Annotated in this window: 60 protein-coding genes and 1 tRNA gene (1 of these 61 running past the window's edge); 24 read left to right on the top strand and 37 right to left on the bottom strand. The window is 63.3% G+C overall.

The genetic code is table 11. The annotated features are described in order from the left end of the window. The 5 genes in view from ntrX to dusB are tightly spaced (at most 51 nt apart) and all read right to left on the bottom strand, a layout consistent with a single transcriptional unit that may run on beyond the window. A protein-coding gene (ntrX, locus tag AC4FS3_RS20470) for a nitrogen assimilation response regulator NtrX (protein WP_491022077.1) crosses the window boundary here: on the bottom strand, window positions 1–505 show its start. 911 nt of this gene lie to the left of the window's left edge; only the first 505 of its 1,416 coding nucleotides appear in the window; the start codon lies at window positions 503–505; its stop codon lies beyond the left edge, outside the window. Window position 506: 1 nt separating this feature from the next. Continuing rightward, on the bottom strand, window positions 507–2,873 hold the full coding sequence (locus AC4FS3_RS20465; RefSeq protein ID WP_491022076.1) for a sensor histidine kinase NtrY-like: 2,367 nt from the start codon (window positions 2,871–2,873) through the stop codon (window positions 507–509). Window positions 2,874–2,924: 51 nt separating this feature from the next. Next, window positions 2,925–4,304, bottom strand: a complete 1,380-nt coding sequence (locus AC4FS3_RS20460; RefSeq protein ID WP_491022075.1) for a response regulator — start codon at window positions 4,302–4,304, stop codon at window positions 2,925–2,927. A gap of 3 nt (window positions 4,305–4,307) precedes the next feature. Beyond that, window positions 4,308–5,405, bottom strand: a complete 1,098-nt coding sequence (locus AC4FS3_RS20455; protein ID WP_491022074.1) for a two-component system sensor histidine kinase NtrB — start codon at window positions 5,403–5,405, stop codon at window positions 4,308–4,310. After that, window positions 5,402–6,367, bottom strand: coding sequence for a tRNA dihydrouridine synthase DusB (gene dusB, locus AC4FS3_RS20450; RefSeq protein WP_491022104.1), 966 nt, complete (start codon window positions 6,365–6,367; stop codon window positions 5,402–5,404). The genes AC4FS3_RS20455 and dusB overlap by 4 nt, the downstream gene beginning before the upstream one ends. Before the next feature lie 354 nt (window positions 6,368–6,721). Here dusB and AC4FS3_RS20445 point away from each other — a divergent pair, with 354 nt between their 5' ends. Genes AC4FS3_RS20445 through AC4FS3_RS20435 form a run of 3 tightly spaced genes read left to right on the top strand, consistent with a single transcriptional unit; the run spans window position 6,722 to window position 8,900 of the window. Continuing rightward, the gene (locus AC4FS3_RS20445) at window positions 6,722–7,906 is read left to right on the top strand and encodes a bifunctional 2-C-methyl-D-erythritol 4-phosphate cytidylyltransferase/2-C-methyl-D-erythritol 2,4-cyclodiphosphate synthase (RefSeq protein WP_491022073.1); all 1,185 of its coding nucleotides are present in this window, start codon (window positions 6,722–6,724) and stop codon (window positions 7,904–7,906) included. After that, window positions 7,903–8,412 carry a phosphatidylglycerophosphatase A family protein gene (locus AC4FS3_RS20440; RefSeq protein ID WP_283178076.1) on the top strand — a complete coding sequence of 170 codons (510 nt, stop codon included), beginning with the start codon at window positions 7,903–7,905 and terminating at the stop codon, window positions 8,410–8,412. Before AC4FS3_RS20445 ends, AC4FS3_RS20440 begins: the two co-directional genes overlap by 4 nt. Continuing rightward, complete coding sequence (locus tag AC4FS3_RS20435) at window positions 8,400–8,900, top strand: CinA family protein (protein WP_283178077.1); 501 nt, start codon at window positions 8,400–8,402, stop codon at window positions 8,898–8,900. The genes AC4FS3_RS20440 and AC4FS3_RS20435 overlap by 13 nt, the downstream gene beginning before the upstream one ends. Before the next feature lie 83 nt (window positions 8,901–8,983). Here AC4FS3_RS20435 and AC4FS3_RS20430 read toward each other — a convergent pair whose 3' ends face one another. After that, a complete protein-coding gene (locus AC4FS3_RS20430) occupies window positions 8,984–9,451 on the bottom strand; it encodes a type II toxin-antitoxin system RatA family toxin (protein ID WP_491022072.1) in 468 nt (155 codons plus the stop codon). Between the two features lie 260 nt (window positions 9,452–9,711). Between AC4FS3_RS20430 and hpt the strand changes: the two genes are divergently transcribed. The 3 genes from hpt to AC4FS3_RS20415 all read left to right on the top strand — a co-directional run bounded on the left by hpt (window position 9,712) and on the right by AC4FS3_RS20415 (window position 11,576). Then, entirely contained in the window at window positions 9,712–10,227 is a 516-nt protein-coding gene (gene hpt, locus AC4FS3_RS20425; RefSeq protein WP_491022103.1) for a hypoxanthine phosphoribosyltransferase, read from the top strand. Between the two features lie 183 nt (window positions 10,228–10,410). Then, on the top strand, window positions 10,411–10,581 hold the full coding sequence (locus tag AC4FS3_RS20420; protein ID WP_283178079.1) for a hypothetical protein: 171 nt from the start codon (window positions 10,411–10,413) through the stop codon (window positions 10,579–10,581). A 98-nt stretch (window positions 10,582–10,679) separates the two neighbouring features. Continuing rightward, window positions 10,680–11,576: a c-type cytochrome gene (locus AC4FS3_RS20415; RefSeq protein ID WP_491022102.1), complete on the top strand. Its 897-nt coding sequence runs from the start codon at window positions 10,680–10,682 to the stop codon at window positions 11,574–11,576. 27 nt (window positions 11,577–11,603) lie between these two features. Here AC4FS3_RS20415 and lipA read toward each other — a convergent pair whose 3' ends face one another. Continuing rightward, on the bottom strand, window positions 11,604–12,554 hold the full coding sequence (gene lipA / locus AC4FS3_RS20410) for a lipoyl synthase (protein WP_092897928.1): 951 nt from the start codon (window positions 12,552–12,554) through the stop codon (window positions 11,604–11,606). Between the two features lie 159 nt (window positions 12,555–12,713). On the opposite strand from lipA, the gene aqpZ reads away from it, so the two are divergent. After that, window positions 12,714–13,409, top strand: a complete 696-nt coding sequence (aqpZ, locus tag AC4FS3_RS20405) for an aquaporin Z (RefSeq protein WP_491022071.1) — start codon at window positions 12,714–12,716, stop codon at window positions 13,407–13,409. 103 nt (window positions 13,410–13,512) lie between these two features. Here aqpZ and AC4FS3_RS20400 read toward each other — a convergent pair whose 3' ends face one another. Next, a complete protein-coding gene (locus AC4FS3_RS20400) occupies window positions 13,513–14,691 on the bottom strand; it encodes a DUF6456 domain-containing protein (protein WP_491022070.1) in 1,179 nt (392 codons plus the stop codon). Between the two features lie 200 nt (window positions 14,692–14,891). On the opposite strand from AC4FS3_RS20400, the gene AC4FS3_RS20395 reads away from it, so the two are divergent. Next, a complete protein-coding gene (locus AC4FS3_RS20395; RefSeq protein WP_283178083.1) occupies window positions 14,892–15,179 on the top strand; it encodes a DUF6477 family protein in 288 nt (95 codons plus the stop codon). Between the two features lie 80 nt (window positions 15,180–15,259). Continuing rightward, window positions 15,260–15,682, top strand: a complete 423-nt coding sequence (locus AC4FS3_RS20390) for a GFA family protein (RefSeq protein WP_491022069.1) — start codon at window positions 15,260–15,262, stop codon at window positions 15,680–15,682. Window positions 15,683–15,751: 69 nt separating this feature from the next. On the opposite strand, the gene AC4FS3_RS20385 is transcribed toward AC4FS3_RS20390, so the two are convergent. Continuing rightward, window positions 15,752–17,293, bottom strand: a complete 1,542-nt coding sequence (locus AC4FS3_RS20385) for a trimethylamine methyltransferase family protein (RefSeq protein WP_491022068.1) — start codon at window positions 17,291–17,293, stop codon at window positions 15,752–15,754. Window positions 17,294–17,487: 194 nt separating this feature from the next. On the opposite strand from AC4FS3_RS20385, the gene AC4FS3_RS20380 reads away from it, so the two are divergent. The 4 genes from AC4FS3_RS20380 (at window position 17,488) to AC4FS3_RS20365 (ending at window position 21,066) form a co-directional block, all read left to right on the top strand. Beyond that, window positions 17,488–18,390, top strand: coding sequence for a metal ABC transporter substrate-binding protein (locus AC4FS3_RS20380; RefSeq protein WP_491022067.1), 903 nt, complete (start codon window positions 17,488–17,490; stop codon window positions 18,388–18,390). Between the two features lie 82 nt (window positions 18,391–18,472). After that, a complete protein-coding gene (locus AC4FS3_RS20375) occupies window positions 18,473–19,369 on the top strand; it encodes a manganese/iron ABC transporter ATP-binding protein (protein ID WP_491022066.1) in 897 nt (298 codons plus the stop codon). Beyond that, window positions 19,370–20,233, top strand: a complete 864-nt coding sequence (locus tag AC4FS3_RS20370) for a metal ABC transporter permease (RefSeq protein ID WP_491022065.1) — start codon at window positions 19,370–19,372, stop codon at window positions 20,231–20,233. It abuts the gene before it with no gap. Beyond that, window positions 20,230–21,066, top strand: coding sequence for a metal ABC transporter permease (locus AC4FS3_RS20365; RefSeq protein ID WP_491022064.1), 837 nt, complete (start codon window positions 20,230–20,232; stop codon window positions 21,064–21,066). Before AC4FS3_RS20370 ends, AC4FS3_RS20365 begins: the two co-directional genes overlap by 4 nt. A 69-nt stretch (window positions 21,067–21,135) precedes the next feature. Here AC4FS3_RS20365 and AC4FS3_RS20360 read toward each other — a convergent pair whose 3' ends face one another. Continuing rightward, on the bottom strand, window positions 21,136–21,381 hold the full coding sequence (locus tag AC4FS3_RS20360) for a DUF2312 domain-containing protein (RefSeq protein ID WP_283178090.1): 246 nt from the start codon (window positions 21,379–21,381) through the stop codon (window positions 21,136–21,138). Between the two features lie 145 nt (window positions 21,382–21,526). Here AC4FS3_RS20360 and AC4FS3_RS20355 point away from each other — a divergent pair, with 145 nt between their 5' ends. Further along, window positions 21,527–21,742, top strand: coding sequence for a hypothetical protein (locus AC4FS3_RS20355; RefSeq protein WP_092897950.1), 216 nt, complete (start codon window positions 21,527–21,529; stop codon window positions 21,740–21,742). A gap of 21 nt (window positions 21,743–21,763) precedes the next feature. On the opposite strand, the gene AC4FS3_RS20350 is transcribed toward AC4FS3_RS20355, so the two are convergent. Both AC4FS3_RS20350 and AC4FS3_RS20345 read right to left on the bottom strand, forming a co-directional pair. Then, window positions 21,764–23,692 carry an enoyl-CoA hydratase/isomerase family protein gene (locus AC4FS3_RS20350; protein ID WP_491022063.1) on the bottom strand — a complete coding sequence of 643 codons (1,929 nt, stop codon included), beginning with the start codon at window positions 23,690–23,692 and terminating at the stop codon, window positions 21,764–21,766. A 266-nt stretch (window positions 23,693–23,958) separates the two neighbouring features. Then, window positions 23,959–24,195 carry a hypothetical protein gene (locus tag AC4FS3_RS20345; protein WP_491022062.1) on the bottom strand — a complete coding sequence of 79 codons (237 nt, stop codon included), beginning with the start codon at window positions 24,193–24,195 and terminating at the stop codon, window positions 23,959–23,961. Window positions 24,196–24,373: 178 nt separating this feature from the next. Here AC4FS3_RS20345 and AC4FS3_RS20340 point away from each other — a divergent pair, with 178 nt between their 5' ends. Next, entirely contained in the window at window positions 24,374–24,811 is a 438-nt protein-coding gene (locus tag AC4FS3_RS20340) for a protein tyrosine phosphatase family protein (protein WP_491022061.1), read from the top strand. A gap of 64 nt (window positions 24,812–24,875) precedes the next feature. On the opposite strand, the gene AC4FS3_RS20335 is transcribed toward AC4FS3_RS20340, so the two are convergent. The 8 genes from AC4FS3_RS20335 to AC4FS3_RS20300 all read right to left on the bottom strand — a co-directional run bounded on the left by AC4FS3_RS20335 (window position 24,876) and on the right by AC4FS3_RS20300 (window position 34,409). Then, window positions 24,876–25,925, bottom strand: a complete 1,050-nt coding sequence (locus tag AC4FS3_RS20335) for a FliM/FliN family flagellar motor C-terminal domain-containing protein (RefSeq protein ID WP_491022060.1) — start codon at window positions 25,923–25,925, stop codon at window positions 24,876–24,878. Between the two features lie 119 nt (window positions 25,926–26,044). After that, window positions 26,045–28,720 carry an ATP-binding protein gene (locus AC4FS3_RS20330; RefSeq protein ID WP_491022059.1) on the bottom strand — a complete coding sequence of 892 codons (2,676 nt, stop codon included), beginning with the start codon at window positions 28,718–28,720 and terminating at the stop codon, window positions 26,045–26,047. 7 nt (window positions 28,721–28,727) lie between these two features. Then, window positions 28,728–29,021, bottom strand: coding sequence for a hypothetical protein (locus AC4FS3_RS20325; protein WP_491022058.1), 294 nt, complete (start codon window positions 29,019–29,021; stop codon window positions 28,728–28,730). Window positions 29,022–29,183: 162 nt separating this feature from the next. Next, window positions 29,184–29,606: a response regulator transcription factor gene (locus tag AC4FS3_RS20320; protein ID WP_491022057.1), complete on the bottom strand. Its 423-nt coding sequence runs from the start codon at window positions 29,604–29,606 to the stop codon at window positions 29,184–29,186. A gap of 154 nt (window positions 29,607–29,760) precedes the next feature. Then, window positions 29,761–31,062, bottom strand: a complete 1,302-nt coding sequence (locus AC4FS3_RS20315; RefSeq protein WP_491022056.1) for a short-chain fatty acyl-CoA regulator family protein — start codon at window positions 31,060–31,062, stop codon at window positions 29,761–29,763. A gap of 86 nt (window positions 31,063–31,148) precedes the next feature. Then, window positions 31,149–32,600, bottom strand: a complete 1,452-nt coding sequence (gene hydA, locus AC4FS3_RS20310) for a dihydropyrimidinase (protein ID WP_491022055.1) — start codon at window positions 32,598–32,600, stop codon at window positions 31,149–31,151. A gap of 13 nt (window positions 32,601–32,613) precedes the next feature. Beyond that, entirely contained in the window at window positions 32,614–33,102 is a 489-nt protein-coding gene (locus tag AC4FS3_RS20305) for a hypothetical protein (protein WP_491022054.1), read from the bottom strand. 17 nt (window positions 33,103–33,119) lie between these two features. After that, window positions 33,120–34,409: a Zn-dependent hydrolase gene (locus tag AC4FS3_RS20300; protein WP_491022053.1), complete on the bottom strand. Its 1,290-nt coding sequence runs from the start codon at window positions 34,407–34,409 to the stop codon at window positions 33,120–33,122. Between the two features lie 123 nt (window positions 34,410–34,532). Between AC4FS3_RS20300 and AC4FS3_RS20295 the strand changes: the two genes are divergently transcribed. Both AC4FS3_RS20295 and AC4FS3_RS20290 read left to right on the top strand, forming a co-directional pair. Next, window positions 34,533–35,177 carry a TetR family transcriptional regulator C-terminal domain-containing protein gene (locus AC4FS3_RS20295; RefSeq protein ID WP_491022052.1) on the top strand — a complete coding sequence of 215 codons (645 nt, stop codon included), beginning with the start codon at window positions 34,533–34,535 and terminating at the stop codon, window positions 35,175–35,177. Between the two features lie 94 nt (window positions 35,178–35,271). Then, entirely contained in the window at window positions 35,272–35,577 is a 306-nt protein-coding gene (locus AC4FS3_RS20290) for a hypothetical protein (protein ID WP_491022051.1), read from the top strand. 217 nt (window positions 35,578–35,794) lie between these two features. Here the strand turns inward: AC4FS3_RS20290 and preA are convergent, their stop codons facing one another. The 3 genes from preA to AC4FS3_RS20275 all read right to left on the bottom strand — a co-directional run bounded on the left by preA (window position 35,795) and on the right by AC4FS3_RS20275 (window position 39,217). Then, entirely contained in the window at window positions 35,795–37,096 is a 1,302-nt protein-coding gene (gene preA, locus AC4FS3_RS20285; protein WP_491022050.1) for an NAD-dependent dihydropyrimidine dehydrogenase subunit PreA, read from the bottom strand. A 126-nt stretch (window positions 37,097–37,222) separates the two neighbouring features. Beyond that, window positions 37,223–37,759, bottom strand: a complete 537-nt coding sequence (locus tag AC4FS3_RS20280) for a DedA family protein (protein ID WP_491022049.1) — start codon at window positions 37,757–37,759, stop codon at window positions 37,223–37,225. A gap of 141 nt (window positions 37,760–37,900) precedes the next feature. Continuing rightward, window positions 37,901–39,217 (bottom strand): NAD(P)-dependent oxidoreductase, encoded by a 1,317-nt coding sequence (locus AC4FS3_RS20275; protein ID WP_491022048.1) that lies wholly within the window; start codon window positions 39,215–39,217, stop codon window positions 37,901–37,903. Window positions 39,218–39,554: 337 nt separating this feature from the next. Between AC4FS3_RS20275 and accB the strand changes: the two genes are divergently transcribed. Genes accB through aat form a run of 3 tightly spaced genes read left to right on the top strand, consistent with a single transcriptional unit; the run spans window position 39,555 to window position 42,086 of the window. Next, window positions 39,555–40,049: an acetyl-CoA carboxylase biotin carboxyl carrier protein gene (accB, locus tag AC4FS3_RS20270; protein WP_491022047.1), complete on the top strand. Its 495-nt coding sequence runs from the start codon at window positions 39,555–39,557 to the stop codon at window positions 40,047–40,049. Between the two features lie 9 nt (window positions 40,050–40,058). Beyond that, window positions 40,059–41,414 (top strand): acetyl-CoA carboxylase biotin carboxylase subunit, encoded by a 1,356-nt coding sequence (accC, locus tag AC4FS3_RS20265; RefSeq protein WP_491022046.1) that lies wholly within the window; start codon window positions 40,059–40,061, stop codon window positions 41,412–41,414. A 24-nt stretch (window positions 41,415–41,438) separates the two neighbouring features. Then, a complete protein-coding gene (gene aat, locus AC4FS3_RS20260; protein ID WP_491022045.1) occupies window positions 41,439–42,086 on the top strand; it encodes a leucyl/phenylalanyl-tRNA--protein transferase in 648 nt (215 codons plus the stop codon). Here the strand turns inward: aat and AC4FS3_RS20255 are convergent. The 6 genes from AC4FS3_RS20255 to AC4FS3_RS20230 all read right to left on the bottom strand — a co-directional run bounded on the left by AC4FS3_RS20255 (window position 42,026) and on the right by AC4FS3_RS20230 (window position 47,108). Further along, window positions 42,026–42,445, bottom strand: a complete 420-nt coding sequence (locus tag AC4FS3_RS20255) for a DUF2155 domain-containing protein (RefSeq protein WP_491022044.1) — start codon at window positions 42,443–42,445, stop codon at window positions 42,026–42,028. The two genes, aat and AC4FS3_RS20255, sit on opposite strands and share 61 nt — an antisense overlap. Further along, the gene (gene mlaD / locus AC4FS3_RS20250) at window positions 42,445–42,927 is read right to left on the bottom strand and encodes an outer membrane lipid asymmetry maintenance protein MlaD (RefSeq protein ID WP_491022043.1); all 483 of its coding nucleotides are present in this window, start codon (window positions 42,925–42,927) and stop codon (window positions 42,445–42,447) included. Before mlaD ends, AC4FS3_RS20255 begins: the two co-directional genes overlap by 1 nt. Window positions 42,928–42,967: 40 nt before the next feature. Further along, on the bottom strand, window positions 42,968–43,345 hold the full coding sequence (locus AC4FS3_RS20245; RefSeq protein ID WP_198837247.1) for an NADH:ubiquinone oxidoreductase subunit NDUFA12: 378 nt from the start codon (window positions 43,343–43,345) through the stop codon (window positions 42,968–42,970). Between the two features lie 216 nt (window positions 43,346–43,561). After that, the gene (gene clpX, locus AC4FS3_RS20240; protein WP_283178112.1) at window positions 43,562–44,827 is read right to left on the bottom strand and encodes an ATP-dependent Clp protease ATP-binding subunit ClpX; all 1,266 of its coding nucleotides are present in this window, start codon (window positions 44,825–44,827) and stop codon (window positions 43,562–43,564) included. Window positions 44,828–45,029: 202 nt separating this feature from the next. Beyond that, window positions 45,030–45,662 (bottom strand): ATP-dependent Clp protease proteolytic subunit, encoded by a 633-nt coding sequence (locus tag AC4FS3_RS20235; RefSeq protein WP_092897993.1) that lies wholly within the window; start codon window positions 45,660–45,662, stop codon window positions 45,030–45,032. A gap of 123 nt (window positions 45,663–45,785) precedes the next feature. After that, window positions 45,786–47,108, bottom strand: a complete 1,323-nt coding sequence (locus tag AC4FS3_RS20230; protein ID WP_491022042.1) for an ATP-binding protein — start codon at window positions 47,106–47,108, stop codon at window positions 45,786–45,788. Window positions 47,109–47,123: 15 nt separating this feature from the next. Here AC4FS3_RS20230 and AC4FS3_RS20225 point away from each other — a divergent pair, with 15 nt between their 5' ends. The 3 genes from AC4FS3_RS20225 (at window position 47,124) to AC4FS3_RS20215 (ending at window position 49,377) form a co-directional block, all read left to right on the top strand. Beyond that, on the top strand, window positions 47,124–48,068 hold the full coding sequence (locus tag AC4FS3_RS20225; RefSeq protein ID WP_491022041.1) for an MBL fold metallo-hydrolase: 945 nt from the start codon (window positions 47,124–47,126) through the stop codon (window positions 48,066–48,068). Window positions 48,069–48,148: 80 nt separating this feature from the next. Further along, window positions 48,149–48,223 (top strand) — tRNA-Asn (locus AC4FS3_RS20220). Between the two features lie 641 nt (window positions 48,224–48,864). Beyond that, window positions 48,865–49,377 (top strand): hypothetical protein, encoded by a 513-nt coding sequence (locus AC4FS3_RS20215; protein ID WP_491022040.1) that lies wholly within the window; start codon window positions 48,865–48,867, stop codon window positions 49,375–49,377. 138 nt (window positions 49,378–49,515) lie between these two features. On the opposite strand, the gene AC4FS3_RS20210 is transcribed toward AC4FS3_RS20215, so the two are convergent. The 7 genes from AC4FS3_RS20210 to AC4FS3_RS20180 all read right to left on the bottom strand — a co-directional run bounded on the left by AC4FS3_RS20210 (window position 49,516) and on the right by AC4FS3_RS20180 (window position 52,552). After that, window positions 49,516–50,019: a hypothetical protein gene (locus AC4FS3_RS20210; protein WP_491022039.1), complete on the bottom strand. Its 504-nt coding sequence runs from the start codon at window positions 50,017–50,019 to the stop codon at window positions 49,516–49,518. 235 nt (window positions 50,020–50,254) lie between these two features. Beyond that, window positions 50,255–50,566: a hypothetical protein gene (locus AC4FS3_RS20205; protein ID WP_491022038.1), complete on the bottom strand. Its 312-nt coding sequence runs from the start codon at window positions 50,564–50,566 to the stop codon at window positions 50,255–50,257. 131 nt (window positions 50,567–50,697) lie between these two features. Beyond that, on the bottom strand, window positions 50,698–50,925 hold the full coding sequence (locus tag AC4FS3_RS20200) for a hypothetical protein (protein WP_491022037.1): 228 nt from the start codon (window positions 50,923–50,925) through the stop codon (window positions 50,698–50,700). Next, window positions 50,922–51,203, bottom strand: coding sequence for a hypothetical protein (locus AC4FS3_RS20195; RefSeq protein ID WP_491022036.1), 282 nt, complete (start codon window positions 51,201–51,203; stop codon window positions 50,922–50,924). The genes AC4FS3_RS20200 and AC4FS3_RS20195 overlap by 4 nt, the downstream gene beginning before the upstream one ends. Window position 51,204: 1 nt before the next feature. After that, window positions 51,205–51,741 carry a lysozyme gene (locus AC4FS3_RS20190; RefSeq protein WP_491022035.1) on the bottom strand — a complete coding sequence of 179 codons (537 nt, stop codon included), beginning with the start codon at window positions 51,739–51,741 and terminating at the stop codon, window positions 51,205–51,207. Between the two features lie 130 nt (window positions 51,742–51,871). Then, window positions 51,872–52,348, bottom strand: a complete 477-nt coding sequence (locus AC4FS3_RS20185; protein ID WP_491022034.1) for a hypothetical protein — start codon at window positions 52,346–52,348, stop codon at window positions 51,872–51,874. 69 nt (window positions 52,349–52,417) lie between these two features. After that, entirely contained in the window at window positions 52,418–52,552 is a 135-nt protein-coding gene (locus AC4FS3_RS20180; protein ID WP_491022033.1) for a hypothetical protein, read from the bottom strand. Between the two features lie 198 nt (window positions 52,553–52,750). Here AC4FS3_RS20180 and AC4FS3_RS20175 point away from each other — a divergent pair, with 198 nt between their 5' ends. Beyond that, the gene (locus tag AC4FS3_RS20175; protein ID WP_491022032.1) at window positions 52,751–52,978 is read left to right on the top strand and encodes a hypothetical protein; all 228 of its coding nucleotides are present in this window, start codon (window positions 52,751–52,753) and stop codon (window positions 52,976–52,978) included. Window positions 52,979–53,290: 312 nt separating this feature from the next. Here AC4FS3_RS20175 and AC4FS3_RS20170 read toward each other — a convergent pair whose 3' ends face one another. Continuing rightward, complete coding sequence (locus AC4FS3_RS20170) at window positions 53,291–53,602, bottom strand: hypothetical protein (protein WP_491022031.1); 312 nt, start codon at window positions 53,600–53,602, stop codon at window positions 53,291–53,293. Between the last annotated feature and the right edge of the window lie 616 nt (window positions 53,603–54,218).

Below are 54,218 nucleotides of genomic sequence, written 5' to 3'. Positions count from 1 at the left end.
GCCCGGTCAGCATCACGCGGCCATTCGATTTCGTCACCTTGTCGAGCTGGGCGCGCAGCCCTTTGAACGCGGGGCTCGAGCCGATCATCTCGGTCGAGGTCACATCGCGGCGCTTGAGCTCGCTATTCTCGCGGCGCAGCCTCGATGTCTCCATAGCCCGCGCAACAACCAGCACCAACTGGTCGATATTAAAGGGCTTTTCGATGAAATCGTAAGCGCCTTGTTTGATCGCCGCGACCGCAATCTCGATATTGCCGTGCCCCGAGATGATGATCACCGGCACATCCGGGTTATCGCGTTTGACGGTTTTAAGAATGTCGATCCCATCCATCCGGCTGTCTTTCAGCCAGATGTCTAGCACCATAAGATCGGGCGCTTCTGTATTGATTTCGTTGATACAATCCTCGGAATTCCCGGCGAGGCGTATCGCGTAACCTTCGTCTTTCAGGATATCGCCGATCAGTTCGCGAATGTCCTTTTCGTCATCGACGATCAGAATGCTCATCTCAGCCTCCATTCCCGTTCCCGGGCCCGTTCTCAGGGGTCAATGCCGCCCCGTTCCGGGAGTTGTTTTCCGTTTTCTCAGCCGCAGCAGTCCCTTGCGGTGCCATATTGCGCCCCATCCGACGCCGGTTCAGACGCGGGAGCCTGATCTCGGCCATGGCGCCGGCATGGGTTTCCCCCTCGAACACCGGCGCATCGGTGAGGGTCAGCGTGCCGCCATGTTCCTCGATGATCTTGCGCACGATCGGCAGTCCGAGGCCCGTCCCTTTGGCGCGCGTCGTGACATAGGGCTCAAACAGCCGCGCCCGGTCTTCCGGCAGGCCGGTGCCATTGTCCATGATGCGGATTACACTTTCCGCCTCATCCCAGACAAGCGTGACGCGGATCTGCGGATGGTATCCCTCGCCTGCCCCATTTTCAATATGGGAGTCAGTGGCTTCTCCGGCGTTCTTTATAAGGTTTGTCAGGGCCTGGCTGATCATGGTCGCATCCAGATCCATCAGGAGCTGGCCCTCCGGGATCCGGGTGGTGAAGGCCACACCGGGCTGACCCGCGCGCTGCAATGTCACCGCATCCCGCAGGATCGCCAGCAGATCGGTCTCGCGCCGGTCGGGTTCCGGCATACGGGCGAATTTAGAAAACTCATCAACAATGCGGCGCAAGTCATTGGTTTGCCGCACGATAACATCGGTGAGGCTCGCGAGCTCCTCGACATCCTGCACCTGTTTCGAGAATTTGCGCTTCACCCGTTCTGCCGAAAGCTGAATGGGCGTCAGCGGGTTCTTGATCTCATGCGCGATGCGGCGCGCGACATCGCCCCAGGCCGCCATACGCTGCGCTGACACAAGGTCGGTCACATCGTCAAAGGCCACCACATAGCCTTCGGCCTCGCCACTGTCCGAGCGCCGTTCGCCCATCCTGACCAGCAGGCTCTCGATCTGGCCGCGCCGGGTGATGCGGATTTCCTCCTGCGCGACCTGGCCCGAGATCGCCTGCAGCGTCTCAAACAGCCCGGCGAATTCCGGCACGATCTCTTTCAGAAGCCGGTCTTCGACCTCGTCGCCGAGATCCAGTACCCGCAAAGCTGCGCGGTTGATGAAATCCACCCGCCCGTCGCCGCCAAGGCCAATCACCCCCGCCGTCACATTCGACAGCACGGAATCGAACATCCGCCGGCGTTCCTCGGTCTCGGCATGGCTGGCCTCCAGCGCAAGCCGCTGGCCTTTCAGCTGCCGGGTCATGCGGTTGAAGATACGGCCCAGCATGGCGATCTCGTCATCGCCCTGCTCCTCGGCGACCTGCACGTCAAGATCACCTTCGCCGACCCGCTGCGCAGCGCCGGTCAGCCGCCCCACCGGGCGCGACAGGCGTTCGGCGAACCACAGGCCCAGCCAGATTGCAGCCAGGATCAGGATCAGCGCAAAGCCCAGATAGATGAAGCCGAAATTCAGCAGGAGCTTGCCGCGATCCGCTTCCAGCTGGGTGTAAAGCTTCACTGTCTCGGTCGTCTCATCGAGCAGCGAGAGGAGCCGCCCGTCCACGGCGCGCGAGACATAGAGATAGCGGTCGGCATAGGCGGGCAGCCGCACCAGCGCGCGGAATTCATTGTTCTGCCAGTCGGGGATCAGCACGACGCCACCGGCCTGGCTCTTTTGCAGATTCTCTGAAGAAATCACTTCAAAGTCAAAAAGATAAGAGCTTTCGCCCCGCGTCTTCAGCTGACCTGTGCCATCGACAAGATAAGCTTCTTTCAGCCCGCGCTGGATCTGTTCCTGCCCCTTGGCCAAAAGCGGCCGCAGCTGGTCATCGCGCAGCATTACGCTTTGTTCACGCGCAGCATTCAGATAGACCGCCAGCGCCATCGCATCCTGCGCAAGGCTCGCGCTTTGTTCGCCCTCATAGGCCTGGGCCGCCGCCAGCGACGCGCCCACCACCGAGCGGACACGCTCGGAAAACCAGCCTTCCAGACCGAGATTGACCGAAAGCACCGCGAAAACCGCGACAAGGATGGTCGGCACCAGTGCCATTCCGGCGAAAACGCCGGTCAGCCGCATATGCAGGTTCGACCCGGCCGAACGGCGGCGGCGATCGGCCACCATCCGCATCACCCGCGCCAGCACCAAAGCCGCAATCAGCAGAACATAGACCAGGTCAGCAAGCAGGATCAGCCGCAACGCCGGCGAGTTGCCGCTATGGTTCATCGGCCCGAGGAGAAGGGAACTCGCCACCACCAGCACCGGGCCAAGGAAGACCAGCCCCAGGGTGAAGGCTGTCTGAATCCGTCGCTGCCGGCGCAGGCGCGAGACCCTTTGCCAGACATCGCGCTTCACAACCCGACCGGATTCAACTCCCGCCATCACCTTCAACATCTTGTGGACGGGTCCTTGTGCGACCCGTCTGCCACGCTTGATGTTGCGGTTTTACATCAGCTTGCGGCGCCGTGTCACGCGAATATCCAGATCAGTGATCTTCTTGCGCAAAGTATTGCGGTTTATCCCGAGAAGATCGGCACATCTTGCCTGGTTGCCGCCGGTCGCATCCAGTGCGATTTCGATCAGCGGCATCTCCACTTCACGCAGGATACGCTGGTAAACGCCGGGGGGTGGCAGCTGTCCGCCATGCAGATCGAAGTAGCGTTTCAGGTGGCGCAACACGGTGGCGGAAAGTTTCTCACCCTCCATGACGCCACGGCTTGGCTCCGCCACCGGGAGTTGACCCAGCACCACCGCCACCTCTGCCCGGTTGATTTCAGTATCGGAGGCGGTGACCAGCAGACGGCGAATCGCATTTTCCAGCTGACGCACATTGCCAGGCCAGGAATGGTTGCGGATCAGTTCGCGTGCGTCGGGGGCCAGCTGGCGCGTGGTGCCGAAATCGCGCTCACCCCTCGATAGGAAATGTTCAGCGAGCAGCGGGATGTCCTCGACGCGCTCGCGCAGGGAGGGCACATGCAACGTCACCCCCCCGAGCCGGTAATAAAGATCCTGGCGGAAGCTGCCGGTCTCCATCCGACCGGCCAGATCGACCTGGCTTGTCGCCATGATCCGGGGGGCCTTGCCGGCCATCGAATCGTCCCCGAGCATATCGAGAAGCCGCACCACCCGTGCCTGGGCATCTTCGTCGAAATCACCGATCTCATCGAATACGACCGAGCCGCCGCGCGCCTTCGCGATCAGCGAAGACGGGCCCTCGACCCCTTGCAGATCGCTCGCGGTCGCGGTGACGAAGGGCAGCGTCCGGCGGTCCGAAAAATCATGGATCGCGCGCGCCAGAAGGCTTTTACCGGTGCCCGACTCGCCCGAGATCAGCGCCGGAATATCCGTGTTCATCACCCGCGCCACCAGCCGGTAGAGTGCCTGCATCACCGGGGTGCGCCCAACCAGCGGCAGTTCCTCGGCCGGTTCGCGCACCGGCTGCGCGACCGGGGCGGCGCGGCGTTTTTGTTCCAGCGCGCGGGCCGAACGTTTCATAAGGTCGGGCAGATCGAAGGGTTTGGGCAGATAGTCGAACGCCTCGGCCTCGGCGGCCTGAATCGCGGTCATGATGGTGTTTTGCGCCGATATCACGATCACCGGCAGGCCGGGCCGCATCCGGGCGATCCGCGGCAATGCGTCCAGCCCGTTGCCATCGGGCATGATCACATCCGAGATCACCAGATCCCCCTTGCCCTCTTCCACCCATCGCATCAGCGTCATGAGGCTAGAGGTCGCATGCACCTTGCAGCCCGCCCGGGTCAGCGCCTGGGTCAGAACCGTGCGGATCGTGCGGTCGTCATCAGCGACCAGAACCGTTCCATCCATGGGTTACACCTCTTTCTTTGGTTCTTTGGGCACCATCGGCAGCGAGAGACGGAACACCGTTCGCCCCGGCACGGACTCGACCGAGATCCAGCCCTCATGGTCGGCGATGATTTTCGAGACCAGCGCGAGGCCCAGCCCGGTGCCGTTCTCACGCCCCGAAACGAAGGGATCAAAGACCTCAGCCGCGATATCGGGCGGCAGGCCGGGACCGTCGTCGATCACCTCGACATTCAAAGGCAGCGCGCCCTGGCTGCCATCCTTGCGGCGCATCCTGAGGCTGAGGTCATAGAAGGTGCGCAGCCGGATGGTGCCGCCCTTGCGCCCGGCAGCTTCGGCGGCGTTTTTGATCAGGTTCAGAAAAACCTGCATCAGCTGATCGGGGTCGGCAAAGGTCGGCGGCAGCGAGGGGTCGTAATCCTCCTGGATCACCATATGCGACGCGAACCCCACCAGCCCCGAACGCCGCGCCCGGTCAAGCGCGTCATGGATATTTACCGCGCGGCGTTCCGGCGGGCGCAGATTGCCGAATTGTTCGACCTGTTCCAGCAATTTGACGATGCGCCGCGTCTCCTCGACAATCAGATCGGTCATCTCGCGATCTTCCGGCGTCAGCGACATCGACAAAAGCTGCGCGGCACCGGCGATGCCTGCGAGCGGGTTCTTGATCTCATGCGCCAGCATCTCGGCCATGCCGATCGCCGATTTCGCCGCCGTTTTCGAAGCCCCTGCCCGGCCGAGCCGGTCTGCGATCTCACGCGGGGAAAACATCAGCATCAGATGGTCCGGCTGATCATGCATCGGCGCGATATGGACCGAACATTGCACCGGCGGGCGCTCGCCGCTGGTCACATCGGCATTGTTGATCTTCATCGGCGCCTGATTGGCGCGGGCGCGCAAGAAGGCTTCCTCCATCGGCGCGTCGATCATGACGCGGTCCAGCACCGGCTGGCCGAACAGGGATTTCGCCGAGGCGTTCAGAAAGCTCTCCGCCGCCGGATTGGCCTCGCGGATCATGCCATCCGGCCCGATCAGCAGGGCCGGCAGGGGCAAAGACGCCCAGATCACGCCGGGAACCGGCCAGGGAGAGCGGTAGCTGCTCATACTGCCTCCTCTGTCTCGCCGAAGGCGCGCAGGATCAGGTCGCGGACCAAAGCGGGGTCGGTGGCGGTCAACACTGCCTCGCGGGCATGGTCCATCCCGGCCTCTTCCAGATACCAGCCAAGATGCTTCCTTGCGCAGCGCAGACCCAGTTGCAGCCCGTAGAAATCGAGCATCTCATCGTAATGCCGGACGATCATCTCGCCCCGCGCCAGTCCCTCGGGGATCACCGGCGCGGGCGTGCCGTAAAGCGCATGGGCGATCTCGGCCAGCCGCCAGGGCGCGCCCTGGGCCCCGCGCCCGACCATGACGCCATCCGCGCCCGACAGCGCCAGCGCCTCGGCAGCCGTGGCCGCATCAATAATGTCGCCATTCGCGATCACCGGGATCGTCACGGCCTCTTTCACGCGGCGGATCGCGGCCCAGTCGGCCTGGCCTTTGTAGAACTGACAGCGGGTGCGGCCATGGATCACCACCATCCTCACCCCCGCCTGTTCGGCGCGCGCCGCCAGGTCAGGCGCATTCAGCAGATGTTCATCCCAGCCCAGCCGGGTCTTGAGCGTCACCGGCACTTTCACCGCGCCAACCACCGCCTCGATCAGCCCGACCGCAAGGTCGAGATCCTTCAAAAGCGCCGAACCGCAGAGCCCCGTCGTCACCCGCTTTGACGGGCAGCCCATATTGATATCGATGATTTCAGCGCCCTGCCCCTCGCACCATTTCGCGGCCTCGGCCATCAATGCGGGCTCGCGTCCTGCCAGCTGGACCGAAGTGATATTCTCGCCAAAGCCCAACTCTGCCCGCGCCCGCGCTTCGGGACGGTTCCTGAGCACCTCATCCGAGGCGACCATTTCCGACACCACAAGCCCCGCGCCGAAAGACCCTACCAGCCGGCGGTTCGGCAGATCAGTGATCCCCGCAAGCGGCGCCAGAAACACCGGCGGGTAAAGGATATGCGCCCCGATAACCACTGCGCCAGTCGTCACTGCGGCGGGCTTCACTGCGGCGGGCGCCGCAGGCAGATCCCCTTGCGAAGGACCGTTTTCCAGAGTGCCAGGGGTCAAAGCCAAGGTCGGGTTCCTTTTATCTCAGGGAAAGTGCTATTGGGGCTCCGGCATAGTTCCAAGGCAGATGCCCGGATATTTCGCGGGCAGACCTGCACCGGAATGAAGAACTGCACAATAATTAATCACCCTTGCCCGCATTTTGGGCAATGACGCGCAGATTGCCAGCATGCTTTCCCTGGCCTAAAACCGCCGCAACAGCCCCAGTCCAAACCAGGCAAAAACTCTGTGTCCCATCCCCAGATCGTATCACATATGTCGGAGCCTGGTCCCGCCGGCGCAGCGCCGAAGACCCTGGTGGTGATCACCGCCGCCGGGCGTGGGCAGCGGGCCGGCGGCGGGGTGCCGAAACAATGGCGCCTTCTCGCCGGAGAACCGGTGCTCGCCCATACGCTGCGCGCGTTTCAGGGCTTTGATCTGGCGCTGGTGATCCATCCCGATGACCGCGAGACCGCCGCCGGAATTGTCGCCGGAATTGCGCCTGGGGCACCGCTGATTGAAGGCGGCGCCACGCGGGCGGCATCGGTGCGAAACGCGCTCGAAGCCATGGCGGGCCAGGGGTATAAAAGGGTGCTGATCCAGGATGGTGCCCGGCCGCTGACCAGCCCCGCACTGATCGCGCGGATGCTGGCGGCCCTCGATCACAACAGGGCCGCGGCCCCTGCGCTCGCGGTCAGCGATGCGCTCTGGCGCGGCGAAAGCGCGGTTGTGACCGGCCTTCAGCCCCGTGACGGGCTCTGGCGCGCGCAGACCCCCCAGGCCTTCCACTTTGATTCTATCCTCGCCGCGCATCGCGCCGATGCGGCAGGCCAGGCTGCCGATGATGTCGAACTTGCCCTCGCATCCGGGCTGGAGGTCGCGATCGTCGAAGGCGAGGAAGACAATCTCAAACTCACCTTCCCGCCGGATTTCCCCCGCGCGGAACAGATCCTCGCGCAACGGCGCGGAAAGGAAAGCACCATGGATATCCGCATGGGCAATGGCTTTGATGTCCATGCCTTCACCGGGGGCGATCACCTCTGGCTTTGTGGCGTGAGGATCGCGCATGACCACGCGCTGCTGGGGCATTCCGATTCAGATGTGGGGATGCATGCGCTGACGGATGCGATTTATGGCGCGCTGGCCGAAGGCGATATCGGACGGCATTTCCCGCCCTCGGATCCGCAATGGAAGGGCGCTGCCAGCCATATCTTCCTGCGTCATGCCGTGGCGCTGGCCTCAGATCGCGGTTTCGCGATTTCGAATTGCGACGTGACCCTGATCTGCGAGCGCCCAAAGATCGGACCACATGCCGCATCCATGCAATCCGCCCTCGCAGCTATCATGGAACTCGACGCAAGCCGGATCAGCGTCAAAGCAACCACCTCGGAGCGGCTGGGCTTTACCGGCCGCGAAGAAGGTATAGCCTCCATCGCAACCGTGGTATTGGTGAAAGCATGATTAACCTGACCGCCACTTTCTTCGGCCTTGGCCATCTTCGTCCGGCTTCGGGCACCTGGGCCTCGCTGGCGGCGGCACTGCTGGCGCTGCTGGCGATGAACCAGGGGCTTTACTGGCTGGTGCCGGTGGGGGCGGTTCTGGCGACACTGCTCGGCTTCTGGGCGGTGCCGCTTTACCTGCGCGGCACAAGCGACACCGACCCGTCCGAAGTGGTGATCGACGAGGTCGCCGGCCAGTGGATCGCGCTGAGCTTCACCGCCATTCCGGCGATGAACCACAGCCTTGATATCGGGCTCTGGTGGGGCGCCTGGCCAGCCTGGGTCGTACCTTTCCTGCTGTTTCGCCTTTTTGACATCTGGAAACCCTGGATCATCGGCCAGGCCGACCGGCGCCATGATGCCACCGGCGTCATGCTCGACGACGTCCTTGCAGGCCTGTTCGCCGGCATCGGATCGGTCATCCTTGCCGGGCTTTATCATGCGGTGCTGCAGCCATGGCTGATGTAATCGCAAGCCTCGCCGAAGCCGTGCTGCAGGAAGCCCGCGCGCGCGGGCTCAGGATCGCCACAGCCGAAAGCTGCACCGGCGGCCTCGTATCGGCCGCGCTGACCGATATTCCCGGCTCCTCCGATGTCGTCGACTGCGGTTTCGTCACCTATTCCAATGAGGCGAAACAGACGATGCTTGGCGTGGATCAGAGCACCCTCACCCGTTTCGGTGCCGTCAGCCAGGAGGTCGCGCGAGAAATGGCCGAAGGCGCGCTCCGCCAGTCCCGCGCCGGTCTCGCAGTCTCGGTCACCGGCATCGCCGGCCCCGGTGGCAGCGAGCACAAGCCCGAAGGCCGGGTCTGTTTCGGCCTCGCGACAGCCGGCCGCATGACACTCACCGAGACCCGCGATTTCGGCGCCCTGGGGCGCAGCAATGTGCGCAAGGCCGCCACCGAATACGCGCTGCGCCTCCTCCTTAGCGCCGCCGCCCCGTCTGCCAGAGCCTGAGCACGCAAACCAGGACTGCTTCCTGCTGACCTAAGCCCGTAAGGGCGCGCGATTTTGCGCCTCCGCCCTCACTGACGCGTCCGCTACCCGCCTGCGCCGTAAAGCTCTGCCGCGCGCCGCTCGAACGCCCGCACGATCCGCTGCATCGCCTCGTTGAAAACCAGCCCGATCACGCCTTGCAGGATCGCATTGCGGAATTCGAAATCGACGAAGAACCCGACCTCAGAGCCTCCTTCCTCCAGATCGCGAAACTCCCAGGTCGACCGCAGATACCGGAACGGACCGTCGATATATTCTGTCAGGATCCGCTTTTCGCCGCCCAAAAGCGTGACCCGGCTGCCAAAGCGTTCGCGAAACACCTTGAACGAGATCACCAGATCGGCCTCGATCACGGTGTCGCCCCCGGCGCCGCCCTCGACCGGCCGGCGCGACTTGATCCGTGCCGCCGCATTCCAGGGCAGAAATTTCGGATAGTTCTCCACATCGGCGACGAGATCGAACATCTCTTGTGCCGACCATGGCAATTTGCGGGTCTCTTGATGTCTGGGCATGTCTGATAATCTTGCGGATACACCCCCATCTCACCGCTCGACCGCCGGAATTCAACCCCATTGCGGGCCCATTGCGGGAGTTTCCGCTTTCCCCCACCCGCTTTCGGGGTGAAAAGAAATCATTCCGCCAGAACCGAGCGCCAGCCATGACCGATCCCACCAAAACCCAGCCTGCCACCAGAGCTCCGGCATCCGAACCTCCGGCGCTCGAGACCCCGGCCCTCGAAACCCCGGCGGGGCGGCCCTATGTCATCGACCAGATGATCAGCCCCAAGGCGATTGCTGCGCGGATCGAGACGCTGGCGCGCGAAATCACCGCCGCCTATCAGGGAACCGGGAAGCTGGTCGTCGTCGGCCTGTTGCGCGGCTCTTTCGTCTTCATTGCAGATCTGGTGCGCGAGCTGGATCTGCCGGTCGAGGTCGATTTTCTCGAGGCCTCCTCTTATGGCAATTCTACGCATAGCTCGCGCGAGGTGCGGATCCTCAAGGATCTGCGCGGCGAGATCCAGGGCCGCGATGTGCTTGTGGTCGAGGATATCGTCGATACCGGCCATACCCTCACCCATGTGAAAAACCTGCTGATGTCGCGACTTCCGCGCCGGCTTGAGATCTGTGCGCTGCTTGACAAGCCGTCACGGCGCGAGGTGCCGATCCGCGCAACATGGACAGGATTTGAGATCGCCGATGAGTTTGTTGTCGGCTATGGAATTGATTTTGCACAGAGAAACCGAAACCTTCCCTATATTGGAAAGGTCAGATTCACCGACGATGCCTGAGCATTGCCCTAAGGTTCCCGGCAAGATCGCCGGCGCGCGCAAAGGGCACGCCGCCGGGCTACGTGACATGAACGATTTCGGTCGCGCCAGCCGCCATTCCGGTAGTCTTACCCCGGTGTCTGAAGCGAATCGCGTCCTGATTATATCCCGACAAAGGGCGAATACCGCGATGAGGGAGTGTCGATGAATATCACCGTCTGGCTGTTGCGCGCCAAACGCTGGGCGCAGAACCCGCCGCCGATGAAGCGGGTGCTGCTGGTGCTGGGCGTGATCGCCGCCTGTCTTGCCTTCGCGGCCTTTGAATGGATCTGGGGCTGGCCGGACTGGCTCCGGGTGAACAGGATGCGGTTCTGAACGCTACACGAAACCGCGCTGACAAACCGGCCTGAGCGGTCCAGAATGGGGGAAAGCCAGCCCGGAAAGGCAAGCCGATGCCACGAGCCCCCCATCCCCTGCGCCGCGCCACTTTGATCCTGGTGTCAGCCGCTGCGGTTGCAGCAGCCGCTCTGACCTGGGCCACATTGCCCGCCCCGCATGCGGCGGATGCGATGGAGGGGCTCACCGGTGATGCCGAAGCCGGGCGGCTGGTCTTCCTCGCCACCGGCTGCGCGTCCTGCCACCTTGCGCCCGGACAGGAGAACAGCGCCGATGACCGACCGGTCCTTGCCGGCGGCCAGGCCTTCCCGTCGCAATTCGGCACGTTTTATGCGCCAAATATCAGCCAGGACAAGCAGTATGGCATCGGCGCCTGGTCTGCCCTTGATCTTGCCAATGCCCTGACCAGGGGGGTCTCGCGTGGCGGCGAACATCTCTATCCGGCGCTGCCTTACGCCTCTTATACAAAGCTCGCCCTGCAGGATGTGGCCGACCTTGACGCCTGGCTGAAAACCCTGCCCTCCGATCCGACACCCAGCCTCGCGCATGACCTGAGCTTTCCCTTCAGCCAGCGCTGGCTGCTGGGCGGCTGGAAGCTCTTGTTCCTGCGCAAGGATTGGGTGACGACCGGCGATCTGACGCCTGAGGAAGAACACGGCCGCTATATTGGCGAGGCCATGGCGCATTGCGGCGAATGCCATACACCGCGCAACCTTTTCGGGGCGATGGACCGCTCGCGCTGGCTGGCTGGCGCGCCAAATCCCTCGGGGCGCGGGCAGATCCCGAACATCACCCCCGCCGCCCTCGACTGGAGCGCGGAGGAAATCGCCGATTATCTGACCACCGGCTTCACCCCTGATTATGATTCCGTCGGCGGCCATATGGCGCATGTGGTCGAGAATTTCGCCCGTCTGCCCCCGGAAGAGGCGGCAGCCGTCGCGGCCTGGCTGAAAAAGGTCGCGCCGGCAGAGTGAGCCGCCCCTGGGCGGCCCGGGTCAGGCTCAGGCCTGGCCGAGTTTCTCCATCCGCGCCTGGCGCAATTGCGCGAAATCATCGCCCGCATGATAGGAAGACCGCGTCAGCGGCGTGGCCGACACCATCAGGAAGCCCTTGTTCCAGGCCGATTTTTCATAGGCCTTGAAATCTTCCGGCGTAACAAACTCCGCCACGCGGTGATGTTTCGGGGTCGGTTGCAGATATTGGCCTACGGTCAGGAAATCGATATCGGCCGAGCGCATATCATCCATCACCTGCAAGACCTGGGGCCGGGTCTCGCCAAGACCGACCATGATCCCCGATTTGGTAAACATCGTCGGATCAAGCTCTTTCACCCGCTGCAAAAGCCGCAGGGAATGGAAGTAGCGCGCGCCGGGGCGGACCTCATGGTAAAGCGCCGGCACGGTTTCGAGATTGTGGTTGAAAACATCGGGCCGCGCCTCGACCACTTTCTCCAGTGCCGAGGGCGCGCATTTCAGGAAGTCGGGCGTCAGGATCTCGATCGTGGTATCCGGCGAGCGGTGCCGCACGGCGCGGATCGTCTGAGCGAAATGCTCGGCGCCGCCATCTTCCAGATCGTCCCGGTCGACGCTGGTGATCACCACATGGTTCAGCCCAAGCTTCGAGACCGCATGCGCCACCCGCCCCGGCTCGAACGCATCAAGGTTTTGCGGCTTGCCGGTCGCCACATTGCAAAAGGTGCAGCCACGGGTGCAGATCTCGCCCATGATCATCATGGTGGCGTGACCCTGGCTCCAGCATTCGCCGACATTGGGGCAGCCCGCTTCTTCGCAGACCGTCACCAGACGGTTTTCCTTCATGATGTCGCGGGTCTTTTTATACCCTTCCGAATTCGGCGCCCGAACCCGGATCCAGGACGGCTTTTTCGGCTGCTCCTGATCGGGGCGATGCGCCTTTTCGGGGTGACGCTGATCGGGGATCTTCAGATCGCGCATGGGCTGACCTCTGGAATTTTTCCCCCTTTTCCGGGGGTCACCCCAGACATAAGCTGAGAGAGGCTCCAAGGCAACGGATAGTGCATATACACGTCCCCGGAGCCGCCCGACCAGTATCCGCCGGGGAATTTCCCCCCGGCACTGTCACCCGGAGGGACAATGTCTAAACAATTTACTGCCGAAGTCATCGGCACATTCATCCTCGTTTTCTTTGGCTGTGGCGCAGCGGTGATCGCCGGCGCTGATGGCACAACCGGCGTGGGCCTGACCGGCATCTCGCTGGCCTTCGGCCTTTCGATCGTCGCCGCCGCCTATGGCATCGGCGCGATCTCAGGCGCGCATCTCAATCCCGCGGTCAGCCTTGGCATATTGCTGGCGGGCAAGATGACGCCCGGCGCCTTCATCACCTATGTGATCGCTCAGCTGGCCGGCGCCATCCTCGGCGCGGCGGTGCTTTACCTGATCATGACCGGCAAAACCGGCTTCACGCTTGGGGAATACGGGCTCGGCTCGAACGGCTATGGCGAGAATTATCTGGGCAAATACAATCTGACCTCGGCGCTGATCTTCGAGATCGTGGCGACCTTCCTCTTTGTCACGGTGATCCTTGGCGCGACCCATCCCGGCGCATCGACCATCCTTGCCGGGCTTGCCATCGGTCTGACCCTGACCGGGATCCACCTTGTCGGCATCCAGGTCACCGGCGTTTCGGTGAACCCGGCCCGCTCGGTCGGCCCTGCACTTTTTGCCGGCGGCGCCGCGCTGAGCCAGCTCTGGGTGTTCATCCTGGCCCCTCTGGTGGGGGGGGCCCTGGCTGGTATCGTGCATGCGGCCGGCCTGACACGCGCAGACTGACGCGCGCAGACTGATCTGCGCGGATGAACTGCAACGGCGCGCCCTGAAAAGGGCGCGCCTCTTTATTCCATTCCAGCGCTCTGGCGGGTCGGGCCCCAAAGCCTTACCCGATCAGCGGACCCGAACGGCCATAGGTCTCGTCATAATGCCGGCGGAGCCGGAGCAGCGCGATCCGGAGCACGATCTTCCCCGATCGCGCCGCCCATCCCATACGGCGCTCGGCACTTTCGACACCTTCGAGAAAGCAACAGACCCTGAGGGCAATATCGCCAAGCCCCGGCCCCAGATCGCGCAAGGCGAGCGCCACCCGGTCGCGCGCCCGGCCCGGCCCCTCGGCCAGGTCGCTGTCACCGCGAAAACCGCCCCGGTCGCCGCCGGTCATGAATTTCTCCCAGTTCTGCGCCACGCGCGGCCCCATCTGTGCAAGCTCAAAATCCTCGCGCAGCCGCTCGGCCGCCGCCACCAGATCCGAGGTCAGGAACAGCTCGCCAGTCTTCTCGCGCCGCCGCCCCAGCACCGCAACCGGGCTTTCCGCAATGTTGAACCGCATCCGGCGCGGGCCTTCGGGCGTCTGAACTTCTCGCTCGGCAAAATCGCGATGCTGATCGGCGAAAGGCGTCGCCGCCTCGGCCAGACCGGACGGCTCCCCGTCCTCGCCCAGGATCCGGCGCAGCGCAGCCCGCCCCGCCTGGGTTATGCCATAGGTCGAAATCCGCCCGCTTTTGCGGCACGAGATCCAGTCCTTGAGGCAAAAGGCCTGGGCGACCGCGCGCTCCAGCACCGCCGTCCTGACCGCGCGCCCATCGGGAAACTCGCGCAGCACCGCCGCCTTATCCATATCGCCGGCAAAGGCCAGCACCGCGCCCGGTTCAGCGAGGCGGCGCAGGATGCGGCGCGCTTCGCGGTCGAGTTCGCCTTCATCGGGAAGTGTGACGCCCATGGCCGGAGCGGCTTTGGCGCGGCGGGTGACCTCTTGCGGAATATGGCCTGTCATCGCGGGGATTACCTTCTGGCGGACCGGATTGGGGGAAAGCGGCGCCGAACGGCTGAGCTGGCTGAGAGCCGCATCCATCAGCGGATCGTCGCGACGGCACTCATACCGGCGCACCTGACGCATCACGGTCGAGGCATGCACCCCCCGTTCGCGCGCCAGCGCCCTGAGTGAAATCCCCGCTTCGGTGTGACCGAGATAGAGCCTGACCTGATCCGGAATCCAGGCCGGCAGAGAACCCGGAAACCGGGATGCGCTGGCTGGGTTTTCAAAATCTCTGATCTGTTCCATTTTCAGGTCTGAACATCCGGCTGGTGCGAAATGCAGCTTAGGGGATCGTGGTTACTCAGATATTAACTGGTTACAATTTGTCGATAATGGTAACCAAAAGCTAAACAGCCCCTTCCCGGGCGCTCGCCGGTTTTCACGCCTGCGCAACGCCGGGATTTTCCAGGACAGACTGCCCTTCTTACCCGCAGAAGGAGCCGTGAATGTCTGATTTTCGCACCAATCTCTCTGAAATCCGCCGCCCCGGAATCCTGATGCGCGCTGTCCGGTTTGCCCTGGCCGATTACCACCGGCCCAGTGCGCTGAAGCGCTTTGCCCCACAAGAAAACCGCCCCGAGCGCATTGTCTCGAAGCTGTTCGAGGCCGAGGCGCGGATTGAGGAAATCCGCCAGAGCGGCGCGTCCACCTATTCGATCTGCGACCATATCGAGGTGCTCGCAGCTCTCGTGGCCGAGTGCCGGCTTTTGCAACCGCGACCGGCCGCCGGCTGAAATCCACCCTCTGTCCTTCCCCGCGGTCTTGTGGCCGTTACTGCCGGGACATAGGCTCTCACCACTTCAGGGAGGTGCCAATGAGCCAGAAAACAGAGGATTTCAGCGCAGCCTGTCATTGCGGCACGGTCCGCTTCCGGCTGCGTCTGACCGGGGGTTTCACTTCGATCCGCCGCTGCACCTGTTCTTATTGCAGGATGCGCGGCGCGATTGCGGTCTCGGCCGGGCTTCAGGATATCCGGTTCGAAGCCGGCGAAGATAATCTCACGCTCTACCAGTTCAACACCGGCACCGCGAAACACTATTTCTGCAAAATCTGCGGCATCTATACCCATCATCAGCGCCGCTCGAATACCGATCAATACGGCGTCAATGTCGCCTGTATCGAAGGGGTCAGCCCGTTTGATTTCCGCGAGATCCCGGTGAGCGATGGCATAAGCCATCCGAGCGATACCGGGGGCACAACGCGGCGTGCGGGTGTGCTTCGCTTTGATCCTGACTGAGCCCTTCTGACAGAAAAAGGCCCCGCTCTGTTGCCAGGGCGGGGCCAATTGTTTCGAATCGCGAAACTGTTACATGAAGGCGTCGGGCATCTCTGCCTTGCGCTTCGCGACATAGTCATCCAGCGCCTCGCGCTTTGCCACGTCGAGCTCCGGCGCCACATAATCCGCCAGCATCTTCCTGACCTTCAGAGCTGCCAGTTGCGAGGTGTCGCGGGCGCCCTCTTCCTCCCAGGTTTCGAACGGCTTGTAATCCAGTACATCCGAGCGCCAGAAAGCGGTCTTGAAATTGGCCTGGGTATGGGCGCAGCCAAGGTAATGGCCACCCGGACCGACCTCGCGGATCGCATCCAGCGCCTGGGCGTTTTCGTCCACCGCAACGCCCTTGGCGATGCCGTGCAAGGCGCCCAGCTGATCGGCATCCATCACGAATTTCTCGTAAGACGAGACCAGCCCGCCCTCCAGCCAGCCGCAGGCATGGAGCATGAAGTTCACACCCGCCAGCAGCCCCATATTCAGGCTGTTCGCGGTCTCATAGGCCGCCTGTGCATCGGGGAGTTTCGAGCCGCAGAACGACCCGGCCGACCGGTACGGCAGCCCCAGACGGCGGACCAGCTGACCGGCCCCATAGGTGATATGCGCGGCCTCGGGCGTGCCAAAGGTCGGCGCGCCGGAATTCATGTCGATCGAGGTGACAAACGCCCCCGCAATCACCGGCGAGCCTGCACGTACCAGCTGGCTATAGGCCACACCGGCGAGGATCTCGGCCAGCACCTGGGTCAGCGTGCCTGCCACCGTCACCGGTGCCATAGCGCCACCGACGATGAAGGGCGACACGATGGAGGCCTGGTTATTGGCCGCATAGACCTCAAGCGCGCCCATCATGATCCCGTCGAAGGTCATCGGCGAGTTGATGTTGATCAGCGAGGTCATCACCGTGTTCTGGTCGACGAAATCGTCGCCGAACAGGATCTTCGACATATCGACCGAATCCTGCGCCCGCGAGGGTTCCGTGACGGACCCCATATAGGGCTTGTCAGACAGCGTCATATGCGCGTGCAGCATATCGAAATGGCGCTTGTTCACCGGGATGTCGGTCGGCTCGCAAACCGTGCCGCCGGAATGGTGCAGCCATTTCGACATATAGCCCAGCTTCACGAAATTCTGGAAATCCGCGATGGTCGCGTAACGGCGGCCACCTTCCAGATCGCGGACGAAGGGCGGGCCGTAAACCGGTGCCAGCACCAGATTCCTGCCGCCGATCTCGACATTGCGCTCGGGGTTGCGGGCGTGCTGGGTGAACGTCGCAGGCGCGGTCGCACAAAGCTTGCGCGCTAGGCCGCGCGGGATATGCACCCGCTCGCCGCGCACATCGGCGCCGGCCTCGCGCCAGCGCACCAGCGCCGCCGGATTCTCAACGAAATTGACGCCGATCTCTTCGAGGATCGTCTCGGCGTTATATTCGATGATCTGAAGCGCCTCTTCATTCAGCACTTCGAAATTCGGGATGTTGCGGCTGATGAACTTCGCCGTCTCGAAGCTGACAGCCGTGCGTTCCGCGCGCCGCGCCGCACCGCCACCCCGCGCCCGACGACCCTCGATCACTTCCGACATCTTATCCTCCTGAACGGCTCTGATCCGGAAATACTCCTGCCGGGGCGTTCACCGCTTCGGGTTTGCGGCGCTTTTGTGCCGTTTGCGACATTCGCAACGCCCGACAGCGACAACACCCGCTATCCCTCGCAAATCAACGGTTGACAGTTGAGAATGATTTGCATTTACATCTAAGCATGCCGAGAGGAGAGATAATGCAAGCCTGGCTGAAAACCCCGACCACCGCCCTCGCCGCCCTTCTTTTGACCACCGGTCTGGCCTTTGCCGGAGAGAAGCTGAAAGTTGTCACCACCTTCACCGTGATCGCCGATATGGCGCAGCATGTGGCGGGCGATGCGGCTGAGGTCGTCTCGGTCACCCGCCCCGGCGCCGAGATCCATGGCTACGAGCCGACCCCGCAGGATCTGGTCCGCGCGATGGATGCCGATCTGATCCTGTGGAACGGGCTGAATCTGGAGCTCTGGTTCGCGGGCTTTCTGGAAAACCTCGGTGACCTGCCTTCGGCCACGCTGACCGACGGGATTGATCCGATTGCGGTCTCATCGGGATCCTATCAGGGCAAAGCAAATCCCCATGCCTGGATGGGTCTGGATAACGCTCTGATCTATATCGACAATATCGAGAAAGCCCTGACAGAACACGATCCGGACAATGCCGCGACCTATGCCGCCAATGCCACGGCCTATAAGGAGGAAATGAAGGCCGCGATCGAGCCGCTGCGTGCCCGTATCGCCGCCATTCCCGAAGACAAACGCTGGCTGGTGACATGCGAAGGCGCGTTTTCCTATCTCGCCCGCGATTTCGGCATGAAGGAGCTCTATCTCTGGCCGATGAACGCCGATCAGATGGGCACGCCGCAGCAGGTCCGCGCTGTGGTGGACGGGGTTAAAGAGCACCATATCCCGGTCGTCTTCTGCGAAAGCACGGTCAATACCGCCCCCGCCGAACAGGTCGCGCGTGAGACCGGCGCCTCTTATGGCGGCGTGCTTTATGTCGACAGTCTTTCCACCGCAGATGGCCCGGTCCCGACCTATCTCGACCTGCTGAAAGTCACGGCAGAGACCATCGCCATCGGGCTTGAGAGCAGCCCCAACTGAGACCCATTCTCAAAAACACTTCTCTGCCGCGGTTTCCCGTGGCAGAGTTCCCTTAATTCCAGCTGAGAAAGCCCTTCCTATCATGCCGCAGACCCCAGACCCCCGGACAAAGGCCACAGCAGCCGATGATCCGGGTGGTGGCATCACCGCGCAGGATGTGACGGTCACCTACCGCAATGGCCATACCGCGCTCAGGAATGCCAGTTTCGGGATCCCGCGTGGCACTGTCACTGCGCTGGTCGGCGTGAACGGCGCCGGAAAATCCACGCTTTTCAAGGCGATCATGGGATTTGTGCCGGTTGCGAAAGGTCAGATCAGCCTGCTTGGCCGATCAGTTCGCGAGGCGCTGAAACAGAACCTTGTGGCTTACGTTCCACAATCCGAAGAGGTCGACTGGTCCTTCCCCGTCCTCGTCGAAGACGTTGTGATGATGGGCCGCTATGGCCATATGGGCTTTCTGCGCATCCCTTCTGCGGCGGATCGCGCAGCGGTCGACCAGGCGCTGGCGCGGGTCAATATGCTCGATTACCGCCACCGCCAGATCGGAGAGCTGTCAGGCGGCCAGAAGAAACGCGTCTTTCTGGCCCGTGCTCTGGCGCAGGACGGCCAGGTGATCCTGCTCGACGAGCCCTTTACCGGCGTTGACGTCAAGACCGAGGAACAGATCATCACCCTTCTGCGCGAGCTGCGCGATGAAGGCCGCGTCATGCTGGTCTCGACCCATAATCTGGGCTCGGTGCCGGAGTTTTGCGACCGCGTCGTGCTGGTCCGGGGCACGGTACTGGCCTATGGCCTGACCGCCGAAACCTTCACCCATGACAATCTCGAAGAGGCATTTGGCGGCGTGTTGCGCCGTTTCACCCTTTCGGGCGATCAGCTGCATGACGATGACGACCCGCGCCATGTCTCGATCCTGACCGATGACGAACGGCCGCTGGTGCAATATGGCCATGAGACCCGCACGCGGGAGGGTCGCTGAATGGAGATCCTCTGGGAGCCGTTCACCTATTCCTACATGCTTAACGCGATGTGGGTCTCGGCGCTTGTCGGCGGCGTCTGCGCCTTTCTCTCGGCCTATCTCATGCTGAAAGGCTGGTCGCTGATCGGCGATGCGCTTTCGCATTCGGTCGTACCCGGGGTGGCTGGTGCCTATATGCTGGGCCTGCCCTTCGCACTTGGCGCCTTTCTCTCGGGCGGGCTGGCGGCCCTCGCCATGCTGTTTCTGTCAGACCGGAGCGGGCTGAAATCGGATGTGGTGATCGGGCTGATCTTCACCGCGTTTTTCGGGCTGGGCCTGTTCATGGTGTCCCTGAACCCGATGGCGGTCTCGATCCAGACGATCACCATGGGCAATATCCTCGCCATCACGCCCGAAGACACGCTGCAACTGGCGGTGATTGGCTTTGTAACCCTGGCGGTCTTGCTGGTGAAATGGAAAGACCTGATGGTGGTGTTCTTCGACGAGAACCATGCGCGCTCTGTCGGGCTGCATCCGGGCCTCCTGAAAGGCGTGTTTTTCACATTGCTGTCGGCCTCGGTTGTGGCGGCGATGCAGACGGTCGGCGCCTTTCTGGTGATCGCGCTGGTCGTGACACCCGGAGCCACCGCCTGGCTGATCTGTGACCGCTTTGGCCGGCTGATCGTGCTGTCGGTTGCCATCGGCACCGTGACCAGCTTTGCCGGTGCCTATGTGAGCTATTTCCTCGATGGTGCGACCGGAGGGGTGATCGTGTGCCTGCAAACCGCGATCTTCCTCCTCGTCTTCATCTTCGCCCCGAAACACGGGCTTTTGGCCGCGAAACGCCGCGCGGCTGCTGCCCTGCATGCGGAGGACGCGATATGATCGAGACATTCCTCTTGCCGTTCCAGTTTCCCTTCATGCAAAAGGCCTTCCTGATTTCGGCCATGATTTCAGTGCCCTGCGCGCTTTTGTCCTGTTTTCTGGTCCTGAAGGGCTGGGCTTTGATGGGGGATGCGGTCAGCCATGCCGTGCTTCCGGGGATTGTGCTGGCCTATATCTGGGGCTTTCCGCTGATCATCGGCGCCTTTGCCGCCGGCATGTTCACCTCGGTTGCGACCGGCTGGCTGTCGGAAAACAGCCGTATAAAGCCAGACACCATCATGGGTGTGGTGTTTTCCGGCATGTTTGCCGCCGGGATCGTGCTTTACACCTCGATCGAAAGCGATGCGCATCTCGACCATATCCTGTTCGGGAATATGCTGAGGGTCAGTGTCCAGGATCTCTGGACCGCCGGGCTGATCGCCGGGTTCGTGACGCTGGCGCTGGTGGTGAGCTGGAAAGACCTGATGCTCCAGGCCTTCGACCCGGCCCAGGCGCGGGCCTCGGGGCTCAGGGTCGGGATGCTGCATTACGGGCTGCTTGCAGTGCTGTCGCTGACCATCGTGGCGACGCTTTCGGCGACCGGGCTGATCCTGGCGGTGGGCCTTCTGATCGCGCCAGGCGCCATCGCCTTCCTGCTGGTGCGCCGCTTCGGCCAGATGCTGGTCGTGGCCTGCATCGCCTGCTTCACCGCGATGATGACCGGGATCTGGGCAAGCTTCTGGCTTGACGCCTCGCCCGCCGCCACCATCATCCTGGTGCTGACTGCGATGTTCCTCGCCGCCTTTTTCCGGCGCAGCCTGCAAATCCGCGCTCAAAGCCGCGCTGCGGTCTGAAGCCAGAGCCGCATTGCGATATGAAATCGGGGGCCACTGGCCCCCGTTTTCTTATTCCGCATGCGCTGCTCAGTTCATCCCGAGCGCGGTCATGTAAACTTCGAGGATCGCATCCGCTTCCTGGCGCTCATCGGCATCCTGCTTGCGCAAGGACACGATCTTGCGCAGCGCCTTGGTGTCAAAGCCCCGGCCCTTGGCCTCGGCATAGACCTCTTTCAGCTGCTCGGCGATATCCTTCTTCTCGGCTTCGTACTGTTCGATCCGCTCGATCAGCTGACGCAGCTCATCGGCGGTCACATTGAAGGCGTCATTCATTCCTGCTCTCCGCTTTATGCTTTGCCCGACAGATACCCTGCCGGGGCCGCCGATTTCAAGCGCTGCCGCCCGCTCTTGTGACCCCTCTTGCGCGAAAGCCCGCCAGCGTTTAGCCAGCATGCCGCAGCACATGGCGGAGCTTTCAATGCCCTATCTGATCTGGCCCGGCGCCTTCCTGTCGCTTCTTGGCGTCTTCGGCCTGCTCTGGTGCATCCTGCGCGGGCTGAAAATCCGCCGCTCGGGCGCCACGGATGAACAGATGCGCAGCGAGCTGCAAAAACTTTTCGCGGTGAATTTCGGCGCGCTTGGCCTTTCGGTGCTGGGCCTCGCGATGGTGATCATGGGCATTTCGCTGGGCTGAGCCCCGGAATGAGGCGCAGGCTTACGCCGCCGACCGCCCCTTCGAGACCAGCCGGTCCAGGGACGGATGCGGCATCCAGACCGGATCATCCCCCTGCCAGCGGCGCAGATCGCTGCGCAGCACCATAGCGCCACGCTCGCCCGCCAGATGCATCGGCCCCCCGCGCCAGCGCGGGAAGGCATGTCCCTGCACAATCAGAAAATCCACCGCTGCCGGCCCTGATGCCGCGCCATCTGCAATCTGGCGGTAGCCCTCATTCGCCAGCGCCGCCAGCCAGCGCCGGATCACCTCTTCGGCGGCCATACCGCGCATTGCGACCTCAGATCCCGGCTCCGGCAGATCGGGCATCGCCTGGCCAAAGCCTTCCAGCGCCGTCGCAATCAGCCGGCGCGGCACGCCCATCGCCAGCATCCGCGACAAAGCCGCCTGACCGCTTGCCGCGACACGGCGCCCGACCTGCGGCAGGGTGCCGCTGAGCACCGGCTGCAGGCCAAAACTGCGCATCAGCCGCCAGAGCCCGCCCATCGCCACCGGCCCCGCCACGCCACCGGTGCTGATCTCGCAGACCCGCCCGGACGGCGCGATGGTCAGGCCGGCGCGCCCGCCCCCCCCGCCAATCCCCAGATGCAGCGCCGCAGGATATTGCCGGGCCAGGCCATCCGCCACAGCCCCGGGCCGCGCATGGACCACCAGCCCCGCCTGGGCCAGCGCACCGGCGGGCTGCCCGGTCTCAAAACGCAGGAAATCCGCGTCACGCTGCGCCTGGCTCAGCCGGCCCGAACGCGTCTCGGCTTCCAGCCGCTCGCGCACCCAGGCCGAGATCCGCTCCAGCGAGGCCGCGTCCCCGCCCCCCTCCGGCCCGGCCCAGATCACCCGGAGGCCCCGGCCAAGCGCCAAGAGCGCCAGCGCCGCCAGCTGCGGGCCAGCCCCGGTCAGCCCAAGCGTGCGGATCTCGGCACCGCCACTGCCAGCCACGCCCGGCGGCAAAATATGCGCCGCACGTTCGGCCCGCGCGGCGGCGATCAGCCCCCGGCTTTCCCCGGTGGCCAGCAGGTCATCGAAGACAACCGCCTCCAGCGCGAAGCCGTTTTCCGGTGGCAAATAAAGTGCGGCCTCAATGCAGTCGATGATCCGCGCCGGAGCCGGCATCGGATTGCGCGCCAGATCGCGCCGCGCCCGGGCGATGGTCGCGCCAAATGCCGTGCTGTCGCGGATCCCGTCCTCGCGGGCAATCACCGGCGCCGGGGTGGGCATCTGCGCCGCAAGCGCGATCGCCGCCGGGACGGGGTCGCCCTCGGTCACATGATCGGCGAGGCCGATGGCCAGCGCCTGATCGGCATCGAGCGGTGTCGCATTCAAAAGCAGCGAGATCGCCTCATCCGGCCCGGTCAGCCGTGGCAGACGCTGGCTGCTGCCGGCCATGGGCGAAAGGCCGAGCCCGGCCTCGGGGAACTGGATCCGCGCACTGATCGCCATGATCCGCGCGTGACAGGCGAGCGCCAGCTCTGCCCCCGGCCCGATGGCGCGGCCGGAAATCGCTGCCACCACCGGCGCGGGATAAAGGTCGATCTGCCGGCAAATCTGGGCCAGCGTGGGATTGCCCTCGAGAAGCGCGGTGCCGGTCTCGACAAGGGTTGCCGAAGGAAAGGTGCCTGCGGCACCGGCGATCACAACCGGGCGGGCGCCGCCGGCCCGTGTCTCTCCTGCACTGCATTCCGCCGCGAGCGCTGCCGAAAGTGCAGCCCTCACCTCCCGGGTCAGGGCATTGAGAGGCGGATGTCCGATCTCCAGCAGAAGGACGCGCCCATCGGGCCCGACAAGGCTTTGCTGCACCGGCCCCGCCGTAGCTGTGCCCGCAACAGCGTTATCCGGCGCCGCCGTTTCATGCGCATCAGCTGCATTTATGGCCGAACCGCTGCCCGCAGTCCCGCTCCCCTCAACCCGAGTCATGCCCCCGCCTTCACCCGTCAATCTATGGGGTGCAAGTTAACAGGACATTCCGGTTGCTTGACAAGAGCTTACACCGCTTCTCCGGCAACCTCCCGCCAGAGGAGGCCCCGGCTTACCAGCCCTCTGGCCTCTACACCTCTTTCACAACCAGACCCAGGACATCCTGTCAGTTCGCGTCCCGAACCCATCGCAATTCTGTCGGGCCCAACAAAGGCCTGCCCTTGCGAGAGGCCCATAAGGAACAGCCGTTGCCTGGCCGGAGAATGTCACACCGGCATATTGTCGAAACTTTGTTCGATTTCCGCTTCTTCGCGCAGGCGCCGCGCCTCGCGTTGCAGCTGGCTTTCGCGCCCGGCGCTCTCGGGCAAGGTTGGAAGGCGATGCGCCAGGGCCTGAAGCTCTGCAAGTGTCGCGTTCAGCTCCTGCAAAGCGCCGTCTTTTGCAAGCCTGACCGCCTCCCGCGTCAGATGCTGCAGTTGCGAAAATCGGTTGTAAATTTCCATGGCCGTTCCTCCTCCGGCTGCCGATACGTCCGGGCAGGTTTTACTCACTGTCTGTTTCCCGACCATGATCCAGATCAGGATCACGCCGCTTCCCACCGGCTTCTGCCCCCCGCATCGGGGCTTTTCCCCCGCCGTTCCGCAGAGTAGGCTGCGGCAGAATTTCCGAAAGGACGTCAAGATGGAAATCCGCCCGCTCAGTGACACCTATGCCGTTTCGCCCCAGATTGCCCTTGAGGACCTTGAGGCGATCAGGGCCGCCGGCTATCGTGCAGTGATCGACAACCGCCCCGACGCCGAGATCCCCGACGAGCTTCATACCGGGGAAATGCGGGCGCAGGCCGAGGCGCTTGGCCTTGTCTTCTTTGCCAATCCGGTGATCGGCGGCGCGCTGACGATGCAGAATGTCACGGCCCAGGCCGAGGCCATTGCCGCAGCGCCAGGCCCGGTCCTGGCCTATTGCGCCAGCGGCAACCGATCCTCGATCGTCTGGGCACTGTCCCAGGCCGGAACGCGGCCCGCGAGCGAGCTGATCGCCGCCGCAGCGCAGCATGGCTACCAGCTCGCCCATCTCGCCCCGCAGATCGAGGCACTTGCCGCGCAAAAAGCCGCTGGCTGAGATATCGGAGCCGGGGGGCTGCCGGGATCGCGCGGCCCTTCCCCTGCCGAGCCGGACCAGCCGCTCAGGCCGGGACACGGACATCAAACTTTTCGCCCAATCCCGCGTCCAGCCCGAAACCAGGATCGGGTGCGGTCCCTTGTTCGACAGGCCCCTGTTCCATCGGAAAGCCCGCCGGGAAATCCAAAGATCCGTGAGCGGTCTCTGATGGCGGATCCTGCCTTGCGGCCATGTCAGGGAGGCCGGCATCAACCTCGCCTCCCGGTGCCGCAACAGCGCTGATCCGCAGCGCGCGATAGCCATTTTGCTGCCCGAGACGCGCCGCCGCCACCGCCCTCCCGTCAATCCCATTCAGGCTGATCCTGGCGATACTGGCATCGTTCAGCGCCAAAAGCTGCCCCGGCTCCAACTGCATCACCTCATTAAGCGTCAGCATCCGACGCCCCAGCACGGCCTGCAATTCGCATTCGGCCTGCCCCAGATCCGCGGCAAATCCCTCAGGCCCCGACCTATTGGCAGAGGCAAGTGCGACCGGGGGACCGGTAAGTGGCAAAGCGAGCAGTATCTCACCACTGCGTTTGCCATCGGCCAGCGAAAGCGTGGCGCTCATCAGGTGATAGGGCTGATCATCGAGCAAAAGCCCGATGCTGCGCGCGTCATCAAGCTGCGAGGCAAAACGGAACCCGGTCTCCACCCGGCCGTCCGGCAGATCGCGGACCAGGAAGTCGAAGCGTGCCAGCGCCCGGTCAAGCACCGGCGAGATCATCGCAGCATCCGTTCGGGTCGGACGCCGCGGCCCCGGCGGCCCCGCGCCGATGCACCCAATCGTCTGTATCTCAATCAGCGAGGCCGTGAGCTCCGGCGACAGCGCCGCCACCCCCATCGCGCCACCCGGCCCATCCAGCAGCGCAATTAGCGCGCGCTCAGCCGGCAGTTCCGGCAGTTCCACCAGATCGCAGGGCCGTGATGTCAGGGCCGTGGTTTCGGCCGGCAACCCCGCCCCTTCGCGCAAGGCACGCGCCAGCGCCAGCCGCCAGGCCTGATCAACCAGCGCATGGGGCCGGGCCTGTTCGTCTTGCGCGGGGCGGAGTTTGCGGCGCAGGATCTCGCTCATGCCAATGCTTCCCGTTCTGTCCAGGCAGCATCATTCTGACCGCGAGAAAGTTTGCGCAAAGTTAACGTGACAGAGAAAATCGTCTAAAAACCGCTGCCAGCGCCGCATTGCCTGCTTTCTCAGCCCGGCTCGATCCGCAGCGGCAGCACCACGCGGAATGCCGCCCCGCCCTGACCCGGAAGATAGTCGATCGTGCCGCCCAGATTGGTCACGATTTCGCGGCAGATCGCGAGGCCAAGCCCGGCGCCCGAGGCCCGCGCCTCCCCCGGAAGGCGCCAGAATTTCTCGAACACCATGGATTGCAGCGCCTTGGGAATGCCCTTCCCATTATCCGCGACATCGACCCGCACCCGCCCGGCCCTGACCCGCACCGCGATGCGGATGCGAGGATGGCTCGAATCGCAATACTTGCGCGCATTGGCGATCAGATTGATGAACACCTGCGTCAGCCGGTCTGCATCGGTCCGCATCCAGACGGATTCGGCGACCTGGTCACGGGTGAATTCGATATCGCGCTCTGGCTTGACCTTCTCGGTCGCAAGGATCGAACGGTCGATCAGATCGCGCATGCTTACAAGGCTGACGGAAAGCTGCACCTTGCCGCTTTCCAGCACCGAAAGATCCAGCAGATCATCGAGCAGCCGGGTCAGCCGCACCGCCTCGTCGCGGATGATCCCGCCCGAGCGCGCCACGGTTCCGACCGGCAGGTCACCCTCGGCGAGGATCTCGGAAAAGGCGCGGATCGAGGTCATGGGCGTGCGCAGCTCATGGCTGATCTGCGACAGGAACGCGTCTTTCTGCACCGACAGAGCGGTCAGCTTCTCATTGGCCTCGCGCAATGCGGTGGCGGTACGGGCAAGCTCGCCGCGCTGCTCCTCAAGCTGGGCGGAATGTTCCATCAGCTGCGCGGATTCGCGCGCGACCACCATCAGATCCTCGACCGTGACCGTATCCAGGCCGACCAGTTTCGAAATCATCGCATGTGCGGTGGCCGCCCCGATAGAGCCCGCAAGCCGTTCTTCCAGCGCCGCAAGAAAGGCGGGGGTCGGGTCGGGCAGCATCGACTCGCTCTTGCCCTGATCGCGGGCAGCGCGCTCGAACAGGCTTTGCGCCTCTTCTTCGCCCATGATGCGCTGCGTCATCATCAAAAGCGCCTCGGGTTCGGCCTCGCCACGCGCCCAGCGTTGCGGGCCTACGGGTCCGTCAAAGACATTGACGAAAGCGGCGCTTTGCAACCTCTCGACCGGGCCGGGGAAGCTGAGGATCGAGGCGGCGCAGAAGGCTGCGGTATTGCCGATCAGCGACCAGAACAGCGCATGGACCAGAGGGTCCATCACCTCGGTCCCGAACATGGCATTGGGCCGCAGCCAGCCCAGCCCCCAGGGCCCTGATTGCAGCACCGAAGCCGGCAGGATCGCATCTCCGAATGACGGCAGGAACAGGCAATAGGCCCAGAGCAAAAAGCCCGTCGCCAGCCCAAGGAGCGCGCCTGTCCGCGTGGCGCCGCGCCAGAAGATGCCGCCGATCATCGCCGGCAGGAATTGCGCGACCCCGGCGAAAGAGATCAGCCCGATTTCGGCCAGCGCCCCCGAACCGCCCGAAAGCCGGTAATAGCCGAGCCCAAGCGCGAGAACGAGCGCGATGGAAAGCCTGCGCGCGGTCAGCACCAGGGAACGGACATCTTCGGAAATTGCGCCCGACCGACGCAGCCTCAGCCAGGTCGGGATCACGATATGGTTCGATACCATCGTCGCAAGCGCAATTGCCTCGACAATCACCATCGAGGTTGCCGAGGAAAATCCGCCAAGGAAGGCCAGCATCGCAAGCCCGCCCTGCCCTTCGGCCAAAGGCAGCGTGAGGACGAACATATCCGGGTTAGATCCCGCAGGCAGCCTTTCGATCCCCATAACCGCGATGGGAATGATGAAAAGGCTCATCGCCAGCAGATAGGCCGGAAAGGCCCAGGAGGCGCGGGCCAGCTGGCGGTCATCGGAATTCTCTACCACGATCACCTGGAACATGCGTGGCAGGCAGATCACGGCGGCGCCTGCAAGGAACAGAATCGCGGTCCAGCGCCCCGGTTGCAACTGCCAGTCATGGAGGGATGAGGCGTCGATCTTGGCCATGATCCCCGAGACACCGCCCGCAAGGCCCCAGACCACGAAACAGCCAACCGCGATCAGCGCGACCAGCTTCACCACGGCCTCGACCGCGATGGCGGTGACGATGCCGGTATGCTGCTCTTTCGCATCCAGATTGCGGGTGCCGAAGAGGATGGTGAACAGCGCAAGCCCTGCCGCCACCCAGATCGCGGTCTGCCCGGCGGCCGGGCGGGCCTCGCCCGGGGCGGCGCTGGCGAAAACCTCGAAGGCCAGCACCACCGATTGCAGCTGCAGCGCGATATAGGGCGTCACCGCGACAATCGCGATCACCGTCACCAGGACGCCAAGCGAGTTTGACTTGCCATAGCGCGAGGAAATCAGATCGGCGATCGAGGTCAGCCGCTGCTGTCGCCCGATATAGACGAGCTTGCGCAAGATCCACCACCAGCCGATGAAGACCAGCGTCGGGCCAAGATAGATGGTGATGAATTCCAGCCCCGAACGCGCGCCATATCCGACAGCGCCGTAAAAGGTCCAGGCGGTGCAATAGATCGACAAAGACAGCGTATAGACCAGAGGCGAGCGCAGCCAGCCAAGCTTGCCCTGCCCCGAGCGCCGTTCCACGAGGAATGCAACGGCAAAGAGGAAGATCACATAGGCCAGGCAGGAAGCAACCAGCAGGTTGAAGGACATAAGGGGATCAGCCTTCTTCCTCGTCGCCCGTCAGGACGCCGGGACGCGCGGCATCCGGGCGTGGCGCGTCGGGGCTCGCGAGGCCCGGTGCCAACAGCGCGGCGGCAAGGATCAGCAAGGCCCAGGTCACAAAGAACCAGATGACATCAGAGGACAGGAGCCGGTTGCCATCACCACCCGCAGGCGTCCATAGGATCGGCAGGATCATCAGAAAAGCCCCCGCCACCGGCAAAAGCCGCGCAGCGTCCCGCAGCCGGCGGCGGCGATAGGGGATGCGGCCCAGAAAAAGCGGCCGCCTCACGTGTGACCTGCCATCTCGACCGGACGGGCCCTTTGCTGCGGCCCTGGTCGCTGCGCGCCGCGGCAGCAAGCAGCGCGCAGCCCCGCCTGGAAAAGGCACCCGGTTTCGGCAGAACCAGAACCGGGCCCGGGGCGCAACAGATGCGCAAACCCTGCGGCGACCTTATGGGGTGACATTGCCGGACTCCGCTCCGGCCCGGCCGGCTATGTCGCCAGCCCCGGTCAGGCTGCGCACCTCGGCCACGATCTCGGCATTGGAAAAGGGTTTGGTCATGAAACGCGTCGCCCCGGCCCGTTCGGCGGCCTCGCGGTCGCGTGGCAGGCCCTTGGCGGTCAGCATCAGCACCGGCACATCGGCAGTCACCGGATCGGCGCGCAGGGCCGTCAGCACCTCGATCCCGGAAAGCCCGGGCAGCATATGGTCAAGGATCACAAGGCCCGGCTGCACCCTCCGCGCGATCTGCGCCGCGTCGCTACCCTCGGCATGGTGGATCACCTCCCAGCCGGCGCGCGACAGGATGAACTGGATCGCCTCGGCGATATTGGGTTCATCTTCGACCAGCAGCACCTTGCGGCTGTTTTCCATGCCCGTCCCCCGCCTTTCTTCCTCCCGGCCAGCCGCCTGAAGCGCGGCGCTCCCGGCCTTCCCGGTTCCGGACACCTGGCCCGGAATGCCAGTATCTTATGATTTTCCTGCCCCTGTCAAAAGGCGATCTCGCGCTGCATTGCGGCACAAGGGTTCAACCGGGGCGCGCCGCGCCGCGCTGCGGCTTTGCCGCCGCCGCCGGTGCTGTCCCAAGGATCGAGGGTTCGCGGCGCGCGGGACAGGCCTCGCGCGGGCAAATGCGGCAGGTGGTGCCCGCCGCAATCGGCGCCTGGTCGGCCGGTGGCGCCGGATCCGGCAGGATCAGCATGGCCGCCTCGCGCAGCTCCGGTCCGGCAAAGCCCCAGGGCAGCCGCGCCTCGCACCAGGCAAGACAAAGAAACCGCCCGCCGCCGGGCTGCGGCATCTCGACCACCGCCCGGACCGGCTGGCCGGGCCGCGCCAGCGCCGCAAACAGCGGCCAGAGCGGACAGGCCGCCCCATAGCGCGGCGGCGAAAACCCTGGCACAGGTTTGCGAAACAAAAGCGTTCCCGACGCATCACAGACCACCAGCCCGGCATCAGAACCGGGCCGAAAGGCCATGCGCCGCATCGCAGCATGAACCGGCACACCGAATCTGGCGGCAATCAGCGCCGGATCGCCGCCCGCCGCCAGCGCCGTACGCAGCCCTGCCTCGGGGATCATCGCGATGTCCTTTTGCGCCTGGGCTGACCAGGCCCGCGCCAATGCCCGCGCCTCCCGCCCCTGGATCTGATCGGGTGCCGCCTCATCCGGCAGCGTCCAGCCGATCCGCGCCAGCCAGGCTTCCAGCTCATCCTGGGGCGCGACAACGACGCTCTCCGCCTCTTCCCCGGAATGGTCGAGCCAGGAGACCAGCGCCTCGGCGCCATCCACCAGACGTTCGCTGTCCTGATGCAGGTTCAGGTGAAACCGGCGCTGCCAGTCTGGGCTGAGATCCTCGGTCTCGACCAGGATCCCCGCCGTCGCCCGGACCGCCGACAGCGCCGATAACAGTTCATGCAGCGCCGCCGAAAGGTGCGGATCATGGCCCAGCCGGTCATTCAGGGCCGCCATCCCCTGCCTCAGCCCCGCGATATGGGTCTGGAGATCGGCAATCAGCTGCGCCCAGCCGGGATAGCGCCCGGCAAGTTCGCCTGCCCGATCCGCCTCGGCGCCCGACCCCGGAAAACTCGCCGCCGCCGCGCGCAACTCTGCCACCAGCGCGCCGGGATCCCGTTCGGAAAACTCCTCCGGCGCAAGATCAAGCGCGCGCGCGAGCCGCTCCAGCACCTCGGGCGTCACATTGCGGCGATTGTGTTCGATAAGGTTGAGGTAAGAAGGCGAGATCCCCGCCGCACGGCTGAGATCCCCCTGCCGCATCCCCGCTGTAATACGCCGTTCCCGCAACCGGGTGCCGATCAAAGGGGCGCGTGACATGGTCTCTCCGGGCAAAGTCAGCTGGGCGGTGCGCGACAGGCTCGCCCGGAGAATTTACAGTTCGGTGAAAACTTTACAACCGAGGCTTACACACCCGTGACCGGGATGCTGCCCCGCTGCACCGGGCGCGGCGCGGTGAGGTCTTTCCACTGCGTATAGGCACGGCTGACCGACCCGCGCGGATCGCGGGCGACGAATTTGCCATGCCCCTCGGCCGATGTCAGCTGACCATCCGTCACCGCCACATGCCCGCGCGACAGCACGTAGCGCGGCAAGCCGGTAACCTCCTGCCCCTCGAAGACGTTGTAATCAATGGCGGATTGCTGGTTCGCCGCCGCAATCGTTTTCGTCTTTTCCGGATCCCAGACCACCAGATCGGCATCGGCCCCGACCAGCACTGCGCCCTTCTTCGGGTAGCAGTTCAGGATCTTGGCGATATTCGTGGAGGTCAGCGCGACAAATTCATTCATCGTGATCCGCCCGGTGCGCACCCCATGGGTCCAGAGCATCGAAAGCCGGTCTTCGAGCCCGCCGGTGCCATTGGGGATCTTTGTAAAATCGCCCAGCCCGGTGCGCTTCTGCGCAGTGGTAAACGCGCAGTGATCGGTCGCGACGCAGGACAGTGATCCCGAGGAAAGCCCCGCCCAAAGACTGTCCTGGTGCCGTTTGTTCCTGAATGGCGGCGACATCACGCGGCGCGCGGCATGGTCCCAGTCCTGGTTGAAATACTCGCCCTCATCCAGCGTCAGATGCTGGACCAGTGGCTCGCCCCAGACACGTTGCCCGGCCTGGCGCGCGCGGCGGATCGCCTCATGTGCCTCTTCGCAGGAGACATGCACGATATAGACCGGCACACCCGCCATATCGGCAATGGTGATGGCGCGATTGGTGGCCTCGCCCTCGACCGCGGGGGGCCGCGAATAGGCATGGCCCTCCGGCCCGGTGGTGCCTGCGGCCATCAGTTTCGTCTGCAGTTCCGCGACGAGATCGCCGTTTTCAGCATGTACGAACGGGATCGCGCCCAGATCGGCGCAGCGCGAGAAGGACGCGAACATCTCGTCGTCATTGACCATCAGCGCGCCCTTATAGGCCATGAAATGCTTGAACGAGTTGATGCCGCGATCCGCGACCACTTTCATCTCATCAAAGACCTGTTCACTCCACCAGGTCACCGCCATATGGAATGAATAGTCGCAATGCGCCCGCGCGCCCTTATTGTCCCAGAGCTTCAGCGCATCCATCAGCCCCTGGCCAGGTGCTGGCAGCGCGAAATCGACCACCATCGTGGTGCCGCCCGCCAGCGCCGCACGGGTGCCGGAGTCGAAATCATCCGCCGTATAGGTGCCCATGAACGGCATCTCGAGATGGGTATGCGGATCGATCCCCCCCGGCATCACATAACAGCCGGTGGCGTCAAGAACCTTGTCGCCTTTCAGCCCATGCCCGATGGCAATGATCTGCCCCGCCTCGATCAGCACATCCGAGACATAGCTCAGATCCGCCGTAACAATGGTGCCGCCTTTGATGACCGTGCTCATGATCTTCTCCCTGTTATTGTCCCGCACAAACCGGATCGGCCAGCGCCTCGCGCAGCCCCCCGGCGGCGAAATCGAATTCGGTTCCGACCTCTTCCCCCATGACAGTCAGGATGACGCCGGCGCTGTTTTGCAGCCGCTCCACCGAGTCCGGGCCAAGCGCGGTGAAATAGCTGCCGCCGGCATAGGGCATCTCGTTCAGGTCGATGCTGTCGCCATCGGCAAGACCAAGGCGCGCGGTGATCGCGCTGCCAAAGGCCGCCTCGCCTGCGGCAGAATAGCGGATGGTGCGATTGCCACCCTCATCGGTCCAGCAGGACAGATAGAGCCCGTTCCCGACCGAATCCCGCAGATAGGCCTCAGAAAATTCGGCCTCGGAGCGCTCGACCACGACCGGGCGCGAGCCGCCACCATCCGCCAGATATTGCAGCTGCCAGCCTTCCGCCGCCGCGGCCGTGCCCATAACAGCCAGCAGCGCCGCAAGGATCACCGGAGAAGAATTCATGTCTCAGCCTTTTCTCTTCACGCCACGACCTGCGCCGTTTCCAGCACGGCATGGAGAAGCACATCCGTTCCCGCCGCCGCCCATTCCGGGCTGATCGCCTCGGCCTCATTATGCGACAACCCGCCCTCACAGGGGCAGAAGATCATCGTGGTCGGCGCCACGCGCGCAATCCAGCAGGCATCGTGGCCCGCACCCGAGACGATGTCGCGATGACTGTAGCCCAGCTTGTCAGCCGCCCGGCGCACCGATCCGACCAGATCCGGGGTAAAGGTCACCGGGTCGAAATGGCCGACCGCCTCGACCGCGCAGCCAACGTCAAGGCCCGCGCAGATCTTTGCGGCACCGTCCTCGATTGCCGCCCGCATCCGGTTCAGCTTTGCCAGATCCACGGTGCGGATATCGACGGTGAACACCACCACGCCCGGCAGCACATTCCTTGAATTCGGTGCGAACCGCACCTGACCGACGCCGCCCACCGCATCAGGCTGGTTCGCCATCGCGACTTCCTGCACCAGCTCAAATATCCGCGCCATAGCGAGGCCTGCATTCTTGCGCATCGCCATCGGGGTCGAGCCGGTATGCGCATCGCGCCCGGTCAGGGTGAATTCAAGCCACCACAGCCCCTGGCCATGCGTCACCACGCCGATATCAACGTTTTCCGCCTCGAGGATCGGCCCCTGCTCGATATGCAGCTCATAATAGGCGTGGATTTTCCGCGCGCCGGTCTGCTCCTCCCCAAGCCAGCCGATCCGCCGCAGCTCATCGCCAAAACGCTTGCCGTCAGGGTCCTGGCGTGACCAGGCATGATCCTGGTCGATGACACCTGCGAAAACGCCCGAGGCCACCATAGCGGGCGCAAACCTGGCGCCTTCCTCATTCGACCAGTTCACCACCGTGATCGGATGTTTCGTGCGGATCCCGAGATCATTCATCGTGCGAACGGCCTCAAGCGCGCCCAGTACTCCCAGAACCCCGTCATATTTGCCGCCCGTTGGCTGGGTATCGAGATGGCTGCCCATGAAGACCGGCTCGGCCTCCGCCTCCTCGCCGGGGCGGGTAAAGAACATATTCCCCATCTGATCGACGCCCATGATCATGCCGGCGGCCTCTGCCCAGGCGCGGAACAGATGGCGGCCCTCATTATCCGTATCGGTCAGCGCCTGGCGATTATTGCCCCCAGCGACGCCCGGCCCGATCCTGGCCATCTCCATCAGGCTTTCCCACAGCCGTTCGGAATTGATACGGAGGTTTTCACCGGCGCCCGTTCTGGCGCCTGTTCTGGCCCCGATTCTGCTGGTGTTGGCCATCATGTTCCCGTCCTGCTGTGGTGTCAGCCAGAAGCCAGCACAGCCTGACCACATGGTCAAGAATTTTCCCCGGATGCGCGACAGAGGTTTGACCGAATGCCCCGCGCCTGATTTAAAAACCTTATGGAGAACCAGACCGTCCGCGCCCCGCGCCGCAGCCGTATCCAGCAAAAGAACCGCGAGACCATCCTCGCGGCGGCGCTGGAGGTGTTTTCGGCGCAGGGGTTCCGTGGCACGACGCTGGACCAGATCGCGCTTGAGGCCGGGCTCTCGAAACCCAATCTGCTGTATTATTTCGGATCAAAGGAAGAGATCCACCGCGACCTGCTGACCGGGCTGATGACCTCCTGGCTGGAGCCGCTGCGGGCAATGCGCGACGACGGTGACCCGCTTGCCGAGATGCTGGGCTATATGCGCCGCAAGCTGGATCTGTCACGCGATTTTCCCCGCGAAAGCAGGCTCTTCGCCAATGAGATCCTGCAAGGCGCGCCCCGTATTTCCGAGGTGATTCAGGGGGAATTGCACGATCTGGTGCAGGAAAAAGCGCGGCTGCTGGCGCGCTGGATGGATCAGGGCCGGATCCGGCGTTCGGACCCGGTGCATCTGATCATCTCGGTCTGGGCGCTGACCCAGCATTACGCCGATTTCGAAAGCCAGACGCGCGCGGTGCTGGGCGCGGGGCACGATCCCTGGTCCGAGGCCGCGAGCTTTCTGGAAACCCTCTATCTGCGGCTGTTATCGCCACAGCCAGGCATGCCCGTCCTCTGAAAGACCGATAAAAAGCAAGACATTACCTTCTAGGGAGATGCGCTGATCTGTGTCAGGCTTTTCGGGTGGGGCTTTCTATCGTGGGGTGACGGTTATGGGATTCATTTCCGCCGTCCGGCCTGTCATGGCGACCGTAGAACCGGTTGCGAATGCCCAGGCCGGGACTTCTGCCGGATCTGCTCCGGCATCACAAAGCGGCAGCCGTGCTTCGGCCGCCGCCGCAAGCGAGATCGCGCGTCCGGTGGCTCAGGCCTCGGGGGCCAACAGTTCAAGACCGCCTTTGACCGATCAGAGCCTGCTCTCCGAAGCCGCGCGCGACAAGGTCGAGGCCGCGCAGCGAGCCTATATGATGACGCTCCGCGCGGTCGGGGTGAACCCGCTGGCAAACCGGGTGCCCTGAGCGACACAGGCAAACCGCGACCTCCCCGGCGCGCTCCGATGGCCCAGGGGCCCCAAACGGCCCACGCGCTGCGTCATGTGCCTCTGCCGCACGCAGGGTCGCGCGTGATCTTTTGCTGCGAAACACTGGCTGCACGCCAGGCCCGCCGGAACAGGCTTTCCTGACCGGAGAGTGGCACCGAACCGACATCTGCGGACGGCACCACTGCCCGTTCCGCCTATTCTGCCGCCGGGCGCGAGGACGGGTTGTTCGGATGCGTCGTCCAGTTCGCGTAATCGCCGATCACAAGCCCGGTGCGCGGATCGACGGAACCCTTCGCCATCGGCTCCATCGTGATGCAATTCTCGACCGGGCAAACATTGACGCAAAGATTGCAGGCGACGCATTCATCGTCTTTTACGGTGAAGACACGCCCCGGGCCCATCGCAATCGCCTGATGGCTGGTATCCTCGCAGGCCGCATAGCAGCGGCCGCATTTGATGCAATCATCCTGGTTGATATGCGCCTTGGCGACGTAATTCAGGTTCAGATATTGCCAGTCGGTGACATTAGGCACCGCGCGGCCGCGCAGCTCATCCAGCGTCATTCCCTTCTCATCGAGATATTCGCTGAGGCCCGAAATCAGCTCCTGCACCACTTTGAACCCATAGGTCATCGCCACCGTACAGGCCTGCACCGTGCCACAGCCAAGGGCGATGAACTCTGCCGCATCGCGCCAGGTGGTCACGCCACCGATCCCCGAAATTGGCAGGCCCGCAGTTTCCCGCGACCGCGCGATCTCGGCCACCATATTCAGCGCGATGGGCTTCACCGCCGGGCCGCAATAGCCGCCATGCGAGCCCTTGCCGTCGATCATCGGCTCGGGCGAGAACGTGTCGAGATTGACCGAGGTGATCGAATTCACCGTATTGATCAGGCTGACCGCATCGGCACCGCCGCGTTTGGCGGCCTCGGCCGGCAGCCGGATATCGGTGATGTTGGGCGTGAGTTTCACGATACAGGGCATGCGCGAATGCTGTTTCACCCAGCGGGTCACCATCTCGATATAGTCCGGCACCTGGCCGACGGCAGAGCCCATGCCGCGTTCCGCCATGCCATGCGGACAGCCGAAATTCAGCTCGACCCCATCCGCTTCGGTATCCTCAATCTTCTTCAGGATGTCTTTCCAGCTTTCCTCATCGCAGGGCACCATCAGCGAGATGATCAGGGCGCGATCCCGCCAGCGGCGGCGCACTGATTTGATTTCATCCAGATTGACCTGCAAAGGCCGGTCGGTGATCAGCTCGATATTGTTGAGCCCCAGCAGACGCCGGTCGGCGCCCCAGACTGCGCCATAGCGCGGGCCATTGACATTGACCACCGGCGGGCCATCGGCCCCGAGCGTCTTCCACACCACACCGCCCCAGCCCGCCTCGAATGCGCGCTCGACATTATATTCCTTGTCGGTCGGCGGCGCCGAGGCCAGCCAGAACGGGTTGGGCGAGCGGATACCGAGGAAATTCGTCGAAAGATCAGCCATTTGAGCCTCCCTGGAGATGAACGGCTCTGGGCCGCCTCTGGTGTCTGGGAACAGGTTTTGCGCAAGAAAAAGGCGCGGCCGGATGCAGATCCGCCGCGCCGTGAGATGTGGTGCAGGAAAGGGCGTTCAGCCGAAGAGCCAGCCCCAGGCCCAGCTGATGAGCCAGCCGCCGACCTCGCCGAACTTCAGCACGACCCCGGCCCAGGTGATACAGCCGAGGATGTTCCAGAAGGCAAAGCGCGGCAGCGTCATGCCGCTCATCCCCGCCATCAGAAAGACCACCGGACGCAGCAGGGTGGCGAAGTGACCCGCGAAGATCGTCACCGGCCCCCAGCTGAGAAACGCCGTGTTCGCCTTCGCCTTCCATTCCGGATGGTCGCGCATTGGCCGCATCTGCAGAATAGACGCGCCGTAGCGCCAGCCCAGCCAATAGGAGAAGAACGAGCCGGCCATTGCCCCGATCGAGGCCCCGATCCACAGCGTCGTGAAGTTCAGGATTCCATTGGCCGCAAAGGCACCCACGCCGACCATGATCGCCGTCGAAGGGATCAGGATCGACAGAAATGCGGTGGTTTCGGCGGCCGCGAAGACCAGCATGATCCAGGGGGCAAACGCATGATGGCGCTCGATAAAGTCGATTATCTGGTCGATCAGATCGGTCATGGTGCCTCGCTGGTTGCGAGACCTTTGGACGAGAAAAACCCTGGGAACAAGACCAAAGCTCCGGCGCGCTGTCGCCGTTACGAAAACTTCGCGTAAGAGGCCCTGACCGCATCGCGATGCCACTTTGCTGTGCAGCCATGATCACAGCCCCGAGAGCTGGCGATGGATCGAGAGCGCGGCGTCACGGCCTTCGGCCACGGCTGTCACGGTCAGATCCTCGCCTCCGGCGGCGCAATCGCCCCCGGCCCAGACCTGCGCCGGCGCAGTGTCGATCTTGCCGCCCTTGACTGTCACCCCATCGGGCAGACCGGTGAGGCGCTGGCCGATGGCGCGCAGCACCTGATCGGCTTTCAGCGTGAAGGTCTCGGGCAAAAGCCGCAACCCGTCGGGCCCGTCTTCGGTATAGGCGAATTCCACCGCCTCGGCCCGGGTCTTGCCGATCACCCGCAGCGGCGCCGCATTATGGATGATTCGTACGCCTTTGCTGGTGGCGTGATCCTGTTCATGTTCGGATGCCGACATTTTCTCCTGGCTGCGGCGATAGACAATGGTGACGTTTTCCGCCCCCAGAAGCCGCGACTGCACCGCCGCATCCACCGCCGTCATGCCACCGCCAATCACCACCACATCCCGCCCGACCGGCAGCGTCGAGAGATCATTTGCCTGGCGCAGATCTGCGATGAAATCGACCGCATTGCTGACGCCTTCCAGATCCTCGCCGCCGGCGGAAAGGAGATTGACGCCCTGCAGACCGATCCCGAGGAACACTGCATCATAGCTCTGGCGCAGCTCGGCCAGCGTGATGTCACGGCCAAGCTCCACCCCGTTGCGCAATTCGATCCCGCCGATCTGCAACAGCCAGTCCACCTCGGCCTGCGCGAAACCGCCGGTCGATTTGTAACTCGCGATGCCATATTCATTCAGGCCGCCCGGCCGGGGGCGGCGCTCAAACACCACGATATCATGGCCCAGCATCGCCAGCCGATGCGCACAGGCGAGCCCTGCCGGCCCTGCCCCCACCACAGCCACGCGCCGCCCCGTGGGCGTCGCGCGCTGGAACGGATGCCCCTTCGGCATCGCAAAATCCGTGGCAAACCGCTGCAAACGGCCGATTTCGACCGGTTTGCCTTCGGCCACCTCGCGCACACAGACCCCTTCGCACAAGGTCTCGGTCGGGCAGACGCGGGCACAGATGCCGCCAAGGATGTTTTGCGACCAGATGGTCTTTGCCGCAGCATCCGGTGTGCCGGTTGCGATCTGGCGGATGAAAAGCGGGATATCAATCGAAGTCGGACAGGCCGTCATACAGGGCGCGTCATGGCAGAAATAGCACCGGTCTGCGGCCACCCTCGCCTCATGCACGTCGAGCGCCGGCAGGTGATCGAGAAAATTGCGGTCATATTCCTCGGCTGGCAAACGTCCCGATGCGATACCGGGGGTCAGCGGGCTGTTGCTCATCGCACAAGACCTCTCTGTTGGGGGATGGTGGCTGGTTTCGGCTCTTCCTGGGCTTCATCTTCCGGGTTCAGCGTCTCACAGGTCGCAAATTTTACCAAATGGAAAAATTTAAAACCCTGCCCAGGCTGCGGGCCGCAGGCGCGCAGCTGAAAAAAGCGCCAATCAGCGCCTCGGGCCCGGGGTGATGGATCGGCGCTTTTCTCTGGTGAATGGCTGCCCTATAAGCGGAGATCAGCAGAAACGGGGCCTTGTGAGCGCTGACAGTCGCGCCCATATCCGCCCCGTTCAATCAGGTGCAACAAAGTCAACAGGCGATGAAACGCCATCAGAGGACGGCATGAGCAAACATTCTTCCGACGCAGACGTCGCATTCATCTCGGCACTCGCCGAGCTTCTGAACAAGAACGAGCTGACGGAGATCGCCGTCAAACGCGAATATGGCGAAGATGACAGCCTTGATGTCCGGGTCGTCAAACAGGCCAATATCGTGACCACGGCTGTTGCCGCGCCGGCGCCGGTCTATGCCGCTGCCCCCGGGGTCGCCCCTGCAGCCGCACTGACCGCAGCCCCGGTTGCCTCGGAAGATCCGACCCAGCATCCGGGCGCGGTCACCTCGCCCATGGTCGGCACGGTCTATCTCTCGGCAGAACCTGGTGCTGCGCCCTTCGTCACCGTGGGCGCTCAGGTCAAGGAAGGCCAGACGCTTCTGATCATCGAAGCGATGAAGACGATGAACCATATCCCGGCGCCGAAATCCGGCACGGTAAAGCGCATCGTCGTCGACGACGCGGCGCCGGTCGAATTTGGCGCGCCCCTGATGATCATCGAGTGAGGCCATCGGATGTTTGAAAAACTCCTGATCGCCAACCGGGGCGAGATCGCGCTACGCGTGATCCGGGCCTGCCGGGAAATGGGCATCAAATCGGTCGCGGTTCATTCGACTGCCGACACCGATGCGATGCATGTGCGGCTTGCGGACGAATCCGTCTGTATCGGGCCGGCGGCCTCTTCGGGGTCGTATCTGAACAAGGCGGCGGTGATCTCGGCCTGCGAGATTTCCGGCGCCCAGGCCGTGCATCCGGGCTATGGCTTCCTGTCGGAGAATGCCGATTTCGCCCAGGCGCTGGAAGATCACGGCATCACCTTTATCGGCCCGACCGCCCAGCATATCCGCATCATGGGCGACAAGATCACCGCGAAAGAGACCGCGAAAGAACTGGGGATCCCGGTGGTTCCCGGCTCGGATGGCGGCGTGCCGGATTACGAGACCGCGCAGCGCGTGGCCAAAGAAATCGGCTATCCCGTGATCATCAAGGCCACCGCCGGCGGCGGCGGGCGCGGCATGAAAACCGCGCTGACTGAGGCCGATCTTGAGATTGCCTTCCGGACCGCCAGGTCCGAGTCAAAAGCCGCCTTCGGCAATGACGAAGTCTATATCGAGAAATACCTGCAAAAACCGCGCCATATCGAGATCCAGGTCTTCGGGGATGGCAAAGGCAATGCGGTCCATCTGGGCGAGCGCGACTGTTCACTGCAGCGCCGCCACCAGAAGGTGTTCGAGGAAGCGCCCGGCCCGGTGATCACGCCGAAACTGCGCGCCGAGATCGGTAGAGTCTGTGCCGATGCGGTCGCGAAGATCAATTATATCGGCGCCGGCACTGTCGAATTCCTCTATGAGGACGGCAAGTTCTATTTCATCGAGATGAACACCCGCCTTCAGGTCGAACATCCGGTGACCGAATTCATCTATGGCGTCGATCTCGTGCGCGAACAGATCCGCGTCGCGGCAGGCCTGCCGATGTCCTTCGTCCAGGCCGATCTGGAAGTGAACGGCCATGCGATCGAAGTGCGCATCAATGCCGAGAAACTGCCGAACTTCACCCCTTCTCCGGGCCGGGTGAAGACCTTTCACGCGCCGGGCGGGCTTGGGGTGCGGATGGATTCGGCGCTCTATGGCGGCTATTCGATCCCGCCCTATTACGACAGCCTGATCGGCAAGCTGATCGTCCATGGCCGCGACCGGCCCGAGGCCCTGGCCCGTCTGCGTCGCGCGCTTGGCGAGCTGGTGGTCGACGGGATCGAGACCACGGTGCCTTTGTTCGAGGCGCTGCTGAATGAGCCGGATATTCAGAGCGGGGATTACAATATCCACTGGCTGGAGAAATGGCTCGCGGCCCAGCTCGCCCCGCGCGACTGACCGGCCCGATGACAGACCGGCCTGATGTCTGAGATTACGCCGGAGCTCCTGCTGCACGCCTATGCGGCAGGAGTTTTCCCCATGGCGGAATCGCGCGACGATCCCGAGATCCACTGGGTCGATCCGCGCAGGCGCGGAATTCTGCCGCTGGACGGGTTCCATATCTCGCGCAGCCTCGCGAAAACGATCCGCCGCGCGCCCTGGCGTGTCTCGGTCAATGAGGCGTTTCGCGATGTGGTTCTGGCCTGTGCCGACCGCGAAGAGACCTGGATCAACCCCCATATCCTCTCGCTTTATCAATCGCTTCACGAGATGGGCTTCGCCCATAGCCTTGAGGTGCGCGAAGGTGACGCCCTGGTCGGCGGCGTCTACGGCGTCAGCCTCGGCGCGGCGTTTTTCGGTGAAAGCATGTTCTCGCGCCGGACCGATGCGTCAAAACTTGCGCTCGCTTACCTGACGCACCGGCTGCGGGCCGGTGGCTATCTGCTGCTCGATACGCAATTCATCACGCCGCATCTGGCCAGCCTTGGTGGCGTCGAAATCCCGCGCGCCGCCTATCACGAACGCCTGCGCGAGGCCCTGGGCCATACGGCCAGCTTTCTCCCGACGGGTTACTCGCCCTCGCCCTCTTCGGTCTCTTCCGGCGTCTCGATTGTTTCGGGCGGCTTATAGCCCGGCACGATGCAGCGCAGCACCCAGACGTCATAGCGCGGGTGATCCATCGCGGACAAAGCCGGTGCCGAAGCCAGCATCCAGCCCGAAAACACCGGGTCCTGGCGGCTGGAATCAAGAATGGTCAGATGGGCTTCGGCCTCGGCGGCCGGGTTTTCCTGGGGGTAGCGGCACTGGTTCAGCTGGATCGTCAGCCGCCCATTGGTCGCCGCCTGGCCGCGCGACAGCTCCAGATCACCGGTGCGCCCGGTCAACGTATCAAGCCAGCGGATCTCGGCGCCTTCGCCTTCTGCAAATCCCTGCGTGAAAGCAGGGCCACCGGCGCAGACCAAAAGTAAAGCCAGAGCCCGCCGCCGCATCAGCCGCCATCCGCCGGCGCTGCCGCGCCGCTGTCAGAGGAGCCGCTGCCCACGAATTTCAGCAGGAGCGAAATCAGCGAAACCGAGCCCTGGGTATCCTCGATCTCATCGCCCGGGCCCAGCACATCCGCCATACCGCCCGGCTGGATCTCGACATAACTGCCACCCAAAAGCCCGTCCTGCGAGATCAGGATCGCGGAATCAGTCGGCAGATCGATGCCCTGCCGCATCGAGATCGTGGCATCGGCGAAAAAGGTCACCGGATTCAGCTCAAGCTTCGTGATCGTGCCGACCTTCAGCCCCGCGAGGCGGACATCCGAGCCAACCTGGATCCCGTCCACGGCGCGAAAAGACGCGGTCAGCGGATAGGTCTGGGTGGCGCCAAAGCCACGCCCTGCCCCATTCGCCGCCCATACGGCAAAGCCGATCCCGACGGCGAGCACAGCGGCCCCGGTCAGCACTTCCGCAACAGAATGGCTCATATGCGAGACCTCACCCTGACACCTGGCTCGCGCGACCCCGTCATTCGGGCGCCCAGGCCTCGTAATCCTTGCGCTCTGCCGGCACACCGCGACGGATCGAGCCGGGCGGCGCATAGGCCAGATCAGAGCCCGAGAGATTCTCGCTATGCGGCTTTTCCCAGGATTTATGTTTCAGCGGCGCCTCGGTCGGCGGCTTTTCCCAGGTGTGATGCAGCCAGCCATGCCAGTCGGGCGAAACCCGGCTTGCCTCCATCTCGCCATTAAAGATCACCCAGCGTTTCTTACCGTCTTTCGACTGGTAAAAGACATTGCCCTGATCGTCCTCGCCCACCTTCACCCCGTTTCTCCAGGTGAAGAACCTCGTGTTCAGCGTCTCGCTGTTCCACCAGGTCAGAAGGCTGAGCAGGAACTTTTTCATACCTGTTTCTCCGGGCATATCTTCGTCCCCCCATATGAACCAGCCATCACCAAAGGTCCAGAGCCAGCGCGCCGCCTCCCCGCTCTGCCGCGCCGTTCCGCCTTTCATCTGTCTGAAAATATCCCCGCCGGAGGCATCCGCAGTTGCGACAGCCGCAACAACAGAAAAAGGGCGCGCCGTCCCCGGCACGCCCCCTGACTTTCACCGACCAGTGCCTCAGGCGCTGGCGGCCTGCTTTTTCTTGTTCGGCGTTTCGGTATGGACCAGCAATGGCACCGCCTTGCCGCCGACCACTTCCTCATTCACCACAACTTCCTGCACGCCTTCCATGCCCGGCAGTTCGAACATGGTATCAAGCAGGATATCCTCCATGATCGAGCGCAGGCCACGGGCACCGGTTTTGCGCTTGATCGCGCGCTGCGCAATCGCCGACAGCGCCTCGGTGGTGAAGGTCAGCTTCACATTCTCGATCTCGAAAAGTCGCTGATACTGTTTCACCAGCGCATTTTTCGGCTCGGTCAGAATGGTGACCAGCGCCGCCTCGTCGAGGTCTTCCAGCGTTGCCAGAACCGGCAAGCGACCGACGAATTCCGGGATCAGACCGAATTTCAGCAGATCTTCCGGCTCCAGCTCTTTGAAAAGCTCGCCGACACCGCGCTCATCCGGGCCTTTGACCTTGGCGCCGAATCCTATCCCCGACCCTTTGCCGCGCTGCGCGATGATCCGGTCGAGACCGGCAAAAGCGCCGCCGCAGATGAAGAGGATATTGGTGGTGTCGACCTGGAGGAATTCCTGCTGCGGATGCTTGCGCCCGCCCTGCGGCGGCACCGAGGCAACCGTGCCCTCCATGATCTTCAGAAGCGCCTGCTGCACCCCCTCGCCCGAGACGTCGCGGGTGATCGAGGGATTGTCGGACTTGCGGGTGATCTTGTCGACCTCGTCGATATAGACGATGCCGCGCTGAGCACGCTCGACATTATATTCCGAAGCCTGCAGCAGTTTCAGGATGATATTCTCGACATCCTCGCCGACATAGCCGGCTTCGGTCAGCGTCGTCGCATCCGCCATCGTAAACGGCACGTCAAGAATGCGCGCCAGCGTCTGCGCCAGCAGCGTTTTCCCGGTCCCGGTCGGGCCGATCAGCAGGATATTCGATTTCGACAGCTCGATATCCGTTTTCGACGAATGGTTCAGGCGCTTGTAATGATTGTGAACCGCGACCGAGAGAACCCGCTTGGCATGGGCCTGGCCGACCACGTAATCGTCGAGAACCTTGCAGATCTCGCGCGGTGTCGGCACGCCCTCGCCGGTTTTCAGCCCCGAAGTCTTGGTCTCTTCGCGGATGATATCCATGCAAAGCTCGACGCATTCATCACAGATGAACACGGTCGGTCCGGCGATCAGCTTGCGGACCTCATGCTGGCTTTTGCCGCAGAACGAGCAATAAAGCGTGTTCTTGCTGTCGCCCGAATTGGTGGCCATGCGTAACCCTTTGCAGTCGCCGCGCGGATAACGCGGCCATTTCAGTGCAGAAGTCTAGGACAGGTCCGAAACCTCCACAACGCCAAATCGCCCAAGGATGGCCCGCTCCCGGGCCAATCTTCACATCGCTGTCATTCTGCGGTCACGGCAGGCGATAAACCTGCCGCGCCGGTGCCAGAAATGATTCTTCCGTGGCCGGTTCTCACTTGGCGAGATCGTCGGCCTTGCCGCGCTCGGCCACGATCTCGTCGATCAGCCCCCAGGCTTTTGCCTCTTCGGCGGTCATGAAATTGTCGCGCTCCAGCGCGTCTTCGACCGTTTTCAGATCATTGCCGGTATGTTTGACATAGATCTCGTTCAGGCGCCGCTTCAGCCGTTCGGTGTTGCGGGCGTGAATCAGGATGTCGGTCGCCTGGCCCTGGTAGCCGCCCGAGGGCTGGTGCACCATCACCGAGGAATTCGGCAGGCTGAACCGCATGCCCTTTTCGCCGGCCTGCAAAAGCAGCGAGCCCATCGAGGCCGCCTGGCCGATCACCAGCGTCGAAACCTTCGGGCGGATATATTGCATCGTGTCATAGATCGAGAGACCCGAGGTCACCACGCCGCCGGGGCTGTTGATATACATCGAGATTTCCTTGGTCGGGTTTTCCGCCTCAAGGAACAGAAGCTGCGCACAGATCAGCGACGACATGCCGTCATGCACCGGGCCGGAGAGGAAGATGATCCGCTCCTTCAGCATGCGCGAATAGATGTCATAGGCGCGCTCGCCCCGGCTGGTCTGTTCGACGACCATGGGGACCAGCGTGTTCATATAGTGCTCAACGGGATCGCGCATCGGGGCCTGCCTCTTCAGTTCAAAATCTGTGTTACTGCCGTAAAGTTTCCGGAATCTTAGTCATGCGGCAGAGGGGCTGCAAGGGAGGGCTCCCACCTTTCCCCGCCGCATCGCGGCTCGCGACTAGCGGCGCAGCCGCATCTCGGCCCTGAGCCCGCCCAGATCCCTGCCTGTCCCAAGCCAGAGCGCACCGCCATGGCTCGCCGCAATATCCGCGGTGATCGAAAGGCCAAGCCCGACGCCGCCGCCCTGGTTGGGGTCACGCGCGCTGCCGAGCCGGGTGAAGGGCTGCACCGCTTTTTCCCGCTCGGCCTCGGGAATGCCGGGGCCATTGTCTTCCACCGTGAAGACAAGGGTATGAGGCGAAAAGCTCAGGCTGACCTGCGCCTTGCTGCCATGGCGCAGCGCATTGCCCAGCAGGTTCTCAAGCGCGCGATGCACCCCCTGAACCCGCAGCTTCGCCCGCCGGGACACTCCGGTCACAACAAGATCCGCCACAGTGCCGCCGCCGCGCCGGGCGGCCTGGATCACCTCGGCCGCGATGGCGGCGGGGTCGCACTCCTCCTCCCCTTCGGTCGCGTCGCCGCGCACGAAGGCGAGGAACTCATCCACGAGGCGCTCCATCTGGATCACATCGGCCTGGAGATCGCGGCTGTCCTCATCTTCCGGCATCAGCGACAGCGCCAGCCGCATCCGGGTCAGCGGCGTTCTGAGATCATGGCTGACGCCCGAGAGCATCAGCATCCGCTGTTCAATCTGGCGCTCGATCCGGTCGCGCATCTCGACGAAAGCGCGCCCAGCTGCCCGCACTTCCAGCGCGCCGCGCGGCCGGTAAGCGATGCGCTCGCCGCGCCCGAAGGCCTCTGCCGCCTCGGCCAGTTTCGCGATCGGGCGCAGCTGCCGGCGCAGGAAAAAGAACGAAATCACCGTCATCAGCACCGAGGTGAGGACCATCAGCACCAAAAGCTGATGCGGATTGGTCGCAGACATCCGCCGGCGCGCGATATCGGCCTGGATATCGCCGAAAGGCGTTGCGATTCTGGTGCGCACGATCCGGTCATCGCCCGAGACATCGGCCGCGCGCATCTCGGGGATCTCGGCATGGAGGGTCTCGACAATTGCCTGGCCGGAAAAATCGAGGATCGCGACCGAGTCGTCGATCGGCGCAAACGGGCCTGGCGGGAAGGTCACCGTGATCTGCAGCGGTCCGCCGACCGCATCGGCCCGCGCCCGCGCCTCTTCCGCGCTGCTTCCGGCGGCGAAGTCCTGCAGGAGATAGGCGAGATCAATCGCCACGCCACCCGTCATCTGGCGCGTCACCCCCTCATAATGGCGCTGGATGAAAGCCATGGACACCACCAGCTGAATGATGACGATGGGCAGCACCAGGATCAGGGCGGCCCTGCCATAGATCCCGCGCGGAAGCAGATGTTTCAATGTGATCATGCGAAGAGGCTAGAGATGTCGCCCGAAGAAGAAAAGCCACCCGTGCCGGCCGCGCCTGTCGGCGCGGCAGCTGGCGAGACAATCGGCGAGACAGCGCTTGCCGGACTGCCCCTGCGCCGGGTGCTTGCGGATAATCCCGGACCGCTGACCGGGCCGGGCACCACGACCTGGCTTGTCGGTCACGGTGTGGTCACGGTGATCGACCCCGGCCCGGCCTTGCCCGCGCATCTGGAGGCGATTGTCGCCGCCCTGGACCCGCAGGAGAGAATCGCCGCCATCCTCGTGACGCACCCGCATCTGGATCATTCGGCGCTTGTGCCGGATCTCGCCCGCGCGACCGGCGCCCCGGTTTACGGCTTTGGCCCTGCCGGATCGGGCCGTTCTCCGGCGATGCAGGCGCTTGAGGCAGCCGGCCTGAGCGGTGGCGAGGGAATCGACCGCAGCTTCGCGCCGGATATCCGCCTCGCGGATGGCGCAGAGTTTCAGATCGGATCCGAGACCTTTCGCACCCTCCACACCCCCGGCCACAGCGCCGAGCATCTGAGCTTCGCCTGGCGCGGCGCGCTGTTTTGCGGCGATCACATCATGGCATGGGCCCCGAGCCTCGTCTCGCTGCCCGATGGCGATATGGGCGCCTATATGACGTCACTGCAGCGCCTCGGCGCTGAAAGCTGGACCTGCCTCCTGCCCTGCCACGGCGAGGTGATTGACGATCCCGCCGCAAGAATCGCCGCGCTGATCGACCACCGCCTGAAGCGCGAGGCGAAACTCCTTGCCGCCCTCACCTCGCACCCGATGAGCCCGGACGACCTCCTGCCCGTCGTCTACGCCGATACGCCCAAGACCCTCTGGCCCGCGGCAAGACGCAACCTTCTGGCCCATATCGCCGATCTGACCAGCCGCGAGCAGGTCACAACCACCGCCTGGCCCGGCTCCTCACCGCTGGTAACCGCCCGATGACGCAAAAGAATTTTTTCGCGTGTTTTTCTGGTTTTGCCTCTTGCCGCCCCAGAATCCTCTGGCTATACGTCGCCCCATGTTCCGGCGTAGCTCAGCGGTAGAGCAGTTGACTGTTAATCAATTGGTCGTAGGTTCGATCCCTACCGCCGGAGCCATAAATCCCTAGTGGATACAGCTACTTAGAAAAGACCTGCCTTCGGGCGGGTCTTTCTCGTTTTGCGCCGGGTAACATCTGGGGTAACAGTCTCGCCCCACTTGGATGACTTCACGCCAGGCAGATCCCCTGCCCCAGTGATTGACGAATCGAGAATCAAGCACAACCCTTCGGGGTTCGGCTTGGCATGTCCATTGTGAACGCTCCTGATTGTGCAGGTCCGCCGCGATCTCCTGAAATCCCAGGGCATTCGCCCCGTCCACCATGGACAGCGATCGCTCCCCCATTCTGGGGAGTGAACCCCGATGTCGGGGTCAGGTCTAAGGCTGGCGGAGGAATATGACGCTGCGCAGGACCGGGGGGAGGTTCGCTCAAATGGTGAGCGTGGAAAAGCTGTTGGCAACCACAACGGCTTTTCTGAACATGCTACCGCCGCCGACCTTGGTATCCGCCGCGACGAAATCCACGAGGCCCGCAAGATGCGGGACGCAAGAAACGAAAAGAGCCGCCCACGGCATCCCGGGGCGGCTCTGTGCTTCAACGGTTGAGAATTAGAACAGTCCCCTCCGATGACTCGGAACATCTGAGCAACCCAGCGATTGAGGGCCATCGGCATCCCGCCGACAGACAGGATGGCACACAATGAAAGCTCACATCAGAATACTGTGCGGCGCCGCCGCAGTTGTTTTAACGGCCGCTTCGGCACAGGCGGATTGCAGAGCAGAGTTGGCCGCACTGGGCTACAGCCCTGATGCTGGCACGACTGGCCAAGGCATTTCAAAGGACGGAACGCTCGCGCCACTTGAAACCGGCGACAACGAGGCATCCTCCGGCGTTCAGTCTACCGACTCATCGATGACTGAGGCTCACCCGGAAGCGGACGGCAGCACCGGATCGGCCGAAGGCATCGCCAAGGATGGCACCACGGCTCCCCTTGAGACCCCGGACGACCTGGCAACCTCAGGCGATGATGCGCAGGCTCAACAAGAGGGCGAGCCCACTGCTGCGGAAACAGCCAACGCCGACGACGCTTCGGGTGAAACTGCCGAAAGATCTGAGGCACATATGGCAGCGGTAGAGAAAGCCCGTGCTGCCCTTGCGGCCGGCGACGAAGCTGGCTGCATGGCTGCTGTCGAACAAGCAAAGAACTCCTGACACCTCGTCGGCTAGTTCAAAAATTCAAGACTGCCTTGCGGGACAAGCAGTTATCAACGGCTCCGAAGCTATTTCTATAGCTTCGGAAACTCACGCAACGCCCAACACCCGGCGGGCTTCTTTATGCGCCATGTCATGTCAGGCGTCATCCTCGGGCAGACTGGGCTCTTCCACCTCGCTGACCGCCCTCATAAGGCGCGCGGACCTGTTCTGCCCTGGCACGGGATCGAGGGTCAGTCGTTCCAGCGCGCGCTGGTATTTCTCGAAGCGTTCCTGATCTTTAGTGGATGGTTCGGCAATCCGTGACCGGCTGGAATTATCCATCAGATCCAGTATCTTCACCGCTCGCCCAAGCGGGTCAATGGCCGCGCGCGCGATGAAGGCGGTATAGTCCTCGCCTTCGCGTCTGGTCACCGCGTCCAGTGCTGACACCTGCACAACAGTCAAACCCTCGAGCCGCAGATCATCAAGCGTCCAGCTGCTGTCCTCCACCACATCATGCAAGACGCCCACGATCCTCTCATCCTGAGTGGTGGCCGCGAGCATGACCCGGAGGGGATGCAGGATGTACGGCTTCCCCGCCCTGTCCAGCTGACCGGCGTGGGCGTCAACTGCAATCTTGATGGCGTGATCCAGATCCATAGCGTCAGGTTGCCTGCTCGCTCTGCTGCTGGCAATCGGCCTGATGATCGAGCCGCCCGCGATCCCGCCGCGCCGGGTTGAATGATGGTCCGCTCGCCTCTTCATCCTGAACATGCGGCCACGGAACTGACGGCCCGAACACCTCGGGCTTTGCCTTCACTGTCTTCATGACATCCTACCTCGAAAGCGGCGGCGAGAGGACCCCGCCGCCGACTACCTGTTGGATCAGGGCATATCAGCGCTGTTGCGGCTGACGCGGCTGGTCGTTGCCGGGTTGTTTCTGGCCCGGGTTCTGCTGATCCTGCTGGCGTCCGGGCTGACGCTCGTCATCACGCGACGGATCAGTGGACTGCGGATTCGCAGGGTTGGTTTTGTTCGGATCATTCGGGTTGTTCGGGTTGCCCATGACACTTCCTCCCATGGAGTGATTGATATGCTGAGCTACGGCGTCCAGCGCATGTTCAACCTGCCGGCTTAGGAAATGTTCCGGCGGTTGCCTGCTACGTTTGAGCCCCACCGCACCCCGCACGGCGCCGATCAGCGCCATCTCACCGACACCCCGCATCGACCAGCGCGATCAGCCGGGCCCCGCTCACCACCGCCCGGTCATCGATCGATACCGCCAGGGCCGCTGCATGATCGGCGCGCGCCTTCCGCGATCCGTCGCAGATGGCCCCGCTATTTGGTGTCGGGCGGACGCACGCTGAGAGCAGAGCGCAGCACATGAGGATCGTCGGAAATTTCAGCATCGGCCTTATCCATCTGTTGCCTGCCGCGCGCATAGGCCTCTGCGGCCTCCAGCGCGGTCTGTTGCTTTGCGCTCGCCCTGCCCCGCAGCCAGACCGCCAGCAGGGCCAGCAGCACGGCGACGGGCTTCCAGAGCCAGCGGAGGATCGCGCGGATCACGGGCGTGCCCTCGGGTTGGTGGTATAGGGCCGCGCCGATCCGGCCCGCTGCTGCGCGATCACCAACGCCAGCAAGGGGGCGAGCCGCAGCATCCAGTCCTCGATCACCACGGGGTCCCCGCCGAACAGCCAGCCGATGAGCGAGGCCACTGGCGGCACAAGGCCGGGATCAGAGGCGACGGCCGACACGATGTTGACGGCGAGATCCATCACGATCAGCAGCGAGGGCAGGATCCCGAGCCAGAAGCTGCGGGTCCAGAGAATGAAGATCGGGCGCATGTCAGGATCCTTTCAGCGCATCGAGGCAGAGACGTTGCTCATCGGCGCGCCGGTTGGTCAGACCCCTGACCACCTTGCCGCCAGCCTTGTTCCATTTCGGGAGTTCATTGCAGGCCGCCCGCCAGTCGCCGGCATTGGCCCGCTTTGCCAGCGTCGAGCTGCAGGCCGCGCCCGCGCCGACATTGTAGGCCCAGCTGATCAGCGCAACCTGGACGCCTTGTGGCTGCTGCGGCAGAGCCGGGACGCATTTGGCCAGTTGCGCGTGATACCCGGCCAGCGAGGCGCTGAGCATGTCGAGGCATTGCTGCGGTGTGTAGCGATCGCCCTGCTTCACGCCCTTGGTCTCGCCGTAGCAGACAGTCCAGACAGCCGGGACAGCGATGCGGTCGAGATAGGCCTCGGTCCGCTCGCCCTCCCAGGGCGCGACGAACACTGCGGCTGCGGCCAGCACCGCGGCAAGGCCGGTGCCAGAGGATTTCGGGCGCGCACGGAAAAGCGCACCGATCCGGGCCAGAAGCCCGGTCAGGAACTGGATCATGTCGATCTCCATGATGGATGTGAAAAAGCCCGGCGCGGCGGCCGGGCAAGATGAGAAGAGGATTGCGCTTCAGGTGTGGCGAGCGTCAGCTATGCGGACAAAGCGGACGGTCGCGCGTATTCGCAACAGATCAGACAGCCGTCGAACCACTAAACTCAGGTGGCCGGATTGTAACCACATCAACCGTATGATCGAGCGTGATTATCTGGAAGTGCAGTAGGGGGTCATTGTCGTAATATATTTCCGCCCAAGTGCTGGTCCTAACAAAATTCAGGAAAGGCGACTGGCTCAACTGCCTAACCCTTCCATTGTGCGTATCCACTACCACATCCGCGTCAGATGGCTGCCAGAACATTTCTTCCGTTACGGCATATGAAACGAAGTCCAAGAATTTAAAGACATATCGCCTGCTCTCCGGTCGGATTTCGAGGGAGCGGACGCCCTCTATTGGTCCAACATCTACCAAGTCTTCTCCGGTGATGGCTTCAGCGATCACCACCTCCAGCAGGCGCTGATTGTGGAGCTGAACGGATGCTGTTAGAATCTTCCATCGGGAGTTCAGATGAATGATATCGGGGCTCTCAAAACTGAAGTTTTCTTTGGGCATCAATCCACCAGATCAAACGTCACCAAGATGCTACGCGGCCCGCCGAGTGGCAGCAATGGGCTCTTCGCGTCACCCCTTCCGGCTGGCCCACCGCTCGACCATAGCCCCGGCGCCACGCGGGCCGAGATAGGACAGGACCGCGATCAGGCCGACAGTGACCTCGCGCGACAGGCCCATGCAGGCGCTAGAGGCGTCACCGGCCATTCCCCACAAGGAACTGGACCATGTCGTTCTCCGAGATGGATGTGAAAAGGCCCCTCCGGATGGTGGACCTCTGGGTTGTGATCGGCGGAAAATTGCAAACACGCTCTACTTCCGGTTGCGACACCCCGAGGGCTGGAACCACAATGTCGAGATCAGCGTTTGGGCTGCAAATTCATCAACACGCGTGTGGTAGGATCCATGGCTTATAGCTCGACCGACATGGTAATCAGGTTTTTGCCGGCCATGAGGCTACGGGCCTTAGAACACTGCGGCTCCCTTGATCAGGCGGATGATCTGGTGGCGCGCGCACTGACCCGCGCGATTGCCGATGTCGATGGATTTTCAACCTGGCGCTACGTCGAGCCTTGGCTGCTGTCACATTTAGATGCTGAAATTGCCGCTGAGACCTTAAGCCCACAGCACTGAGTGGCTTGACTGCCCATCACACACTATATTGTGGCGGTACACCTTCTTTGAAGGAACTTCCCTTAAAGCCGCTTGTTCTGTACCTTGGTCAACAAGGAACCAAGGATCAGAGTCGTGACTAACTACTCGGATGACAAGCGCGACAGAGCATTGATGATACAGATTGAGGAAAACCTCAGTCTCTTAGGCGCCCGCGATCTTGGTCCACCACCCGCACGCCTGGTCGCCCTAGCCGAAGAACTCGCGAGAGTGCTGTCGCAACGATTACCAAAAGAATAGCGCTGGTGCCGCAGTGGTGAGGTCGGCGGGCGCTCACGGCCTCGGCTGGAACTTCTCCAACTGAGCCTCAATCCGACTGATGCCCCCCTGAATAGCGCGCAGGTCACTCGACTGCGCGGCTTGGGCAATCTCAACGGCGCGGATCCTCGCCTCATAGCCGGCGGCCTGCGCGTCGCGACTGGCTGTCTTCGCAGCGATCGAGGTTTCCATCACCGCAACCTTCTCCGCCAGCTGTGTCTGCTTGCTGACCACTGTATTCCATGCAGTGACGGCGCCGATCAGCACAACGGCGATGGTGACGATGTTGCCGAGGCTGATCTTCGGGTCGTATTCCAATTTTGCCACAAGCGCCTCCTGCGCAAGGAATGAGGTTGATTTCGCTGATCACTCGCGCGAAGATTGAGGCGGTTCTGCTGGCGTCAACATCAGAAACCGACCCTACTGCCCCGCCCTTTACCCGGCGGGGCATTTTCATTTGGAGAATCGCCTAAAGGTTGTAGTGTTAGGCACCGCGCAGCCGGGCCGGAGGCGCGATAGACCGGCGGCATTCCTCAACCCCCAACCTGAGCCGCCGCCGGTCACCCTTTCGCCTTACGGGGGTGATGCGCCTTGCACCAATTGGGTTGCGTGTGACGCTGAGGGCCGTTTAGCATCAGGGCGCCATTTAGCTCGTGGGGAGCATCTGGCAGACCGGTGTCAGGGCTAGTTGCTGCATCCAATGTCAGGCACCGGTCACTTTCTTCCGGAACCAGATCCCAAGCTGCTCGTTCTGGCAGCGCCTGACTTCCGAGCAGAAGCGGGCGGACCGGCGAGGTCCTTTCAGCCCTAGCCCTCGCCGGTCAATTTCCCCGAACAGCATCGCGGCGATCACCGTCGCCCATATAGCGGCCCCGCCGAGGATCGACGGGGCCAGCACGTCAGGTATTGGGGAGTGCGGGTGTCATTCGAACACCTGAGGGCA

The sequence above is a fragment of the Pseudogemmobacter sp. TB195 genome (assembly GCF_058313095.1).
The sequence above is the reverse complement of the archived record's forward strand: the minus strand, read 5'-3'. Positions and strand labels throughout refer to the sequence as shown.

Coding starts and splice junctions, on each gene's coding strand:
- AC4FS3_RS20245 (WP_198837247.1), bottom strand. CDS start 43,345: ATGAAAAAGTTCCTGCTCAGCCTTCTGACCTGGTGGAACAGCGAGACG.
- AC4FS3_RS20235 (WP_092897993.1), bottom strand. CDS start 45,662: ATGCGCGATCCCGTTGAGCACTATATGAACACGCTGGTCCCCATGGTC.
- AC4FS3_RS20385 (WP_491022068.1), bottom strand. CDS start 17,293: ATGTCGGAAGTGATCGAGGGTCGTCGGGCGCGGGGTGGCGGTGCGGCG.
- AC4FS3_RS20300 (WP_491022053.1), bottom strand. CDS start 34,409: ATGGCCAACACCAGCAGAATCGGGGCCAGAACAGGCGCCAGAACGGGC.
- AC4FS3_RS20175 (WP_491022032.1), top strand. CDS start 52,751: ATGGCTTATAGCTCGACCGACATGGTAATCAGGTTTTTGCCGGCCATG.
- AC4FS3_RS20435 (WP_283178077.1), top strand. CDS start 8,400: ATGGCTGATGTAATCGCAAGCCTCGCCGAAGCCGTGCTGCAGGAAGCC.
- AC4FS3_RS20335 (WP_491022060.1), bottom strand. CDS start 25,925: ATGAGCGAGATCCTGCGCCGCAAACTCCGCCCCGCGCAAGACGAACAG.
- hydA (WP_491022055.1), bottom strand. CDS start 32,600: ATGAGCACGGTCATCAAAGGCGGCACCATTGTTACGGCGGATCTGAGC.
- AC4FS3_RS20445 (WP_491022073.1), top strand. CDS start 6,722: ATGTCGGAGCCTGGTCCCGCCGGCGCAGCGCCGAAGACCCTGGTGGTG.
- clpX (WP_283178112.1), bottom strand. CDS start 44,827: ATGGCCACCAATTCGGGCGACAGCAAGAACACGCTTTATTGCTCGTTC.
- AC4FS3_RS20460 (WP_491022075.1), bottom strand. CDS start 4,304: ATGGATGGAACGGTTCTGGTCGCTGATGACGACCGCACGATCCGCACG.
- AC4FS3_RS20370 (WP_491022065.1), top strand. CDS start 19,370: ATGGAGATCCTCTGGGAGCCGTTCACCTATTCCTACATGCTTAACGCG.
- AC4FS3_RS20185 (WP_491022034.1), bottom strand. CDS start 52,348: ATGCCCAAAGAAAACTTCAGTTTTGAGAGCCCCGATATCATTCATCTG.
- AC4FS3_RS20305 (WP_491022054.1), bottom strand. CDS start 33,102: ATGAATTCTTCTCCGGTGATCCTTGCGGCGCTGCTGGCTGTTATGGGC.
- lipA (WP_092897928.1), bottom strand. CDS start 12,554: ATGCGCGATCTGAAGATCCCCGATCAGCGTCACCCCGAAAAGGCGCAT.
- AC4FS3_RS20225 (WP_491022041.1), top strand. CDS start 47,124: ATGTCGCCCGAAGAAGAAAAGCCACCCGTGCCGGCCGCGCCTGTCGGC.
- hpt (WP_491022103.1), top strand. CDS start 9,712: ATGATCAGCCCCAAGGCGATTGCTGCGCGGATCGAGACGCTGGCGCGC.
- AC4FS3_RS20440 (WP_283178076.1), top strand. CDS start 7,903: ATGATTAACCTGACCGCCACTTTCTTCGGCCTTGGCCATCTTCGTCCG.
- AC4FS3_RS20210 (WP_491022039.1), bottom strand. CDS start 50,019: ATGGATCTGGATCACGCCATCAAGATTGCAGTTGACGCCCACGCCGGT.
- AC4FS3_RS20280 (WP_491022049.1), bottom strand. CDS start 37,759: ATGACCGATCTGATCGACCAGATAATCGACTTTATCGAGCGCCATCAT.
- AC4FS3_RS20340 (WP_491022061.1), top strand. CDS start 24,374: ATGGAAATCCGCCCGCTCAGTGACACCTATGCCGTTTCGCCCCAGATT.
- AC4FS3_RS20365 (WP_491022064.1), top strand. CDS start 20,230: ATGATCGAGACATTCCTCTTGCCGTTCCAGTTTCCCTTCATGCAAAAG.
- AC4FS3_RS20180 (WP_491022033.1), bottom strand. CDS start 52,552: ATGGCCGGTGACGCCTCTAGCGCCTGCATGGGCCTGTCGCGCGAGGTC.
- accB (WP_491022047.1), top strand. CDS start 39,555: ATGAGCAAACATTCTTCCGACGCAGACGTCGCATTCATCTCGGCACTC.
- AC4FS3_RS20320 (WP_491022057.1), bottom strand. CDS start 29,606: ATGGAAAACAGCCGCAAGGTGCTGCTGGTCGAAGATGAACCCAATATC.
- AC4FS3_RS20380 (WP_491022067.1), top strand. CDS start 17,488: ATGCAAGCCTGGCTGAAAACCCCGACCACCGCCCTCGCCGCCCTTCTT.
- AC4FS3_RS20355 (WP_092897950.1), top strand. CDS start 21,527: ATGCCCTATCTGATCTGGCCCGGCGCCTTCCTGTCGCTTCTTGGCGTC.
- AC4FS3_RS20375 (WP_491022066.1), top strand. CDS start 18,473: ATGCCGCAGACCCCAGACCCCCGGACAAAGGCCACAGCAGCCGATGAT.
- AC4FS3_RS20215 (WP_491022040.1), top strand. CDS start 48,865: ATGAAAGCTCACATCAGAATACTGTGCGGCGCCGCCGCAGTTGTTTTA.
- AC4FS3_RS20345 (WP_491022062.1), bottom strand. CDS start 24,195: ATGGAAATTTACAACCGATTTTCGCAACTGCAGCATCTGACGCGGGAG.
- AC4FS3_RS20205 (WP_491022038.1), bottom strand. CDS start 50,566: ATGGCGCTGATCGGCGCCGTGCGGGGTGCGGTGGGGCTCAAACGTAGC.
- AC4FS3_RS20465 (WP_491022076.1), bottom strand. CDS start 2,873: ATGTTGAAGGTGATGGCGGGAGTTGAATCCGGTCGGGTTGTGAAGCGC.
- mlaD (WP_491022043.1), bottom strand. CDS start 42,927: ATGAGCCATTCTGTTGCGGAAGTGCTGACCGGGGCCGCTGTGCTCGCC.
- AC4FS3_RS20195 (WP_491022036.1), bottom strand. CDS start 51,203: ATGCGCCCGATCTTCATTCTCTGGACCCGCAGCTTCTGGCTCGGGATC.
- AC4FS3_RS20315 (WP_491022056.1), bottom strand. CDS start 31,062: ATGTCACGCGCCCCTTTGATCGGCACCCGGTTGCGGGAACGGCGTATT.
- AC4FS3_RS20295 (WP_491022052.1), top strand. CDS start 34,533: ATGGAGAACCAGACCGTCCGCGCCCCGCGCCGCAGCCGTATCCAGCAA.
- AC4FS3_RS20430 (WP_491022072.1), bottom strand. CDS start 9,451: ATGCCCAGACATCAAGAGACCCGCAAATTGCCATGGTCGGCACAAGAG.
- AC4FS3_RS20275 (WP_491022048.1), bottom strand. CDS start 39,217: ATGAGCAACAGCCCGCTGACCCCCGGTATCGCATCGGGACGTTTGCCA.
- accC (WP_491022046.1), top strand. CDS start 40,059: ATGTTTGAAAAACTCCTGATCGCCAACCGGGGCGAGATCGCGCTACGC.
- AC4FS3_RS20350 (WP_491022063.1), bottom strand. CDS start 23,692: ATGACTCGGGTTGAGGGGAGCGGGACTGCGGGCAGCGGTTCGGCCATA.
- AC4FS3_RS20455 (WP_491022074.1), bottom strand. CDS start 5,405: ATGAGCAGCTACCGCTCTCCCTGGCCGGTTCCCGGCGTGATCTGGGCG.
- AC4FS3_RS20255 (WP_491022044.1), bottom strand. CDS start 42,445: ATGCGGCGGCGGGCTCTGGCTTTACTTTTGGTCTGCGCCGGTGGCCCT.
- AC4FS3_RS20230 (WP_491022042.1), bottom strand. CDS start 47,108: ATGATCACATTGAAACATCTGCTTCCGCGCGGGATCTATGGCAGGGCC.
- AC4FS3_RS20395 (WP_283178083.1), top strand. CDS start 14,892: ATGTCTGATTTTCGCACCAATCTCTCTGAAATCCGCCGCCCCGGAATC.
- AC4FS3_RS20390 (WP_491022069.1), top strand. CDS start 15,260: ATGAGCCAGAAAACAGAGGATTTCAGCGCAGCCTGTCATTGCGGCACG.
- AC4FS3_RS20420 (WP_283178079.1), top strand. CDS start 10,411: ATGAATATCACCGTCTGGCTGTTGCGCGCCAAACGCTGGGCGCAGAAC.
- AC4FS3_RS20330 (WP_491022059.1), bottom strand. CDS start 28,720: ATGTCCTTCAACCTGCTGGTTGCTTCCTGCCTGGCCTATGTGATCTTC.
- aat (WP_491022045.1), top strand. CDS start 41,439: ATGTCTGAGATTACGCCGGAGCTCCTGCTGCACGCCTATGCGGCAGGA.
- preA (WP_491022050.1), bottom strand. CDS start 37,096: ATGGCTGATCTTTCGACGAATTTCCTCGGTATCCGCTCGCCCAACCCG.
- AC4FS3_RS20190 (WP_491022035.1), bottom strand. CDS start 51,741: ATGATCCAGTTCCTGACCGGGCTTCTGGCCCGGATCGGTGCGCTTTTC.
- AC4FS3_RS20360 (WP_283178090.1), bottom strand. CDS start 21,381: ATGAATGACGCCTTCAATGTGACCGCCGATGAGCTGCGTCAGCTGATC.
- AC4FS3_RS20290 (WP_491022051.1), top strand. CDS start 35,272: ATGGGATTCATTTCCGCCGTCCGGCCTGTCATGGCGACCGTAGAACCG.
- AC4FS3_RS20400 (WP_491022070.1), bottom strand. CDS start 14,691: ATGGAACAGATCAGAGATTTTGAAAACCCAGCCAGCGCATCCCGGTTT.
- aqpZ (WP_491022071.1), top strand. CDS start 12,714: ATGTCTAAACAATTTACTGCCGAAGTCATCGGCACATTCATCCTCGTT.